50 protein-coding genes and 4 pseudogenes are annotated in these 56705 nt (G+C 71.1%); 37 read left to right on the plus strand and 17 right to left on the minus strand.

Annotated features, from left to right (window positions below; translation table 11 throughout):
- Positions 1 to 407 precede the first annotated feature (407 nt).
- The 9 genes and pseudogenes from A6P39_RS19325 (at position 408) to A6P39_RS19365 (ending at position 8656) form a co-directional block, all read left to right on the plus strand.
- Positions 408 to 974, plus strand: coding sequence for a hypothetical protein (locus tag A6P39_RS19325; RefSeq protein WP_234379344.1), 567 nt, complete (start codon positions 408 to 410; stop codon positions 972 to 974).
- On the plus strand, positions 974 to 1513 hold the full coding sequence (gene dcd, locus A6P39_RS19330; protein ID WP_067057753.1) for a dCTP deaminase: 540 nt from the start codon (positions 974 to 976) through the stop codon (positions 1511 to 1513). The genes A6P39_RS19325 and dcd overlap by 1 nt, the downstream gene beginning before the upstream one ends.
- Positions 1510 to 1987 (plus strand): annotated as a pseudogene (locus tag A6P39_RS19335) (dCTP deaminase). The gene dcd and the pseudogene A6P39_RS19335 overlap by 4 nt, the downstream one beginning before the upstream one ends.
- 23 nt (positions 1988 to 2010) lie before the next feature.
- A complete protein-coding gene (locus A6P39_RS19340) occupies positions 2011 to 3099 on the plus strand; it encodes a glycosyltransferase family 4 protein (protein ID WP_067057800.1) in 1089 nt (362 codons plus the stop codon).
- A gap of 94 nt (positions 3100 to 3193) precedes the next feature.
- Positions 3194 to 4237 carry a serine hydrolase domain-containing protein gene (locus A6P39_RS19345; protein WP_067057756.1) on the plus strand — a complete coding sequence of 348 codons (1044 nt, stop codon included), beginning with the start codon at positions 3194 to 3196 and terminating at the stop codon, positions 4235 to 4237.
- A 27-nt stretch (positions 4238 to 4264) separates the two neighbouring features.
- Positions 4265 to 4797, plus strand: a pseudogene (locus A6P39_RS19350) (NUDIX domain-containing protein).
- Between the two features lie 790 nt (positions 4798 to 5587).
- Positions 5588 to 6562, plus strand: coding sequence for an STAS domain-containing protein (locus A6P39_RS19355; protein ID WP_079133892.1), 975 nt, complete (start codon positions 5588 to 5590; stop codon positions 6560 to 6562).
- A 255-nt stretch (positions 6563 to 6817) separates the two neighbouring features.
- Positions 6818 to 7330, plus strand: coding sequence for a DUF5994 family protein (locus tag A6P39_RS19360; RefSeq protein ID WP_275883875.1), 513 nt, complete (start codon positions 6818 to 6820; stop codon positions 7328 to 7330).
- Between the two features lie 132 nt (positions 7331 to 7462).
- Positions 7463 to 8656: a PP2C family protein-serine/threonine phosphatase gene (locus tag A6P39_RS19365; protein WP_067057759.1), complete on the plus strand. Its 1194-nt coding sequence runs from the start codon at positions 7463 to 7465 to the stop codon at positions 8654 to 8656.
- Positions 8657 to 8700: 44 nt separating this feature from the next.
- Here A6P39_RS19365 and A6P39_RS19370 read toward each other — a convergent pair.
- Positions 8701 to 8862: pseudogene (locus A6P39_RS19370) on the minus strand (DUF5994 family protein); the annotation flags it as partial.
- A 29-nt stretch (positions 8863 to 8891) separates the two neighbouring features.
- Between A6P39_RS19370 and A6P39_RS45520 the strand changes: the two are divergent.
- The 6 genes from A6P39_RS45520 (at position 8892) to A6P39_RS19400 (ending at position 13923) form a co-directional block, all read left to right on the plus strand.
- Entirely contained in the window at positions 8892 to 9080 is a 189-nt protein-coding gene (locus A6P39_RS45520; protein WP_067057761.1) for a hypothetical protein, read from the plus strand.
- A 693-nt stretch (positions 9081 to 9773) separates the two neighbouring features.
- Complete coding sequence (locus tag A6P39_RS19380) at positions 9774 to 10106, plus strand: hypothetical protein (RefSeq protein WP_067057764.1); 333 nt, start codon at positions 9774 to 9776, stop codon at positions 10104 to 10106.
- A gap of 24 nt (positions 10107 to 10130) precedes the next feature.
- The gene (locus A6P39_RS19385; RefSeq protein WP_067057767.1) at positions 10131 to 10439 is read left to right on the plus strand and encodes a pore-forming ESAT-6 family protein; all 309 of its coding nucleotides are present in this window, start codon (positions 10131 to 10133) and stop codon (positions 10437 to 10439) included.
- A 48-nt stretch (positions 10440 to 10487) separates the two neighbouring features.
- The gene (locus tag A6P39_RS19390) at positions 10488 to 10874 is read left to right on the plus strand and encodes a DUF6507 family protein (RefSeq protein ID WP_067057771.1); all 387 of its coding nucleotides are present in this window, start codon (positions 10488 to 10490) and stop codon (positions 10872 to 10874) included.
- Positions 10871 to 13393, plus strand: a complete 2523-nt coding sequence (locus A6P39_RS19395; protein ID WP_067057774.1) for a hypothetical protein — start codon at positions 10871 to 10873, stop codon at positions 13391 to 13393. Before A6P39_RS19390 ends, A6P39_RS19395 begins: the two co-directional genes overlap by 4 nt.
- Before the next feature lie 35 nt (positions 13394 to 13428).
- Positions 13429 to 13923 (plus strand): hypothetical protein, encoded by a 495-nt coding sequence (locus tag A6P39_RS19400; protein ID WP_159396233.1) that lies wholly within the window; start codon positions 13429 to 13431, stop codon positions 13921 to 13923.
- A 174-nt stretch (positions 13924 to 14097) separates the two neighbouring features.
- Here the strand turns inward: A6P39_RS19400 and A6P39_RS19405 are convergent, their stop codons facing one another.
- Positions 14098 to 14598, minus strand: a complete 501-nt coding sequence (locus tag A6P39_RS19405; RefSeq protein ID WP_067057781.1) for a hypothetical protein — start codon at positions 14596 to 14598, stop codon at positions 14098 to 14100.
- A gap of 284 nt (positions 14599 to 14882) precedes the next feature.
- Here A6P39_RS19405 and A6P39_RS19410 point away from each other — a divergent pair, with 284 nt between their 5' ends.
- From A6P39_RS19410 to A6P39_RS19430, 5 genes are read left to right on the plus strand one after another with little or no spacing between them, the layout of a single operon-like run.
- Positions 14883 to 15212, plus strand: a complete 330-nt coding sequence (locus A6P39_RS19410; protein WP_067057784.1) for a hypothetical protein — start codon at positions 14883 to 14885, stop codon at positions 15210 to 15212.
- 16 nt (positions 15213 to 15228) lie between these two features.
- The gene (gene eccD / locus A6P39_RS19415) at positions 15229 to 16644 is read left to right on the plus strand and encodes a type VII secretion integral membrane protein EccD (RefSeq protein WP_443052891.1); all 1416 of its coding nucleotides are present in this window, start codon (positions 15229 to 15231) and stop codon (positions 16642 to 16644) included.
- Positions 16645 to 16676: 32 nt separating this feature from the next.
- Positions 16677 to 17819 carry a hypothetical protein gene (locus A6P39_RS19420; protein WP_234379345.1) on the plus strand — a complete coding sequence of 381 codons (1143 nt, stop codon included), beginning with the start codon at positions 16677 to 16679 and terminating at the stop codon, positions 17817 to 17819.
- Positions 17816 to 21874, plus strand: a complete 4059-nt coding sequence (gene eccCa / locus A6P39_RS19425; protein ID WP_275883876.1) for a type VII secretion protein EccCa — start codon at positions 17816 to 17818, stop codon at positions 21872 to 21874. The genes A6P39_RS19420 and eccCa overlap by 4 nt, the downstream gene beginning before the upstream one ends.
- The gene (locus tag A6P39_RS19430) at positions 21871 to 23301 is read left to right on the plus strand and encodes a DUF6177 family protein (protein ID WP_067043419.1); all 1431 of its coding nucleotides are present in this window, start codon (positions 21871 to 21873) and stop codon (positions 23299 to 23301) included. Before eccCa ends, A6P39_RS19430 begins: the two co-directional genes overlap by 4 nt.
- 244 nt (positions 23302 to 23545) lie before the next feature.
- On the opposite strand, the gene A6P39_RS19435 is transcribed toward A6P39_RS19430, so the two are convergent.
- The 4 genes from A6P39_RS19435 to A6P39_RS19450 form a co-directional block, all read right to left on the minus strand.
- Positions 23546 to 24253, minus strand: a complete 708-nt coding sequence (locus A6P39_RS19435) for a hypothetical protein (protein ID WP_067043423.1) — start codon at positions 24251 to 24253, stop codon at positions 23546 to 23548.
- A gap of 152 nt (positions 24254 to 24405) precedes the next feature.
- Positions 24406 to 26130: an LCP family protein gene (locus A6P39_RS19440; protein ID WP_275883877.1), complete on the minus strand. Its 1725-nt coding sequence runs from the start codon at positions 26128 to 26130 to the stop codon at positions 24406 to 24408.
- A gap of 370 nt (positions 26131 to 26500) precedes the next feature.
- Entirely contained in the window at positions 26501 to 26911 is a 411-nt protein-coding gene (locus A6P39_RS19445; protein WP_067049347.1) for a hypothetical protein, read from the minus strand.
- Positions 26908 to 28884, minus strand: coding sequence for a heavy metal translocating P-type ATPase (locus A6P39_RS19450; RefSeq protein ID WP_067049344.1), 1977 nt, complete (start codon positions 28882 to 28884; stop codon positions 26908 to 26910). The genes A6P39_RS19445 and A6P39_RS19450 overlap by 4 nt, the downstream gene beginning before the upstream one ends.
- A gap of 124 nt (positions 28885 to 29008) precedes the next feature.
- On the opposite strand from A6P39_RS19450, the gene A6P39_RS19455 reads away from it, so the two are divergent.
- The 5 genes and pseudogenes from A6P39_RS19455 (at position 29009) to A6P39_RS19475 (ending at position 32640) form a co-directional block, all read left to right on the plus strand.
- The gene (locus A6P39_RS19455; protein WP_067049342.1) at positions 29009 to 29386 is read left to right on the plus strand and encodes an ArsR/SmtB family transcription factor; all 378 of its coding nucleotides are present in this window, start codon (positions 29009 to 29011) and stop codon (positions 29384 to 29386) included.
- Between the two features lie 150 nt (positions 29387 to 29536).
- Positions 29537 to 29758: pseudogene (locus A6P39_RS19460) on the plus strand (phosphatase PAP2 family protein); the annotation flags it as partial.
- A 326-nt stretch (positions 29759 to 30084) separates the two neighbouring features.
- Positions 30085 to 31035 carry a M56 family metallopeptidase gene (locus A6P39_RS19465; RefSeq protein ID WP_067049339.1) on the plus strand — a complete coding sequence of 317 codons (951 nt, stop codon included), beginning with the start codon at positions 30085 to 30087 and terminating at the stop codon, positions 31033 to 31035.
- A 163-nt stretch (positions 31036 to 31198) separates the two neighbouring features.
- Positions 31199 to 31450 carry a hypothetical protein gene (locus A6P39_RS19470; protein ID WP_067049337.1) on the plus strand — a complete coding sequence of 84 codons (252 nt, stop codon included), beginning with the start codon at positions 31199 to 31201 and terminating at the stop codon, positions 31448 to 31450.
- 11 nt (positions 31451 to 31461) lie between these two features.
- Positions 31462 to 32640, plus strand: coding sequence for an SPFH domain-containing protein (locus A6P39_RS19475; RefSeq protein ID WP_067049335.1), 1179 nt, complete (start codon positions 31462 to 31464; stop codon positions 32638 to 32640).
- 271 nt (positions 32641 to 32911) lie between these two features.
- Here A6P39_RS19475 and A6P39_RS19480 read toward each other — a convergent pair whose 3' ends face one another.
- Positions 32912 to 33703, minus strand: a complete 792-nt coding sequence (locus tag A6P39_RS19480; RefSeq protein WP_067049329.1) for an MBL fold metallo-hydrolase — start codon at positions 33701 to 33703, stop codon at positions 32912 to 32914.
- Positions 33704 to 33791: 88 nt separating this feature from the next.
- Between A6P39_RS19480 and A6P39_RS19485 the strand changes: the two genes are divergently transcribed.
- From A6P39_RS19485 to A6P39_RS19495, 3 genes are all read left to right on the plus strand, one after another.
- Entirely contained in the window at positions 33792 to 34433 is a 642-nt protein-coding gene (locus A6P39_RS19485) for a CGNR zinc finger domain-containing protein (protein WP_443052892.1), read from the plus strand.
- Between the two features lie 171 nt (positions 34434 to 34604).
- Positions 34605 to 34880 carry a hypothetical protein gene (locus A6P39_RS19490; protein WP_067049323.1) on the plus strand — a complete coding sequence of 92 codons (276 nt, stop codon included), beginning with the start codon at positions 34605 to 34607 and terminating at the stop codon, positions 34878 to 34880.
- 335 nt (positions 34881 to 35215) lie between these two features.
- On the plus strand, positions 35216 to 36967 hold the full coding sequence (locus A6P39_RS19495; RefSeq protein ID WP_067049364.1) for a phosphatidylglycerol lysyltransferase domain-containing protein: 1752 nt from the start codon (positions 35216 to 35218) through the stop codon (positions 36965 to 36967).
- Positions 36968 to 36986: 19 nt separating this feature from the next.
- Here A6P39_RS19495 and A6P39_RS19500 read toward each other — a convergent pair whose 3' ends face one another.
- The 5 genes from A6P39_RS19500 to A6P39_RS19520 all read right to left on the minus strand — a co-directional run bounded on the left by A6P39_RS19500 (position 36987) and on the right by A6P39_RS19520 (position 41541).
- Positions 36987 to 38432, minus strand: coding sequence for a sensor histidine kinase (locus A6P39_RS19500; protein ID WP_067049320.1), 1446 nt, complete (start codon positions 38430 to 38432; stop codon positions 36987 to 36989).
- Positions 38433 to 39170 (minus strand): response regulator transcription factor, encoded by a 738-nt coding sequence (locus A6P39_RS19505; RefSeq protein ID WP_079133524.1) that lies wholly within the window; start codon positions 39168 to 39170, stop codon positions 38433 to 38435.
- Positions 39171 to 39340: 170 nt separating this feature from the next.
- Positions 39341 to 39916 (minus strand): FMN reductase, encoded by a 576-nt coding sequence (locus A6P39_RS19510; protein ID WP_067049316.1) that lies wholly within the window; start codon positions 39914 to 39916, stop codon positions 39341 to 39343.
- Positions 39913 to 41025, minus strand: coding sequence for an LLM class flavin-dependent oxidoreductase (locus tag A6P39_RS19515; RefSeq protein WP_067049314.1), 1113 nt, complete (start codon positions 41023 to 41025; stop codon positions 39913 to 39915). The genes A6P39_RS19510 and A6P39_RS19515 overlap by 4 nt, the downstream gene beginning before the upstream one ends.
- A gap of 102 nt (positions 41026 to 41127) precedes the next feature.
- Positions 41128 to 41541 carry a hypothetical protein gene (locus tag A6P39_RS19520; protein WP_234379005.1) on the minus strand — a complete coding sequence of 138 codons (414 nt, stop codon included), beginning with the start codon at positions 41539 to 41541 and terminating at the stop codon, positions 41128 to 41130.
- A gap of 211 nt (positions 41542 to 41752) precedes the next feature.
- Here A6P39_RS19520 and A6P39_RS19525 point away from each other — a divergent pair, with 211 nt between their 5' ends.
- The 3 genes from A6P39_RS19525 (at position 41753) to A6P39_RS19535 (ending at position 43147) form a co-directional block, all read left to right on the plus strand.
- The gene (locus A6P39_RS19525; RefSeq protein WP_067049308.1) at positions 41753 to 42091 is read left to right on the plus strand and encodes a YnfA family protein; all 339 of its coding nucleotides are present in this window, start codon (positions 41753 to 41755) and stop codon (positions 42089 to 42091) included.
- Between the two features lie 85 nt (positions 42092 to 42176).
- Positions 42177 to 42944 (plus strand): SDR family NAD(P)-dependent oxidoreductase, encoded by a 768-nt coding sequence (locus A6P39_RS19530; RefSeq protein WP_067049306.1) that lies wholly within the window; start codon positions 42177 to 42179, stop codon positions 42942 to 42944.
- Positions 42944 to 43147 carry a hypothetical protein gene (locus A6P39_RS19535; RefSeq protein WP_067049303.1) on the plus strand — a complete coding sequence of 68 codons (204 nt, stop codon included), beginning with the start codon at positions 42944 to 42946 and terminating at the stop codon, positions 43145 to 43147. The genes A6P39_RS19530 and A6P39_RS19535 overlap by 1 nt, the downstream gene beginning before the upstream one ends.
- A 36-nt stretch (positions 43148 to 43183) precedes the next feature.
- Here the strand turns inward: A6P39_RS19535 and A6P39_RS19540 are convergent, their stop codons facing one another.
- On the minus strand, positions 43184 to 44377 hold the full coding sequence (locus A6P39_RS19540; protein WP_067049301.1) for an RtcB family protein: 1194 nt from the start codon (positions 44375 to 44377) through the stop codon (positions 43184 to 43186).
- Between the two features lie 223 nt (positions 44378 to 44600).
- On the opposite strand from A6P39_RS19540, the gene A6P39_RS19545 reads away from it, so the two are divergent.
- The 3 genes from A6P39_RS19545 to A6P39_RS19555 all read left to right on the plus strand — a co-directional run bounded on the left by A6P39_RS19545 (position 44601) and on the right by A6P39_RS19555 (position 47862).
- Positions 44601 to 45452: a hypothetical protein gene (locus A6P39_RS19545; protein ID WP_067049299.1), complete on the plus strand. Its 852-nt coding sequence runs from the start codon at positions 44601 to 44603 to the stop codon at positions 45450 to 45452.
- Positions 45453 to 45574: 122 nt separating this feature from the next.
- Positions 45575 to 46468, plus strand: a complete 894-nt coding sequence (locus tag A6P39_RS19550) for a DUF3558 family protein (RefSeq protein ID WP_107304407.1) — start codon at positions 45575 to 45577, stop codon at positions 46466 to 46468.
- 164 nt (positions 46469 to 46632) lie between these two features.
- On the plus strand, positions 46633 to 47862 hold the full coding sequence (locus A6P39_RS19555) for a DUF2637 domain-containing protein (RefSeq protein ID WP_199840866.1): 1230 nt from the start codon (positions 46633 to 46635) through the stop codon (positions 47860 to 47862).
- 128 nt (positions 47863 to 47990) lie between these two features.
- On the opposite strand, the gene lysS is transcribed toward A6P39_RS19555, so the two are convergent.
- Complete coding sequence (gene lysS / locus A6P39_RS19560; RefSeq protein ID WP_067049291.1) at positions 47991 to 49730, minus strand: lysine--tRNA ligase; 1740 nt, start codon at positions 49728 to 49730, stop codon at positions 47991 to 47993.
- Between the two features lie 141 nt (positions 49731 to 49871).
- Between lysS and argS the strand changes: the two genes are divergently transcribed.
- Positions 49872 to 51638 (plus strand): arginine--tRNA ligase, encoded by a 1767-nt coding sequence (gene argS / locus A6P39_RS19565; RefSeq protein WP_067049285.1) that lies wholly within the window; start codon positions 49872 to 49874, stop codon positions 51636 to 51638.
- Between the two features lie 30 nt (positions 51639 to 51668).
- On the opposite strand, the gene A6P39_RS19570 is transcribed toward argS, so the two are convergent.
- Positions 51669 to 52631 (minus strand): helix-turn-helix transcriptional regulator, encoded by a 963-nt coding sequence (locus tag A6P39_RS19570; protein ID WP_067049358.1) that lies wholly within the window; start codon positions 52629 to 52631, stop codon positions 51669 to 51671.
- A 72-nt stretch (positions 52632 to 52703) separates the two neighbouring features.
- Here A6P39_RS19570 and A6P39_RS19575 point away from each other — a divergent pair, with 72 nt between their 5' ends.
- Positions 52704 to 53090 carry a VOC family protein gene (locus A6P39_RS19575; protein WP_067049278.1) on the plus strand — a complete coding sequence of 129 codons (387 nt, stop codon included), beginning with the start codon at positions 52704 to 52706 and terminating at the stop codon, positions 53088 to 53090.
- A 38-nt stretch (positions 53091 to 53128) separates the two neighbouring features.
- On the opposite strand, the gene A6P39_RS19580 is transcribed toward A6P39_RS19575, so the two are convergent.
- Entirely contained in the window at positions 53129 to 54319 is a 1191-nt protein-coding gene (locus tag A6P39_RS19580; protein ID WP_234379004.1) for a hypothetical protein, read from the minus strand.
- Positions 54320 to 54436: 117 nt separating this feature from the next.
- Here A6P39_RS19580 and A6P39_RS19585 point away from each other — a divergent pair, with 117 nt between their 5' ends.
- Positions 54437 to 55264: a DUF4253 domain-containing protein gene (locus tag A6P39_RS19585; protein ID WP_067049275.1), complete on the plus strand. Its 828-nt coding sequence runs from the start codon at positions 54437 to 54439 to the stop codon at positions 55262 to 55264.
- Positions 55265 to 55305: 41 nt separating this feature from the next.
- On the opposite strand, the gene A6P39_RS19590 is transcribed toward A6P39_RS19585, so the two are convergent.
- Positions 55306 to 56526 carry an aminotransferase-like domain-containing protein gene (locus tag A6P39_RS19590; protein WP_067049272.1) on the minus strand — a complete coding sequence of 407 codons (1221 nt, stop codon included), beginning with the start codon at positions 56524 to 56526 and terminating at the stop codon, positions 55306 to 55308.
- Positions 56527 to 56705: the final 179 nt, after the last annotated feature.

A 56705-nucleotide genomic window follows, 5' to 3' on the forward strand; every position in this document is an offset into this window, starting at 1 on the left:
GTACTGGATGGGCGACGTGGTGTTTATCTCCTCTATTCGCCCCACGCGAGCGACCTTTACACAGAGAGGGTCGTGCTAACTTGCCTTCACGTGGACATTTTGGGTGATTTGCGGCAGTGTCTAGCGATATGGCTTTGCCGTCTGCACTCCACTTACGTGGCCACGCAGACACGAGCTGGCCTGCGGTGACGGATGCCACAGCTTCCGACAGAGCCTCTCCGTGGCTGGATAGCGAGTGGTAGTCGCCAACTTTTTGGTCAGCGGCCGATTCGCCTCTACGGTTATTCCGCCTTCGCCGCACCGAGGGAATTAGTGGAGAGTTTTAGAACCAATGCTGGACTTCTTCGCTAGCGGTGTGGCTGTGTTGTCCAGGCACGCTGTCCAAGACCGAAAAGGAGACCTGTGCCGTGGGCACGGGATGGGGTGCGGGCACCACGTCCTTCCCGGATCGGGCCCCGAGCGTCGTTCCCACGGAGCTTGCGGGCCTGCACTCACGCATCGAGGACGTCAAGCAGCAGCTGGCCGGCGTCCTCGGCCCGATCAGACCGGCCTACCGCCACCAGTCCCTCGACCGGCGCAGCCTGCTCGTGGACCTCACCGCCCGCCTGCGTACGGCACTCGGGGCAGACACGGTCATCCTCAACGAGACGGCACTACGCGCCGTACCACTCGGCGACACCCTCACCCAGGGCCACCTGCTCTCCATCGAACCGTTCGCCAACCAGCTGGTGCACGCCCACGTACCTGAGCAGGCACGCAGCGACCTCCCCGGCTGGCTGTCACATCTGACCACCCAGACCGGCCCGCTCGTCACCGCCCCCGATCCCTTGCCGGATGCCGTCACCACCGTGCTGACCATCGACTACCTCGCCGACAACTACCTCGGCGAGCGCACGCACGAGGCCGGCCTGCGTCTGGACCAGGCTGTCCAGCACGTCCTCACCGCCCCCGACACCGCGGAAGGAGGCAGTTAATGATCCTCACTGGCCCGGAGATCACCGCAGCCGCTCACGACGGCCGCCTCCGCATCACCCCCTTCGCCGCCGACCAGGTCAACCCCAACAGCTACAACGTGCGTCTGGGCCCCACCTTGATCACGTACACGAGCACGGTCCTGGACGCCCACCGGCCCAACCCCACCCGCGAAACCACCATCGGCCCGGACGGGCACGTCCTCCAGCCAGGCGAGCTCTACCTCGGCCACACCCTCGAAGAGGTCGGCTCCGACACCTTCGTCCCGCTGCTGTTCGGCCGCTCCTCCGTCGGCCGCCTCGGCCTGTTCGTCGAGATCACCGCCCCCATCGGCGACATCGGCTTCCACGGCCAGTGGACACTCATGCTCACCCCGATCCGACCGCTGCGCGTGTACGCCAGCATGAAAATCGGGCAGATCATGTTCTTCCTCTCCACCGGCGCCATCGACCTCTACCGCGGCAAGTACCAGGCCGCCGCAGGCCCGCAGCCCTCCGCCTACTGGCGAGACCTCACCCGACTCCGGGCGGTGGCCTCGTGATCCTCACCGGCCCCGCCATCGCCGCCGCCGTCCAGGCCGGCGAGATCACCATCGACCCGTACGAGCCCAGCCGCGTCTCCCCCAACGCCTACGACTGGCGCCTCGGCAACACCATCCGCGTCTGCGACGGCGACCTCGACGCCGCAATGCCCACCACCTTCACCGAGCAGTCCATCCCCGACGCCGGCCTGGTGCTGCGCCCTGGCCTGCTCTACCTCGGCATCACCCTCCCTGGGCATCTGGGTCCACGTGTCGGCTCCGCTCGGACACCAGGGCCATGCGATCCGCTGGACGCTGGAGATCCGCGCCACCCGACCGGTGCGCGTGTATCCGGGCATGACCTTCGGCAAGCTCGTCTTCCTCACCACCTTCGGCGCCCCGGCCAGCTACCAGCAGCAGCCGGCCAAGTACGCGTCCACGGAAGGCATCGACATCTCGCGCCTCTACGAGGAGATCGACGGAGGAATGCGGTGAACGCCAGCTCGGCCACCGGCCCGATGGCCGCCACCTTCCTGGATCTCCCCGCCGGAAGCCCCGGCGGCAGCGTCGAACTCTTCCTCGACCTCTACACCGGCGAGCAACCCCTCATCCCGGCCCACGCCTTCATGCTCGCACCACCTGGTCACGCTCCCCGTCCACCCGCCGGCCTCAACCTGCTCCCCGCAGCAGGCAAATGCCTGGAAGGAGCAGCCTTCAGCCGCTACGTCACCACCCTGCGCAGAGCGCTTACAGCCACGCTCGATCCCACACAGATCGGCGTCCTCCACTTGCAGCACCTCGCATTCGGCGCCACTCCTGCCCTCATCCGGGCTCTGCCCTCGCATCCCCGGATCGCCCTCGTCCACGGCACGGACCTGCTCTTCGCCGAGACCCACCGAGACCAGCTCCAGGTGCTACGCGAAACAGCCAGGGCCGCCGACGCCATCGTGGTCCCGACCACCGCAATGGCCGACCGCCTCCTCAAGCTCGCCCCGCAGATCGAACGCCGCAAGATCACCCACATCCCCTGGGGCATCCCCGACCACCTGCTTACCGCCCCGCCCGCCCGGCCGGCACGCACCTCCGCCAGCCACCTGCGGCTCCTGTACGCAGGACGCCTGACCAACGAAAAGGGTGCCGAGGCCCTGATCAAGAGCCTGGCTCCCGTGCCCGGTATCGAGCTGAGCGTCGCAGCGCCCAAAGCCCAGTTCCACGTACTGGCCCCACTGCTGCAGCGAGCCGGCGTACGGGTCCGCTACCTCGGCTGGCTCCGCCGCCCACAGCTATGGAAAGCCTTCACCGAACACGACGTATTAGTCGTGCCGTCCACCACCCTGGAAGCCATGGGACTCGTCGCATTGGAAGCCCAAGCGTGCGGGCTCCCCGTCCTCTACCAGCCCGTCCCCGGCCTCAATCAAGCCCTCGCCGCTTCCGGCATGGCCACCGACTTCACCCACTCCGCCGCACTCGCGCGCGACCTCGACCGGCTGAGAAGGACACCCGGGCTGATGACTGCCCTCCGGCAGGCGGGCTATGCCAACGCGGCACGCTATCCCCTCTCGGCGACCGCACGATCCCTGACCGACCTCGGCCGACAGCTCACCTGAACCGACCGCCAGACGACCCGACACGTCACTACCCGAACCGCTCCACGAACGTCACTACGCTGACCGGCGGGACACCCCGGCGAAGAGGGAGACCATGTCGTACGACCGCGACCGCATCGAAGCCCTGCTCGACGAGGGAGTCCGCGACAAGGTGTACCCGGGCGCCGTGTGGGCCCTCGGCGACGCCACCGGCACCCTCGCCCGGGGCACCACCGGGGTCCTCGACCCCGACGAGCCGGAGGTGCCGATGCGCACCGACACCGTCTTCGACGCCGCCAGCCTCACCAAGATCCTGGCCGTCTGGTCCTCCATCGGAGCCCTGTGGGAGGACGGCACCCTCGACCTCGACCAGCCGCTCAGCAGCTTCTGGCAGGAGGTCACCGGGCACCCGCTCGGATCCGTCACCGCCCGGCAGCTGCTGACGCACACCGCCGGCGTCCCGCTGCGGGCGCAGCTGAAGAACCTCTACGGCACCGACCCCTACGAGATTCGCCGAGGCGTCCTCCAAGAACAACTTCATCGGACACCCGGAGAAGCCGTCGAGTACACCGACCGGGCCGCCCTCATCCTGGGCTATCTCGCCGAACACCTCTCCGGCCAGCCCTTGGACCAACTGGCCACCACCCGCACCTGGCTCCCACTGGGCATGACCTCCACCCGCTTCGGCCCCTTGCCCGCCAGCCTCGCGACGCGCTGCGCGCCCACCGAACTAGACCAGGACACCGACACCCACCTCAAGGGAGTCGCCCACGACTTCTCGGCCCGCCTCTTGTGCGGCGTCTGCGGCATCGCCGGCGCCTTCACCGTCCTCGACGACCTCGCCGTCTTCCTCCAGTACATGCTCGCCCCCGCAGCGTCACAGCTCCGGGCTGGTTTCGGCATCGAGTGGATCAACGGGTCCCTGGCCATCGAGACGGGGCAGCTCCAGCCCGCTCGCGGCCTGTTCTGGCACCCCGCTCCCGGCACCACCATCGAGGAGGACGTCTGGGTCCACTACGGCTTCACCGGCACGGGCATGTGGATCTCACCCACCAAGGACCGCTGGGCGGTGCTCCTGACCAACAAGCTCTACTACACCCGCGACCGCGCACCGCTGACCGATGTCCGCAACAACTTCCGAGAGCTCGCCTTCAAGTAGAGGAGCCGATCGAGAGGTACGGCCGAGATGCCCACCGATCCGGTCGGGGAAGGGACCCCCGTGGCTCAGCCGACAACCGATGACCAGCCAAAAGCGCTCATGCCCACCCTGGAATCCATGACCCTGCTGGTCGCCGCCGTCATCGTCCATGACAAGGCCACCAGCCGCGTGGTCCTCCTCCAGCGCAGCGACCAGGCCAAATTCGGCAGGGGCAAGTGGGATCTCCCGGTCGGCAAGAGCGAGCCCGGCGAGCCGATCACCGCGACGGCCTCCGCGAGCTGTACGAGGAGACCGGTATGACCGTCAAGCCGGAAGCGCTCAAGGTCGCCCACGTCATCCACGGCGCCTGGGGCGTGGAAGCCCCCAACGGCTTCCTCACGGTCGTCTTCGTCGCCCGTGAATGGTCCGGCGAGCCGGAGAACCGCGAACCGCGCAAGCACGCCCAAGTCCGCTGGGTCGACACCGGTGCCATCCCCGAAGAGTTCGTGGAGACCACCGCCAGCGCCCTTCATCGCTACCTGGCCGGCGGGCCTCAGGTGTCGCTGGACGGTTGGAACTGACCGAGCGGCTCTTCTGGGATAGCGTCTCGCCCCCACGGTGAGATGAGTGACCGCGTTCAGCGTTCGCCGACCTCGCCGCTTTCCTCCGCTACATGCTCGCCCCTGCCACGTCCCCCTTCGCGGGACGGTTTCGGTAACAGGTGGGTCATCTGCTCCATGAGCGCTGGCTTTCACGTAGGGACCGATCCTCCTGGCGTGCGACGTTTCGCTCGAATGGGTTCGGAGACCCGGTGAGTGGAGGTCGTGTCGCGTGTGGGTTCGGAAGTGAGCTGGCATTCAATTCGTCCGCCCGCTCTGCCGCCCGGCTTCGATCGCGGGCGGCAGTGTTGTGCTGTGTCCAGGGGAACTGCGCGGCGGCCAGTGTTGTGTCCAGAGCGGCGCGCATCCGGGCACCTGTCGCGACAGGGCAGGGGCGAGGTGGTGCCCCCTTACCCTGCCGGCCCTCGGCTGTGAGGCGCACACGTACCAGCAGCCGCAGCATCACCACCGTTCTGACGTTGGAGAACGGCCTTTCAAGTGACGCGGCCCCTACCGTGCCGCGCCCTTCGACCCAGCCGCTTCCGGTTGCGGCAGACGTACGGTTGAAGTACCGAGGGCATCACGCACTCCGGGCCACCACGCCGGGTCGTCCTCGGCGAGAGACGAGTGAATCCGGGCCGCCCCAGCGGTCGGCGCGGAGACGGGTCGGGGCCATGTACGCCGCGGTCGAAGCAACTCAGCGCAAGCTCATCACGGCAAGGGCCGCGCTGAGCGCCCGTGCAGGTCCGCAACCTCGCCGAGGGGAGACGTGATGACCTTTTCCCGGCTGGACATCCATCGGCGGAACCGAGGAGAGCGGACGCTCGTCACGCTTGCCGGCGACATCGGGCCGGCCACGACGCCGCTGCTGCGGGCCGCAGTGGAGCAGTGTCTGCTGGACGGTGTCACCGTGATCGACATCGACCTGACCACGGTCGGCTCCTGCGACGCCAGGGGCTTGGACGTCCTCCTGTCGGCAGCACAGCGCGCCGGCCGGGTCCACGCTCGCCTGCGGCTGCACCATCCGTGCGCTCAGATCACCCGGGTCCTCGATGCCACGGGATCGACTTCGCTGCTCCCTACGGCCCCCGCGAGTCCCGTGCCGCCCGCCGCATCCGACGGCTTCATGAGTGCGGCGACGGGGGCGCCCGAGGACTCCGCTCGCCGACCGGACCAGCCGGTCCTCAAGGACGGGATCCGCCTTCGTCGGCTGACCCGCTGGCAGGCAGAAGACATGGGCGCGGACATCGCGGACCTGGCTGCGGAGTCCGTCGCAGGCACCACGGGCGAGCGGTACCACAACCGCGGGGACTTCCTGCACCGCTTGTCGATCACCGCCCGCCGCCCCGGCTTCGCCCTGCTGGTCGCCGAGACGACGGTGCTGGTCGGTTGCGCCTTCGGTTTTCCGATGGGCTCTGAAGGCCCCGGCAGCCGGGGGTCCGACGGAACGCTCCAGGAGATCATCCAGCGGCTCACCTCCCGCGCACGGTTCGTCGTCCTCACCCAGGTCGTGGCCCACCCGCACGTTCAGCACCGCGACATCGCCCGCCGGCTGCAACAGCGTCTGCTCACAGAGCTGCACTCCTCCCTCGGGATCACCCTGCTGCATCCTGCCGACCGGGCAGGACAAGCCGCCTTCTCGTCCTGGGGCTGGCAGAACATGGGTGAGGTCGTCGGGCTGCCCGGCTCCGTAGCCCCCTGCGTGTTGACCCTGTCCGCCGAAGGGCAGCCCTCGGCACGCCGATGACGTGGCAGAGGAGCGATGAGCCGGCGGTCGTACCGGCCGGGGCGGTCACGTGACCCGTCGTCCGCCGTACCGAGGTGCCTCCACGCGATGGCTGCCTGCCTCTCGGCGCGATGGCTGCGCACCACGCCGCCCGCCACGGCTGGGAGTAGCGTGGGAGGTACCGAGAACTTCCGGGCGTACGACCACGGCGGCGCCGTTCCCGGCGAGTGACTGACACGGGCAGCCGGAAAGCAGCGCCCGGAACGGGATCGCACGATGAACGCCATCACAAAGCCCGCCGAAGGTACCGCGCCACGTTACGGACACTCCTACCGGATGCCCATACCCCGGCTGCGCCTCACGCCGGACGTCAGCCATGGCCCGCTGGACGGCGCATGGTGGCCGCGCTGCGACGCACTCGAACTCGAATTGCCCGCGCTGGTCGGTTCCCTGGATCCGAGCAGCGGCACCGTCACCCGCGTGGCCGTGGGGACCGCTGCCTGGCCCGATGCCCCGCAGGAGGTGATGGCGCCCGGCCACGTGATCGAGGTGGTCCTGACCGATTCCGCCGCCGAGGCGCATGCCATCACCGTGGACTGCGGCACCGTGGGACGCTGGGAACTGCTGGTGATCCCCCCGGACGAGCCGGCCGGAGTAGCCACCCGGCTGCTGACCGCCGCCGCCGACCCCGGGAACCCACTGTCGGCTCCTCGCCTGCTGGCACTCGCCGAGAGCGGCCTCGACGGACAGAACGCTTGGGAGTCGGAAGGCGGAGCCGGACCGAGATGAGCAGCCCGACCCGGCCGACTCCGTGACCGGCAGGCCGGGCGTCCACGACCCCGTGATGGAGCCATGGCACCGACAGACCCTTCGTCATCCTGGCCCGCCCCCACACGAAGCGTGACTGCGGCGGGTGAGGGGATGACGGCAGTACAGCGTACGGACCGGTCCGAAAGCTTCGGGGAAGCTCTCCTGGGAATGATCCTCGACAGCGCGCACGAACTCCCGCCCCACCTCATCGGGCCCCTGGTCGCCGACGTCGTGGAGCGGCTCGGTGGCCGCTGTCCACAGGTGCTGTTGCAGGACTACGGCCAGCTGCTGCTCGTACCTCTGCCCGGTGAGTGCCTCACCGACGGGGAACCGCAGGTTATCGACGACTCCGAGGCGGGCCGCTGCTTTCTCGACGCGGTCCCCGTGGAGGTGCCCCAGGAGGACGGCGTCCGGATCCATCTGCCTCTGCTGGACGGCGGTGACCAGGTAGGGGTCATGGCGGTGACGCTGGACAGCATCGACGCCCACGACCGCCGCCTGCTGCTCAGGATCTCCGGCCTGGTGGCCGACCTTCTGGTGACCAAACACGGCTACTCCGACCTGTTCTTCGACGTCCGACGCGGTGAGGCGATGAGCGTCGCAGCGGAGATCCAGTGGTCACTGCTGCCACCGCTCGCGATGATCATGCCCCGGGTCGCCGTGGCCGGGATCCTGGAACCCGCCTACGACGTGGGCGGCGACAGCTTCGACTACGCGCTCAACCACGACGTCCTCCACGTGGCCATGATCGACGCGATGGGCCACGGACTGGACGCGGCCACGATGGCCACCGTGGCCATCGGCGCCTACCGCCACGCCCGCCGCGCCGGCATCGGACTGTCGGAGATCTACGCGTTCATGGACCGCGCCGTGGCCAGGCAGTTCGGTCCCGAGCACTTCGTCACCGCGCAGATGATGCAGCTGGACACGACGACGGGACGGGTGCAGTGGGTCAACGCCGGGCACCCGCCGCCGATCCTCGTCCGCGACCACCGCGTCGCACAGCGTCTGGTCGCCCCGACGACCCTCCCCGTCGGCCTCGGTGGTCCGGAGCCCCGGATCAGCGGGCTGGGGCTGGTGCCCGGGGACCGAGTCCTCTGCTTCACCGACGGAGTGGTCGAGGAGCACAAGAGCGGCGGGGAGGAGTTCGGGGAGGACCAGCTGATCGACTGCGTGAACCATCTGGAGAGGACCGGCCGCGGCATCCGGGCGGTGACGCGCTCCCTGTCCCACACGCTCAAACAGGCGCGGGGCGGACAGACCAGCGATGACGCAACGCTGCTCATGGTGGAGTGGCGCGGCTGAACCCCCCGACACCGTTTTGCTGGTCGCGCCCGGCGGCGGGCCCGTCAGCCCGGCGAACCGTGCCCGCTCCCGGTGTCGATGAGAATCTGTTCCGCCTGGCTGATGTTGTCTGCCCGGACCGCCTGGGCCATCGCGGCGCGGGCGGCGTCCGGTGCCGCGTCCGGCGGGACCACGAGCAGAGAGAAGATGTCCCTGTCGCCCCGGGTCGGCGCGCACGCCCTCCAACGACCACGGGATGATCTTCTTCTTGGTCGCCGTCGGCAGCTTGACCGACTTCGCCTTGCAGGGGTTCTTCGGCAGCAGCCCGTCCTCCACGGCTGTGCCGAGGATGCTGGAGAGGATGTCGAAGCTGCCCTCGATCGTCGACACCTCCAGTTCGGCGTCCTGGAGCGTGCGAATCCCAGCAGCCCGCCACACGGCCTGAACTACCCAAAGAAGTCCAGGACCTGAGCAGGCGGTGTGTTCAGAGTCTGAGCGCAGGTGCCGCTCAGACTCTGAACGGGAACTGTCGGTGATCACCGCTGCCCGTACCTCGTCAATGTCGCGAAAGCGGGCTTGCCTGCTGAGATTATGAGCCAGGGACCCATCGCCCGGTCGCGCAGACCGACCGGCGGGAGTCGTCGGCCGGGACTTCGTTCCTTGCCCGACTGGCCGAGGAGACCAGCCCCGACACGAGGCCACGATTCCACGCCGTGATCACGGACGCCGTCGGCACACCCATGGAACTGGTGGTGCGGGCGTGATGGTCGTCGGCGTACGCGACGATGACATCCGTCGGCTGTCCTGGTCCCGGCTCGCCGCTCGGGAAGAGGGATGCGGCAGGGGGGCGGCACTTGGGCACCGCCGGTCGCACGGGGTGTGGCGTGGGTGTGGGCGGGCTGGGACATCGCGGTCAAGAAGGTGTGGTTCGAGCTGCGCAAGCGTCATCCGTCGGTGCTTGCGCAGCGGGAACGGTATGCGGGAGCTACCGCTACGGCATCGCTACGGGCCGGCAACGAGCTGCACGGTCCCGTAACAGGGTCGGCGTTGACCGGGAACCGCTTTGTGCTTCTCTGTGGACAGTTGGTAGACATGGTCGAGTAGTTGAGCGGTGCATCTGAGATACGGGGGTGAACTCGTGAAGTTCGATATGGGCACTTCGACCCTGTCGACCCTGACGGGCCAGACACGCGGCTCCAGTGAGGATTTGGGCGGCCTCATCCGTCAGCTGATCGCGGCGGCACAGCCGCTGGAGGGCAAGTTCCACGGCGCGGGCAAGCAGGCGTTCGACACCTTCAAGGCGCACTCGGACCAGGTGACGGCCGATCTGAACGGTGCCCTGAGCGCGATCCTGGGTGGCCAGTCCGGTATGGACTCCTCGTTCGGGCAGGGTGACCAGGAGCATGCGGACAACGCCCGTCAGCAGATGGGGGCGGCGAACTTCGACGCGGCCCGCTTCTCGGGCCGCTGAGACCAAAGGGGGATTTTGACAGCCATGGGCAGTGCAGACCGCCGCAGCTACGACACCGGCGCCTCGACCGAGGTGCAGTCCTCCCTCCAAGGCATCATCTCCCGCCTGGAGACCGTCCTGACCGACCGTGACCGCGCCGTCAAGGCCGCCATGGCCGATTTCCAGGCCGACGGCGTCTCGGACCTCTACCACGACAAGGAACTGCGCTGGCAGCGCGCCGCGCACGAGGTCCGCCAGATCATCCACCTGCTCCGCACAACGATGGAGAAGAACGACGCCACCGCCCAGCACACGCTGGCGAAGGCGAAGGCCGCGGTCGACGGCATCGGCTGACGCGCACACTGACAGCGTCGGTCGACGGAACACATAACGGGGTGATTCGTGTCCAACTGGGATATCCAAGTTGAATCCGTCCGCGGTGTCCTCAGCAAGACCACGGACACGGCAGGAAATTTCGAGAGCGAATTCAAGGCTTACAGCAACGGCTTGGAGAGCGCGGCCAAGTCGGCCGGCACGATGGCCCCCGGAGTGAAGCCCAAGAGTGGCACGCCGGGCCCCATCGCTGCCGCGCTGCAGGAGTTCGCGGACAAGACGTTCGACGACCTGCGTTATCTTCCCGCCCGCGCCGCCGCATCGATCGGCGGTGCGGCGAAGGCCACCGAGGAGTACGTCACCGGTGACCTGAAGATGGCGGCCAACGCCCAGCACGACGCCATTCCGGACCCGAAACTCCCTCCGGTCAAGGCCGAGGGAGGTAAGGGCAAGTGATCGGGGACCTCAGCGAGATACCCGAATACAGTGGCGACCTCGACCAGCTGGAGAAGGATGCCGGTGCGCTGAAGAAGGCCGCGTCCGGCATACGCGACACCGGCCGGGATGTCCACAACGACTTCCAGGGCCTGGTGTCCTGCTACACGGCCCCGGAAGCCGACCAGCTCTTCCATACCACCATCCCGGTCCGGGACAAGGCCGACGCCTTCGCCAAGAAGCTGGAGACCGTCAGCGGCGCCCTGTCGACCTTCGCCAAGGACGCCCGGCCGCTCGTCCAGCGGCTGGAGCAGCTGAGGACTGAGGCGGCCGCCTTCCGCAAGTCGATCGAGGGCAACCACGACTGGCGGAAAGACCAGAAGAACATCGACAAGAACGCGCACCTGGTTCACGAGATCGGTCGTGTCTGGGGCGAGTTCCAGGAACTTGAGCGCTCGACCGCCACGAAGATCGACGGCCAGGTCGGCGGTACGCGCTGGGTCGCGGACGACGGCTCGCACAAGAAGGGCATGTACGGCTTCAACGCCGACGACGCGGCCAAGGCCGACGACACGCCCTGGGGCAAGGTCGACGAGCGCGAGTACACCGGCCTGGCCGCCGCCTGGCAGTGGACGAAACACAACGTGGGCGGTGCAATCAAGGGCTTCTTCGTCGACGGCGTCTGGGACACCCTCAAGGGCCTCGGCCACATGGTCAACGTCTTCGACTGGGACACCTTCACGAAGACGTGGAGCGGCATCGGGGACGTCTTCGGCGGCGTCAGCGCGTACATCATGACGCCCTACGACTGGGCCATGGACAAGATGTTCGGCCCGACCGACCACAGCGACACCGACCGCCAGAAGAAGGCCCTGCGCGACTTCGGCAAGTCCCTCATCGCCTACGACGAGTGGGGCAAGAACCCCGCCCGCGCGGGTGGCACCGTCGCCTTCAACATCCTCACCCTCGGCTCCGGCAGCCTCCTCAAGCTCGGCAAGGCCGGTTCCCTGGCGGCCAAGGCCGGTGAGGCGGGCGACGCGGCCTCCGCGGCCGGCCGTGCCGCCAAGCTCGCCAACGCCTTGGGCAAGACCGGGCGGCTCGTCGACCCCATGACCTACGTCGGCAAGGGCGCGGGCTTCGCCAAGCTGAAGATCGGCGACATGATGGCGGGCCTCAAGGATCTCCACTCCGGTGCCGCCAACGACTTCCTCCACGGCGCCGATTCATCCAAGCTCCCGCAGACGCACGCCCCCGTAACCATCTCGGACAAGTCCGTCCGGTACCCGGACGGCTCGATCCTCCACGAAGACGGCACCATGGTCTCCCCGGAGGGCAAGCCGCACCAGAACCCGATCCCGGTCGAGTCCTCGGCCGCGGACCGTCTGGCGCGACACGAGATCTCGCCGCCGCCGCACATCTCCTCGCCGTCGCACATACCGGCGCATGCGGACCACCCGGTGCCGGTGCATGCGGGTGGGGGCAGTGGGGAGAACGTCCATGCCGGCAACGGTTCACATGCCCCGATCAACGGTGGTGGCCACGGAGCGTCGCTGCCTGCGGAAAGCCACGTTCACTCAGGGGCACAGGGGCACGTCCCCTCGGCTCATCACGAGACCTCGGCACCCGTTGGTGGGGGCAGCGGGCACGGCTCTTCGCACGCCGACAGCGGGGACGTCAGCCATCAGTCTTCCAGGACCCCGGAACACGGGGAGGGCATCGGAGGGGGGTCTACCGACGGCCATGTCACAGGCCCTGGCCTGGGTGACACTGCGGGGCACCCCTCGGCCACTGGTGGGCACGATCCGGTACACGCCGGGGAGTCGGGCGCAACCGGCCAGAACACCAACGACTTGGCTCATCGCCACGCCGACGATCGCCCTGGTGTGCTGGACACCGACCACGGTCTGCACGGAGCTGACAACTGGGGTCACTACAAGGGCGAAGAAGTGCACTACGCCCAGAACCCCATTGACGAGGATGCCAAGGCACTCCGCTTCTACGAGGACATGCGCGACCCGTTCTCGAGTAGAGGCAACGTGGAAACCATCGCCGAGAACACCGGAATCAAACCCTCGGTGATTCAGACGGCCAAGGAAAACCTCTTCCTCCAGCGACACAACGTTGAGACCGAGCTGGGCGTCATGAGGCACAACGTCTTCTTCACCCCGGACAGTCAGATCGCGGACCTGTGGAAGAAGGCTGAGGCCAATAAACTCAGCAACATGGAGCAGGCACAGTTCCGTAACCATGTGGCCCACGAGTACGTCGAGAACAAGCTCATGGAAATGGGCATGTCGTACCGGTCGTTGGACCCGCGGGTATGGGAGGGCGACTCTGCCTACCTGAGCGATCACAGCCTCATCGGTGCGCACGACGTTGCCCCCGCAGCACTCAGGGCAACTCCGATGGTCACGGAGGGTGTGGGTGCACTGAGCCACTGGCGGAGGATTGGAATCGAGCCTCCTGCCGAGCCTATCCTGGACAACCTGTCGAACGTTGATCTGCTGGTCGACGCGATCAAGAAGGGACTGCACCTGTGACGCGAACGGGTTCGGCAGAGTCGATGGTCAACCGATTGACCGCCATCAGCTGGGCCGACTACGCCGCAGGAGACAGGAACGCCGCGTCTCGCACCTTGCTGATGCGCGAATTCCTGCGGCGAGCCGCCCTGTGGGTGGAAGACCTGGGAGGCAGTGAACGCTGGCCCTTCCTCGACATCGCGGAACGCGTCGACCCCTCGGTGCGTGCCGATCCCGGATTGATCGAGCGGCTGGATGCGTTCACCGACGGAAACGTGCCGGAATTCATCGCCCGTCGCATGTGCCGCGCGGCCGTTCACTGGGCCGAACTTCGTGAATCCACTGACGTGAAGCTCCCGGACCTGCCGGATCCCTACGAGCCGCTCGTCGTGCTGTACGAGCGCGGCGGTGTGTTCTTCGTCGAGAACGGAGTGGCCGACTTCGAGTTGCGGCGCGTGCCACTGCGCACATGGCAGGCCAATCTCGCACCGGAACCCATCGTGGCGCTCGACCCAGCGGTGCTGGACGACGTGGACCGAGCCGCGAACTGACCTCGGTAGCGGTGCAGCCCTTCCGGGTGCGAGCTTCGCCTTGCCGTCACGATCGTCCACCGGGCCGAGGGAGCGGCGGACCGTGGCTTCGCGAAGAGCTTGCCGATTGCCTGTGACGAGGTGCGCGGACTGGTCGGCCACCGATCGATCAGGCTCGCGCCATGCGCGGTGGTGTCATCGCTGCCGTGCCGTGCACAACACACACCCCTCCCAGTGCGGCAGCGCACTGAGTACACGGTGGTGTGCGCACGAGGCCATCGCTGCTTCCTCATGGCAGGGGAAAGCCATGGGCGACCCGTCGCCGCGGGAGGCCGGAGTGTACGCGGCCACCATGGCGCGGAAGCGGCGCAGGTAGTCCGCAGCGAAAGCCGGGTTGTAGTCCAACTCGTCCCACCGGTGCCGGTTCAGGGCCAAGTCGGTGACGCGGAGGACGAAGTCCTTGTTCCGCGCCTGTTCTTCGGGTGAGGCGCCCCAGTCGATGTCCTCCAAGTCGAAGCCGACCGCTCCCCGGCCCATGACGTTCTGGTCCTGTAGCGCGAGGAGGGCGGCGAAGCGGTAGTCCCACGGCTCCTCCACGAGATCGGACACCGCCAGCATCAGGACGTCCACGAATGCCGCGGTGCCGCCGTTGCTCAGATAGAGGCCGTCGCCACCGCCGTAGAAGGTGTTGCCCACTGTGGCACCCTACGGTCCCGCGGTCGGACTATGGCGGCCCCCCGTCCAGCGGGAGCCGATCCAGCCAGTTCTGCGCGCCCGTCGCCTCCCCGGCCGTGACTGTCTGCTGCTGCCCGCCCGCCAGGCACTGCATGCGACAAGGCGTTCGGCACGCGGGCGGCGCAGATGCGCATACGTGGTGAAGGTCGCCTCGTGGGGCTGACGGTGGTGCGGGCTAAGCTCTGTGCGAGTCTGTGCGGGCCCGGACGAGCCGGGGGGCCCGCAGGACGCGGGGGCAGGGAAAGATGGTCAAGGATTACGACAGTCAGTTGCTGGAGTCCGTCTCCGTACGGCGGCGCAGACTTCGCGACGCGCTGCTCTACGGCGCTCAGCGGGCGCGCCGTACCGCGGACGAGAAACTCGGCAAGGTATTCGCGGGAATTGCCATTACTGCGGTGCTGTGCGCGGGTTGTGTGGGCTGGTCGTTCATTCAGCACATGCTCGCCAAGCAGAAAGAGCAGCAGAGGCAGCAGCAACAGCAGTACGCGCCGCTATCGCCGTCGCCCGCCCCGACGCCCTCGCCAGGTCAAGCGAAAAGGAAAGGTACCCACAAAGTGACGGAGCCGGCCCAGTGATAGGTCCTGCGGGGTGGTGAACGTGGCGGCTGCGCAACACCGCAGGGAATTGAGCCGGATCACGCTCGTCGGTGAAAGGCGGCGGATCGATCTCGTTCTGCCCGCCGATGAACCGATCGGTCGGCTGCTGCCCGACATCCTCCGGCTCCTCGACGACAGGGTGGCCGCCCGTCCGGCCGCCCGGCACCTCATCACCGCCGAGGGCACCGTGCTGCCGCAGGACGGCACGCTGGCCGAAGCAGGTGTGCCCGACGGCGCGGTGCTGCGGCTCGTGCGGGCCAATGACGCGCCGCCCGCGCCCGTCGTGCACGACGTCACCGACGAGGTGGCGGAGGATCTGGACGTACGGGCCTGGCGCTGGCGGCCCGCAGCGCGCCGCTGGACGGCGGGGCTGGCCGTGATCGTACTGGCCGTGACGGCCGGGGTGCTGGCCCGCTCGGGGCTCGGGGCGGGAGTGATGGCCGACGGCACCGCCGTGGCCGCGGTCGTCGTCGCCCTTGTGGGCGCGATCGCATCGCGGATCGGCGCCGGTACCGAAACCGGGGAGCCGGAAGGCCGGAGCGAGACCCGAGAAGGGCGGGCCCGCGAGTTCGGCACCGCCCTGGGCACCACCCTCGTCCTCGCCGCCGGCGCACTCGGCGTCCTCGCCGCATGGTCGGCCGCCGACGCACACCACTGGTCCGGGGCCGCCCGCCTCGCGGCGACGGCCGGCGCGCTCGCGGGCGCGCTCGCGCTGCTCGCGTTCTTCTCGCCGCTCGGCCGCGGCGGGCTCGTCGGGGCCGGCGCGGTCGCCGCGACGACCGCCGTGTGGGAAGCCGTTGCGGCCGTCCAGAGCGACGCGGCCCGCCTCGGCTGTGTCCTCGCGGTCGTATCCGTCGTCGTGCTCGGCCTGCTGCCGCGTCTCGCGCTGATGGCCGCCGGGCTCACCGGGCTGGACGACCGGCGCTCGGGCGGCAGGTCCGTCAGCCGGCACCAGGTGGAGACCGCGCTGGCCGCCACGCACCGGGGGCTCGCGCTCGCCACCATCACGGTCACCGCCTCGGCCGTCGCCGGCGGGCTGCTCGCCGTGACCACGCCCAGCTGGTGGACCGTGCTGCTCACGGCCGTGCTCGCGGTCGTTCTGCTGTCGCGCTCGCGCGCGTTCCCGCTCGTCGTGGAGGTCGTGGCGCTGCTCGCCGGCGCCGTCATGCTGCTCGTACGCCTCGCTGTGCTCTGGCTCGACGACGCGCACGGCACCCCGTACGGGCCGGTGGCCGCCGTGTGCGTCGCGGCGCTCGTGCCGCTGGGCGTGCTGGCCGTGCAGCCGCCCGAGCACGTGCGCGTACGGTTGCGGCGCGCGGCCGACCTCGTGGAGTCCTTCGGCGTGATCGTGCTCCTCCCGCTGGCCGTCGGCATGTTCGGCGTGTACGTCCGCCTGCTGCACCAGTTCTAGTCCGGTCCGGGAGAGGGAGACAGGAGAACGGCATGTCCCAGTCCCAGGACAGGTCCCAGGACGACTGGCAGGGCGATCTGCTACGTAATCTGCGCAATCTGACGGGCGAGTTGGACGAGCTGGCCGGCAAGCGCGACGCAGCGGCGAAGGCCGTGGAAACCGCCGCCGGACCCGCGCACGAGCCTCCGGCCGCCCGGCCTGAGGCCGCCCCGCCGCCCAGTCCCGTCACCGCCGAGATCCAGCTTCCCGAGGAACTGGTCAAGGGCAAGCCGCTCAGCGGCGACACCGCTGCCCAGCGCACCGGCCGCTCGCTGCGCCGCCTCGTCGGTTCCTCGGCCACCCGCGAGGTCGCCGAGGCCACGCGCGTCGCCCAGGCACTCCAGCAGCCGGTCACCACCGGGCGGCAGATCGTCGTGACGAGCATCCGCGGTGGCGCCGGCAAGACGACCGTCGCCGCGCTGCTGGGGCGCACCTACGCGCACTACCGCAAGGATCCCGTGCTCATGCTGGAGGCGGACACCGCGCTCGGCACGCTGCCCGCCCGGCTCGGTGCGACCAAGGTACGCTGGACGGCCGCCGATCTCGCGCACATCGTCAACCCCTCCATGCAGCTGACGGACGTCTGCGGCTATCTCGTCCAGTTGCCGGACCGCAGCTGGCTGCTGCCCGGCAGCCAGGGGCGGGTCGGCAGCCGGCTGGAACTCGTCGAGTACCGCACGGTGATGGTGGCCCTGCGGCGCTACTTCGGCATCACCGTCGTCGACTGCGACTCACTGCCCAGCGAACTCTCCCGCACCGCGCTCGCCGCCGCGCAGGCGCGCGTCCTCGTGACGCCCGCCACCGCCGAGGGCGTCACTTCCACCCGGGCCGTCCTCGACTGGATGGCCTCCGTGCAGCGGCCCCGGATGCTGGCGAGAACCGTCGTCGTCCTCGCCGCCACCTCCCCCCACATGACGCTCGACCTGAGCGCGGCGAGCGCGCACCTGAAGCTCGAAGGCGTGACCGTGCTGAAGCTCCCCTACGACCGGCACCTGGCCGTCGGCGGCCCCATCCGCACCGACCTGCTCGGCCAGGCCACCCGAGAAGCCACCACCGAACTGGCCGCCGAGGTCCTCAGCAAGGCGACCAGCCACCGCAGTGCGCGATCCACCGGCCTGCAGGGCGGGCAGCGATGACCACACACCTCGTCCACCGTCCCGCCCGCACCACCCGCCCGCTCGCCACCCCTGAGGCCCGCACCATCGAGCCGCCGCCCAACCTCCCCGAGGGCAAGGCCGGCGGCGCGCTTCACTCGCTCATGCCCATCGCGGGCGTCATGAGTTCGGTCGTGATGATGACCGTGGTGCGCAACAGCCAGTTCGCCGGTCTCGGCGCGATCGTGCTCGTCGTCACCGTCATCGGCTCTGTCGGCTTGCTGCTCTCGCAGCGCGGCAAGGCCCAGCGCACCCGCCGCCGGCAGCGCGAACGCTACCTCGAATACCTCGAGGAACTACGCGAGGAGCTGGCCGTCGAGGAGCGCGAGCGCCGCGAGACCGCCCACGTCCTCAACCCGCCCCCGGAGGCGCTGTACGACATCGTGCGCGACCCGGCCCGGCTGTGGGAACGCCGCCGCACCGACGCCGACTTCCTCACCGTGCGCGTCGGCACCGGCGAGATGCCCGTCCGCCCGCTCGCCGTCGGCAAGCAGGGCGGCAGCGTGCTCACTCCACCCGACCGCTTCATGCTCAACGAGGCCGGCGCGCTCAAGAACCGCTTCGCCACCGCCGCCGACCTGCCACTGACCGTAGCCCTCGACCGAGTCGGCAACGTCAGCATCGTCGGCGACCGCGCCGGTGTGCTGCGCGTCGCCCGCGCCCTGCTCATCCAGACCGCCGTCGCGCACGCCCCCGACGATGTGGCGATCGCCCTCGCCTGCCCCGGTGCCCGGCTCGCCGAGGACTGGGAATGGCTCAAGTGGCTGCCCCACACTCTCGACCCCGAGGAGCAGGACGGCCCCGTCGCCGCCCGCCGCATCGCCCCCGAACTCGGTCGGCTCGCCCGGCTGATCGGCCGGGAGCTGCGCGAACGCGCTTCGTACGCCGCCGAGGTACGGCGCGGCCTGGCCGGCAAGGATGCCCTCGACATGACGAGCCGCATGCTCGTCGTCAGCGACGAGTACGGGCAGGACGCCCGCGAACTGCCGCGCCCCGACGAGGCCGTGGCCCTCGCCGGCATGGGCGTCACCGTCCTCCACCTGGTCGCCGAGCGCGTCCAGGAACCCGGCCAGGTCGCGCTGCGCATCACCGTCGACGGCGACCGCGTGCGCATCGAGGACCTGCGCCCCGGCGCACCCGTCACCGCGCACGGCACCGTTGACGACGCCACCGCCGCCGGCGCCGAAGGGCTCGCCCGGCTGCTCGCCCCGCTGCGGCTCTCGGCCGAGTCCCTGACCGATGCCCCGCTCTCCGGCCCCGTCGACTTCACCGGGCTCCTCGGCATCGACGACCCCGCCGCCCTCGACGTCCGCGCCCTGTGGCAGCCGCGCGGCGAACGCGCCTTCCTGCGCGTGCCCATCGGCGTCAGCGACGCCCACGAACCCGTGCTGCTCGACCTCAAGGAGTCCTCCGAACTCGGCATGGGCCCGCACGGCCTGTGCGTCGGTGCCACCGGCTCCGGCAAGAGCGAGCTGCTGCGCACCCTCGTCCTCGCCCTCGTGACCACCCATCCGCCGGAGGACCTGGCCATGGTCCTCATCGACTACAAAGGCGGCGCCACCTTCGCGCCCTTCGCCGGGCTGCCGCACGTCGCCGGCGTCATCACCAACCTGGAGAACCAGGCCGGGCTCGTCGAGCGCGTACACACCTCCCTCGCCGGCGAGGTGCAGCGCCGCCAGCAGGTCCTCAAGGACGCCGGCAATGTGGCCGACATCGGCCACTACGCCGCTCTGCGCGAGAACCGCCCCGGCCTGGAGCCGCTGCCACACCTCTTCGTCGTCATCGACGAGTTCGGCGAACTCCTCACCGTCAAGCCCGACTTCATCGACCTCTTCCTGTCCATCGGCCGTATCGGCCGATCCATCGGCGTGCATCTGCTGCTCTCCAGCCAGCGCATCGAGGGCGGCAAGCTCAAGGGGCTCGACACCTACTTGTCCTACCGGCTAGGCCTGCGCACCTTCTCCGCCGACGAGTCCCGCACCGTGCTGGACACCGCCGACGCGTTCAACCTGCCGCCCATCCCCGGCTTCGGCTACCTCAAGGTCGACACCAGCGCCTACGAGCGCTTCAAGGCCGGCTTCGTCTCCGGCCCCTACCGCGGCCCCGTCGGGCGCGACACCGACGACACCGGTCCCCTCGCCCTGCCCTACCCCGCCTTCAACACCCTCGGCCGGCCCGAGGACGCCCCCGGCGACGCCGAACCCGCCATGCGGCACCGCAACCCCGGCCCGACCGTCCTCTCTGTCATGGTCGACCAGCTCACGGACGCCGCCGAGCACACCCGCTCCATCTGGCTGCCGCCCCTCCCGACGGCGATCTCCCTCGACGCCTGTGCCGGCCCCGTCCAGGCCGGCGAGCGCGGCATGCAGTTCTCCCGCCCGTCGCCCGACCACCTCCCCTCATCGAGCGCTTCGCGCACGGCGCTCATCGGGCCCGGCGCCATGAAGGTGCCGCTCGGCCTGCTCGACGACCCCGCCCGGCAGTGGCAGGGCCAGTGGGTCATGGACCTGACGGTGGCCGGCGGCCACGCCGCCGTCATCGGCGGCCCGCAGTCCGGCAAGACCACGCTGCTGCGCACCCTCGTGCTGTCCCTCGCCATGACCCACACCCCGCGCGAGGTCGCCGTCTACGGACTCGACCTCGTCGGCGGCGGCCTCGCCGCCCTCTCCGGACTGCCGCACGTGGGCGGCATCGCCGGCCGCACCGACCGCGAGCGCGCGGCCCGCACGGTCGAGGAGGTGCGCGGCATGCTCGCCGCCCGCGAGGAGCTTTTCCGTGCGCGCGGCATCGACTCCGTCGAACGGCTGCGGCAACTGCGCGCCGAGGGACGGCTCCCCGAGCTGTCCTCCACCGAGATCGTCCTGATCGTCGACGGATTCGGCGCCCTGCGCGACGACTTCGAGGAGCTGGAGGACGCCGTCACCGACCTCCTCAAGCGCGGCGGCGGCTATGGCATCCACGTCGTGGCCTCCATGCTCCGCTGGAACGACGTCCGCATCGCCACCCAGGCCACCTTCGGCACCCGCGTCGAACTCCGCCTCAACGATCCCGGCGACAGCAGCATCGACCGCAAGCTCGCCGAGACGCTGGCGCCCGACGAACCCGGCCGCGTCCTCACCGACGGCAAGCTCTTCGCCCAGACCGCGCTGCCGCGCATCGACTCGCTCGCCTCCGCCACGGAACTCGGCCCGGCCGTCGAACAGGCCGCCGTGGTCATCCGCTCGTCCTGGTCCGGCGACGGCGCCCCGCGCGTCCGCGTCCTGCCCGCCCGCATCCCGGCCACCTCGCTGCCCCCGCTCACCACCGAGCCCCACCGCGTGCCCATCGGCCTCGACCAGACGGCGCTCGCGCCCGTGCTGCTCGACCTCTTCAAGCGCGACCAGCATCTGGTAATCCTCGGCGACAGCGAGTGCGGGAAGACGAACATGCTCCGGCTCGTCGCCCAGGGCCTCATGGAGCGCTACAGCGACGAAGAACTCGTCTTCGCCGTCATGGACCCGCGACGCGGCCTGCGCCGGCTCGTCCCCGAGTCCTACCGCGGCGGCTACGCGCACAACTCCCGTCTCTGCGGCGCTCTCGCCACCGGCATCGCCACCGAACTCGACAAGCGCCTGCCCGACGACCTGAACGCGCAGGACCCGCTGGCCTCCGGCACCTGGTACACCGGCCCGCGCATCGTCATCCTCATCGACGACTACGACATCCTCACCACCGCCGGTCAGCAGCCCCTCGCGCCCTTCCTGCCCTTCATCCCCTCCGCGCAGGACATCGGCCTGCACTTCGTCGTCACCCGGCGCGCCGCCGGCGCCTCCCGCGCGCTCTACGAACCGTTCCTGATGACCCTGCGCGAGAGCGGCACCACCGCACTCGTCATGACCGGCGACCGCCAGGAAGGCCAGCTCTTCCCCGGTGTCTACGCGAGCACCCAGCCGCCCGGCCGCGGCACGCTCGTCCGCCGCGGCGAGGCGACCAGGCTCATCCAGACGGCACTCGCCGAAGAAACGACCGACCACGGGGACCACGGGGGCACCGCATGACCAAAGACGTGATCGCACTGACCGACCGCATGCCGGACGCCTGGACCGTCCTGGCCGGCCTCCTCGCCGGCGGTCCCGACCTCCACGTCCGGTCCGCCGCCGAAGGAGCGGTCATCCAGCTCTGCGACGCGGAGGGCCGTCCCCTCGTCTCGATCGAAGCCCCGCTGCTGCTCCAGGTGCCGCACGAGGCGCAGCGGCTGCTCGGTGCCACAGCTGCCGACGACGAACAGAAGTGGTGGACCGAGGCCCGCGCCTCCACCGCGGTGCCCGACGCCGAACGGCTCGCAGGCGCCTTCGCCGCACGCCTCACGACCCTGCTCGGCGGCACTGTATGGCCGCAGGACGCGCCCGGTGCCGACGACCCCGCCCACCCCGTCGACACCTCCGGGATCACGGCCGTCCCCACCCCCGCCGCCGCACAGCCCGCCGTCGACGTGCTCACCGACAAGGTCGCCGTGGTCCTCCAGGACCGGCCTGTCATCGGCATGACCAGCTGGCTCTCCGACGCCCTGCGCGCCACCCTCGAGAGCGAACGCGCCCTACAGATCGTCACGCCGCGCCACTGCCGGCTCTCCCTCCCCACCAGCACTGTGCTCACCGGGCCGCCCACACGCTGGGTCGTCCGGGACCCCGACTGCGGCTACTACGACGGACTCACCGGCGCCGTCCTGCGCTGGCGGGACGGCGCCTTCGAGGCCGCCAAGGACGCCGAAGGCGAGGCACCCGTCGCCCCCGCCTTCACGAACGTCACCCGCACCGGGGAACGCCAGCTCCTCCTCAGCTTCCGCACGGTCCACCAGCCCGACGCCCACCTGGTCCTCGGCGGCGCCCTGGAGGCCGCCTGGCAGGCACTCACCGGCGAACCCCCCACCGGCTGGGGCACCGCCGAACCGGCCAACCTGCCGTGGTCGCGGCGCCGCCTCACTGATCTGGCGTACGAGCGCGCGCCCCAGCCGACCTGGACCGTCGTCGTCGGCTCGGCCGACCGCCCTGCCCTCGCCACCCTGCGCGTGCTACGCACTCCGGACGGAGTCGAGGAGGACGTCACCCTCGCCATCGGCTTCCGCGACGGCGAGAAGCCGCCGGTGTCCGCTGTCGCGAACCTGGCCTCCGAACTCACCACGCGGCACAGCCTGCGCACCCTCCTCGCACACTTGCGGGAGGCCCGCGCGGACCTCACCGTGCCGCCGTGCTTCGAACGGCCGCCCGTGCCTTTCGGATTCGCCCTGGGCCCCGCAGAAGTCGCCGAGGCGGGAACCGGCGTCGCCGCCCACCCGCCGCTCCCCGCCGCACCGGTACGGCTCGGCGCCGCGGCCAGGCCGGGCTACTACTACCCGCTGGGGGACGGTGAGTCGGCGGATGGCTGGACCGTCTTCGAGACGCTGCTGCGACACCTGCGGGGCGCCCCGCGGGGGACGCGGGTGTGAAGGTCGCCGAGGTACGTGTCTGGGTTCGCGAAGCGGGATGGACGTCCTGGCTCGCGGTCGGCTCCGGGCCGAGGCGCGGCAAGCGGCTCATGGACGAGCGGTGGACGGACGCCTTCGGACGGTGCAGCTCGAGGTGCCAGGGGTCAGAACACCGCACTTGCTCTCCGCAGGTCAACGCACATTTGACCAAGAAACCCCAGGTCAGCACCCCACCCCTCCCATTCGCCGCACGAATGGCAGGACTTCAGCCACCGGTTGCACGAGGCGGGGCATCACCCCTGGAACTCTCCTCGAGCCGTCCGAGGAGGAACGGCAGGACTCCCCGTTCCAGGAGGGCCAGCTCCCATTCCTCACGGGCCCGCGGCACGTCCGGCACCGTGTCGTCCGGCAAGCCGGACCGACCGGACTGACCATGCTGGTCGGCCTGTTCGACCCGGTCGGCCTGGTCGGTCGATCTGTTGCGGGCCGCCGTCACGATCAGGTAGCCGAGGTCACCGATTCCCCCTCCGACGGCCACAGCCGCGGCGATCAGCCCTGACGTGATCAGGCCGTCGCTGACGTAGGGGCGCCCGCCGAGGGCCGAGAAGCTGAACCCGATGGCCAGGAAGAGGGCGGCGGCGACGGCGGCCAGGCTCGGGACGAGCACGGCCAGCGCCGGCAGCAGGCCGCCGCCCGTGCCCGGCTCACCCGGCTCCGCCCCGGCGCTCGTACCGGCGTCGAGGAGCCCGCGGTGCCCGCCGGCCCTGGCCTCGACCAGCTGGCGGTACTCGACAGCCGCGGCGGCGGCGATGTCGTCGCGCGCCTGCAGTGCCCGGGTGCGCAGCTGTGCACGGTCGAGCCTTCCTCCGGGACGGTGCAGGGCATCGGTCACCTGCCGGCAACGCAGCGCCTCCTCCAGAAGCCGCTCGAACGTCGCATGGACCTCTGCCTCCGGCAGTTCCGGCGCCTGCATCTGTCCCCCGAGCCTCGAAGCCTCACTCGTCCGCACGCCGTACGGATCGGCCGCACGCGTGCCGTCAGGACTGGCGAGTTTATAGTTCCCCAATTGCGCAATCTTTAAATTCAGTGTGATGGGGCCATGTGTCGCCCGAAGTCGTACGACCCTCAGGAGTCGGAGTCGGGCGTGTCCTTCGCCGCCGCGTAAGCCTGCGCCGGTGTCATCGAGACGCCGTTGAGGTTCACCGTGCGGTACTGGCTGACCTGGGCGCAGGTCTTGGCCTCGTCGGCGGTGGAGGCGTGCGCGTTGGAGACGGCGGCGTGGGTGTCGGCGGGCGCGGGCGAGGAACTGCCGCCCGGGAAGCTGGTGCCGCTCGGCCAGTCGGCGCCGATCACCAGCGTCAGGCCCGTACCCGTGCCCTGCTTGAGGTGCGCGGAGGACAGGCCGAGCGCCTTGGCCACCGTCTGTGCCTCGTCCTTCTGCCCGGTGCCGTAGGTCAGCGTGGTCGTCGTGGAACTCAAGGCCTCGTGCGTGACCGTGGCGGAGCCGAAACCCTGGTCGGTCAGGGCGGTCGCGATGTCCGAGGCGCGGCCGGGGACCGTGGTGCCGTTCCCCACCGTCACCGCGATCTCCGACGCGGGCACCGCCGAGGCGGTGGCGGTGGGCTTGGCGGTCGCCGAGGCCGCCGCCGACTTCCCGCCCGAACCGGTCGTCAGGGACTGGTCGTTGGCGATGGTCGAGAACAGGCTCTTGGCGCCTGCCCCTACGACCACCCGCTCCTTGTTTGTCGGGTCGGGGGCGGTCTGCATCGTCGTGAACGTCATGCGCTTCGTCGGCACCTTGTCCACGTCCGAGGCGAGCGAGATCAGCTTCTTCACCGTGCCCAGGCCGTCGTCCACCGTCAGCGCCTTGGTGGCCGCGTCGGCGAGGCCGTAGACCGCGGTCGGGTCAGTGAGCGTGCCCGCACTCTTGAACTTGCGGATCATCGAGCTGAGGAAGATGTGCTGCGTCGTCGTACGGCCGAGGTCGCTGCCGTCGCCGAAGCCGTGCCGGGAGCGCACGAACTCCAGCGCCCCTTGGCCCTTGAGCGTGTGGTCGCCCTTGGACAGCTTCAGGTGCGAGTAGGTGTCGTAGACGTTGTCGCTGACGCAGACGGAGACACCGCCGACCGCGTCCGACATCTTCACGACGCCGGAGAAGTCGAGCTTGACGAAGTGGTCGATCGGGATGCCGGTGAGCTGGTGGACGGTGGCCACCTGGCAGGCGGGCCCGTACGTCAGGGCGCTGTTGATCTGGCCGTAGTAACCGGGCGTCGACTGGCCGGAGCCGGAGTCCGTGCAGGCGGGCACCTTGGTCATGGTGTCGCGGGGGATGCTCATCACCGTGGCGTTGGAGCGGTCGGCGGATATGTGCACCACCATCTCCACGTCCGCGTTCCCGTTGCCGGTCTGCACACCGGTCTTCGAGCAGCCGCCGCCGAGCTTGCAGTCCTCGCTGCTGGTGCGGCCGTCCGAGCCCATCACCAGGATGTTGATGGGGGTGCGGCCGAAGGCGTCGGCCTTCTCGGTGCCGCCCTTGCCGTCGAGCGAGACGCTGTGGATGTTGCCGTTCAGGTGCTGGTAGAACCACCAGCCCGCGCCGGCCGTGACCAGGATGAGCAAGGACAGCGAAATACCGATGATCTTCAGCACCCGCTTGCCCCGCCCCGCCGGACGGGCCCGCCGTGTTCTGCTGTCACCGCGCGAGCGGGAGGCCGCGCGGGCCTCGGCCCGGCCGCCCCGGGGGCTCTCGCCCCGACGGCGCTCACCGCCGCTCCCGGCCGGACGCGGTCCGGGCGATCGGACCGCGCTCCGCGTGGCCTGGCGGCCTGAGCCGTCCCGCGGGTCGCTCATCTCCCACTCCCAAAGAACGGTCGGGCCCGTCGGTCCCAGCCGTCACGGGTACGACCGGACACGTGCGACGGGTGTCGCGACGGGTGTACAGAACAGACGCAGTACCGCCCCCGACGGTTGCACAGTTGCGCAATCTAACAAACGCCGGGGCCGGGCGGCACGACCTCGGCCCGATTCACGGACCCGGGCCGGCGCCGCACCGGACGACCGGCCCGACGGCAGAGGGCGTGCACCACGGTGTACGCACCGGGTGCCCGCGCATCGTACGACGTGTCGGGCCCGGCGCCCGGCGCGCGGGGCACCGCCCCCGTCCCGGCCTGCGCGGAATCCGGCCGTGTCCGCCGGGGCGGAGCCTTCCTGGTGCAGGCCGTCAGTCGCCGATCGCCCGGCGGACGCGGCGGGAGGGCGTGAAGGCGTACAGGTCGAGGATGCCGGGCGGGTCGGCGAGGCCGGGACCGCCGGCCCGGATCCAGGCGGTGATGTCGCCGGTGGCGTCGGGGTCGTTGACCAGGCCGAGCCAGACGGGGCGTCCGCCGGCCCCGCGGCCTTCGGCGGAGGGCTGGACGACGATGACGTTGGCGTGCTCACAGGCGTCCAGGCAGTTGACGGGCCGTACGGTGGCCACCTGCGCCAAGGAGGCGCGCAGGGCGGCGAGTTGGGCGGCGTGGTCCACACCGGGCACCTTGGGGGTGCCGCAGCAGCAGCCCCGGCAGACGGTGACCGTGCAGCGGGCCGCCCCTGCCGTCGCCGCAGGGGCGTGCGTGCGGGCCCGGCGGCTCACCGGGCGCTCCCGGTGCGGGCGCGCTGCCAGGCGCCGTCCACCAGCAGGCGCAGCCCGTTGAGGCCGACGATGACGGTGGAGCCCTCGTGCCCGGCGACACCGAGCGGCAGCGGCAGCGTGCCGGCCAGGTCCCAGACCACCAGGGCGGTGATGAACAGCGCGGCGACGGCCAGGTTCTGCACCACCAGGCGGCGCGCCAGGCGGGAGAGGCCCACGACGGCGGGGATGGCGGCCAGCTCGTCGCGCACCACGACCGCGTCGGCGGTCTCCAGGGCCAGGTCGGATCCGGCCCGGCCCATGGCGATGCCGGTGTGGGCGGCGGCGAGCGCGGGGGCGTCGTTGACACCGTCGCCGACCACCAGCACCTTCCGTCCGGCCTGCGCCAGCTCCCGCACGGCGGTGACCTTGTCCTGCGGGAGCAGGCCGGCGCGTACGTCCGTGATGCCGGCCTCTGCGGCCAGGCGGGCGGCGGCCCGCGGGTTGTCCCCGGTGACCAGCATCGGCGCGGCGCCGGTGAGGGCGGCCAGTGCGGTGACGGTGGCGGCGGCGTCCTCGCGCAGCCGGTCGGCGAGGCCCAGCACGCCCACCGGGGTGCCGTCGACGGTGACGAGCACGGCGGTACGGCCCTCGGCCTCCAGCTGCGTGGCCGCGGCCGCGGCGGGGTGGGACCGGCGGTCGCCGAGGAGCCGGGCGGGGCTGCCGACCGCGACCGCCTTGCCGTCGACGGTGGCCGTCACACCGGTGCCGGGGGCCGAGCCGAAGTCCCGCACCAGCGCGATGTCCAGGCCCCGGGCGCGGGCGGCCTCCACGATCGCGCGGGCCAGCGGGTGTTCGCTGGGGTGCTCGGCCGCCGCCGCGAGCCGCAGCAGTTCCTCCTCGCCCAGGCCCGAGGCGGCCGTCGGCCGGATGTCCGTCACCCTCGGGGTGCCCTCGGTGAGGGTGCCGGTCTTGTCCAGCGCCACCGCGTCGGCCTGTCCCAGGCGCTCCATCACCACGGCCGACTTCACCAGCACGCCGTGCCGCCCGGCATTGGCGATCGCGGACAGCAGCGGTGGCATGGTGGCCAGCACCACCGCGCACGGCGAGGCCACGATCATGAAGGTCATCGCCCGCAGCAGCGTCGGCCGCAACGCCGCGCCGAGGAGCAGGGGCACCACGAACAGCGCGACGGTGGCGGCCACCATGCCGATCGAGTACCGCTGCTCGACCTTCTCGATGAACAACTGGGTCGGCGCCTTGGTCCCGGAGGCCTCCTCGACCATGGCCACGATCCGGGCGATCACCGAGTCCGACGGGTCGCGCTCGACCTTCACGCGCAGCGCCCCGGTGCCGTTCAGGGTGCCGGCGAACACCTCGTCCCCGGCCTCCTTCGCCACCGGCAGCGGCTCGCCGGTGATCGTGGCCTGGTCCACCTCGCCGGCGCCGTCCAGCACCCGGCCGTCGGCGCCGATCCGCTCCCCGGGCCGTACGAGGATCACGTCGCCCACCCGGATCTGCCCGGTGGGCACGGTCTCCTCGCTGCCGTCGTCGGCCAGCCGGGTGGCGGTGGCCGGGGCCAGGTCGAGCAGGCCCCGCACGGAGTCGGCGGTGCGCGCGGTGGCGACGGCCTCCAGGGCGCCGGAGGTGGCGAAGATGACGATCAGCAGCGCGCCGTCCAGGACCTGCCCGATCGCCGCCGCCCCGAGCGCGGCGACGACCATGAGCAGGTCCACGTCCAGGGTCTTGTCCCGCAGTGCCCGCAGGCCGGCCCAGCCCGGCTCCCAGCCGCCGGTGGCGTAGCTGAGCGCGTACAGCGGGCCCCACGTCCAGGCCGGTGCCCCGGTCAGCTGGAGCGGCAGCGCCAACAGGAACAGCACCAGCGCCGCGGCGGCCCACCGGGCCTCAGGCAGGGCGAAGACCCGGGTGCGGCGCCTCGGCGCCACCGCGCCACGGACGCCGGCGGCAGGAGCCGGGCGGGAGAGGGTGGAAGTCATACGGCGGATTCCTCGGGCACGCGAAACGCGACGGGGTTCGGTTCGGTCGGGCTCCCCTCACCATACAGGTACACATGAAGAAGCCTTCATGCGTTCATACGTCCCTGTCGGTAGCATGACGGGCATGGGCCATGGAGCAGCCACCCCCGCCAGTACCGTCCCGCGCACCCGCCTGGACGCCGACAGCGCTGCCAGGGTCGCCACCACGCTCCAGGCGCTGGCCACGCCCTCCCGGCTGCTGATCCTCGCCCGGCTGCGCGAGGGCCCGCTGCCCGCCACCGAACTCGCCGCCGAGGTCGGCATGGAGCAGTCAGCCTGCTCCCACCAGCTCCGCCTGCTGCGCAACCTCGGCCTGGTGACCGGCACCCGCAAGGGCCGCTCCGTCGTCTACGCCCTCTACGACCACCACGTCGCCGAACTCCTCGACCAGGCCCTGTACCACGTCGAGCACCTGCGCCTCGGCATCACCGACGCCCCCGTCAGCGGGGCAGCCGAAGGGTGACGGCGGCGTCGAGGAGGTCGGCGAGGGGCACGGGGGCCCGCGTGATGTGCCCCGTGCTGCAGAGTTCCTCCAGGTCCAGCAGGGCGTTGGAGAGGTCGATCAGGCGCTGCAGCTCGGGTCCACCGAGCGCAGGGTCCCCGGCGAGTTCGGCACCCGTACTCCTACCCCTCCCGGCACGCCACCCTCTCGGCCGCCGCGGTCACCTGCCTCAGCGCCCTCGCCCCGCACCGCGCCACGGACTACGCGTGGATGCGGGCCGAAGTCCTCTACTCCCGCCTCTACATGGCCGGCCACGTCACCAGCGACCTCACCGCCGGCACCCTCCTCGGCGACCTGATCGGCGACTACGAACTCGCCGTGGGCGGACACTGACACCCGCCTTCGTGCCGCGCCGTCCACGCAGCGGACGCGCCGGGCGGCCGGCGCCGTACGACGAGGCGGGCGCCGAGCGCGGCAAGCCATGGGTGAGGCCGGCGGACACCGCGGCGCCCTGGCCGGGCCCGCCGGCCTGCTCGGTCGGCGCGAGGGCCCGCGCGACGCCTTCGGAGACACCGGCGCGTCCGGCGGGGCCCCTGGCCGAGAAAGAGCGCGCCGGTCCCGGGCAGGGCGGCGCATGGCACACTCGGCAGACGGCAGCTTTGACCCGCCGTACAGGTTCTGCGCCGCTCGGCCCTCACCGGTAACTGGAGCCCGCCCGGATGCACATCGCCGTCTATCTGCCGCTGCTGCTCAGCCTGCTCGCGCCGCTCGGCGCCCGGCCGCTGTCCGAGCGGTGCGAGCCGCGCCTGGCCACCTGGCTGCTCACCGCCTCGTCCCTGATCCTGGGTACGGCGGGTGTCGTCTCCCTGGGGCTGCTGGCCGTCACCGGTCTCATCCGGATCCCGCCGATCGCCGGTCTCGGCCACTGGTCGGCCCCGGCCGCCCAGCACGACGACCCCGTGCGGCTCTCCATCGCCCTCCTGGCCGGACTGCTGCTCAGCGGGGCCGTGGTCATGGCCGCGCGCCTGCTCTGGCGCCGCACCCACAGCCTCGCCGCCGCGGCACTCGACGCCGCCTGCATGCCCGCACGCGACGGCCTGGTCGTCATCGACGACGAGGCCCCGGACGCCTTCGCGCTGCCCGGGCTGCCCGGCCGGGTCGTCGTCTCCACCGGCATGCTGCACACCCTCGACGAGACCGAGCACGACATCCTGCTCGCCCACGAGCGGGCCCACCTGGCCGCCCACCACTACGCGTTCGTGGCCCTCGCCCAGCTGGGCGCCGCCGCCAACCCGCTGCTGCGCCCGCTGGCCACCGCTGTCACCTACACCGTCGAGCGCTGGGCCGACGAGAGCGCGGCCGCCGCCACCGGCGACCGCAAGCGCGTCGCCCGCGCCGTGGGCAAGGCCGCCCTCGCCTCCCGCCGCCGGCCGGCCCTCACCCGCACGGCGGGAGCCGTCCTCGGCATCCTCGGCCGCCGGGGCCGTGGCAACCCGCTCGCCTCGGCGGGACCGGTGCCCCGCCGGGTCGCCGCCCTGCTCGCCCCGCCCCTGCCGCGCCACCCGGTCCTCGCCGCCGCGACGGCAGCCGTCCTCGCCGCCGCGACCCTCGCCACCGCCGACGCCGCCCACGATCTGCACCAGCTGCTGAAGACCGTCGGCGTTTCGTAGGGACGTGCGGGCGCTTCGGCGGCGCCCCGCGCCGAGCCTGGGCCGAGCCCCGCGCAGGCCCCCTCGTACTCGCCGGTACGCCGTGCCCTCCCGCCCGTTGGGAACCGGCCACGGTGGGGCTATCGTCGGAATCCTGGGGCCAGGACGAGGAGGACGGCCGTTGATGCCGCAGGACGAGGCCGTGATCGGCTGCATGGGCAAGGTGCTCATCGGGACACGCGGATCCGCGGGCCCCGGCGAGGTCCTGGTGCGGGTCCGGGGCGGCTCCGAGACCTTCCTGGCCTGGTCCGAGGATCCCCTGCCCGCGGGCGCCACGGTCCTCGTGATCGAATCACGTGGATGCCGCGAGGTCGGCGTCATCGAGTGGGTGGATCCATTGGACGCTCTCGGCGGAGAGGCCGCCGGCGCAAGCTGAGGAGTACAGGCATGTTCGGATACCGCGTTCCCGCTCCCGACGAGGCGATGCTGATCTCGGGTGGCAGGCGGGGACTGGGGGGCGCTCCGTTCCGCGTGGTCACGGGCCACGGCAAGTTCGTGCTCCCGGTCTTCCGCAAGGTCCGCTTCCTCACGCTGTCGATGTGTGAGGCCGAGGTCACCGAGACCTGTGTGACCAAGCAGGGCATCTCGCTGCACGTCCGCGCGGTCATCGCCTTCAAGGTCGGCAACGACCAGGAGAGCATCATCAACGCCGGCCAGCGCTTCCTTTCCGACCAGGAGCAGATGTCGGTGCTGACCGGCCGGATCTTCGCCGGCCACCTGCGGGCCATCATCGGCTCGATGACGGTCGAGGAGATCGTCACGGAACGGCAGAAGCTCGCCGCCGAGGTCCTCGACACCTCGAAGGTGGAGATGGCGAAGATCGGCCTGATCGTCGACTCGCTGCAGATCCAGTCGATCGACGACGGCGACACCGGCTACATCGCCGCGATGTCCGCCCCGCACAAGGCGGCCATCCAGCGCCAGGCCCAGATCGCCCAGGCGCAGGCCACCCAGGCCGCCGTCGAGGCGGAGCAGGAGGCGGCCCGCAAGCAGGCCGAGTACGCCCGGCAGACCGCCATCGTCAAGGCCGAGTACTCCGCCGAGGTGGACCGCGCCCAGGCCCAGTCCGCGCAGGCCGGACCGCTGGCGCAGGCCCACGCCCAGCAGGAGGTGCTGGACGCCCAGACGGAACTGGCCCAGCGTCAGGCCCTGTTGCGCCAGCAGCAGCTGGTGGCCGAGGTCGTCAAGCCCGCCGAGGCCGAGGCCGAGCGGGTCCGGATCCTCGCCTCCGCCGAGGCCCAGCGCATGAAGATCCAGGCGGAGGCCGCCGCCTCCTACGACCGCGTCGCGCTCGACCGGATGCTCATCGACCAGCTCCCGCAGATCGTGAAGGAGGCCGCCGGCGGTCTGGCCGGCGCCAACGTCAACGTCCTCAACGGCGCGGACGGCCTCGGCGAGATCGCCGCCGGGCTGGTCTCCCAGGGCCTGACGATCCTCGACTCGGTCCGGCAGAACCTGGGCGGCCCGGAGAAGGACACCAAGGACACCAACAGCAGCGGCCTGCTCCAGCTGCACTCGGGCAAGGAGCGCCGGTCGGACGACGACGGCCCGGTCAACGTCGACTGAGCCGGACGGGCAGCCTCGGCGACCGCGACCGTGAAGTCCCGCTCGGCGCCGGGGCGTTCACACGGGTCCACACCGCCACGGCCAGGCCCCCGGCACTGCCGCAGAACCGGCCGCCGACACCACACCGCTGCCGGCCGACCCGCCCGCCTGACTCCGGCAGGACCGACGGACTCCGGCGGCACCGACGGGCTCTGACACACCCGGCCACCCCGGCAGGGACACGGAACGGGGCCCGGGCAGGCGCACGGCATGTGCCCGGCAGGCGCCGGGTTCAGTCCAGCTGGAGCCGGTCCGCCAGTCCCGCCTTCTCGAACGCCGTCACCACGTGCTCGCGGCCCTCCGTGAAGTGGGCCCAGCTGTCGCAGTGGGCCGGGACCACCCGGCGGGCGCCGAGCAGCGCGGCGGCGGCGGCCGCGCCCTCGCCGTCCAGGACGAGGAGGGCGTCGCCGAGGGCCGCCAGGCGGGGCGCGCCGGCGAAGAGGACGGCCGTGTCGACGGGGCCGTACCGGTCGGCGATCTCCCGGACCAGCTCCAGGGAGGCGTTGTCGCCGCTGACGTAGAGGGCGGGCAGGTCGGCGGAGGTCAGCAGAAAGCCGGTGACCTCGCCGACGACGGGCTCGGAGCCCTCGGGGCCGTGCAGGGCGGGGGCGGCGGTCACGGTGACCGTACCGCCGTCGGGGCGGGGCACCTCGGCGGACCGCCACGGGGTGAGCGGCTCGGTGGTGCCGCCGAGCCGGCGCGCCGCCGCCGGTGTGGTGAAGGTGCGCGGAGTGGCGGCGAGCAGGGCCCGCCCGGAGTGGTCGAGGTTGTCGGCGTGCTGGTCGTGGGAGAGCAGGACGACGTCCACGGGGCCCAGCTCGGCGGCGCTCGCGCGGGGCGGTGCGGTCTTGGTCAGGATGCGGCCGCTGGGCGAGGGATAGTCGCCGGGGTCGTCGAAGGTCGGGTCGGTGAGGAAACGGACGCCGCCGTACTCGATGAGGACCGTGGGACCCCCGAGGACGCGGATCGGTACGCGCTCGTCGGCACCGGTGCTTTCGGGGACTGCGGAGGGCGTTGCGGCCATGTCGACTCACCTCACGGAAAGAAGGACTTCATCCGTGAGAGACGCTACGCCGCTCTCACGGATGAATGCAAGGCGTACCATGAGGCGCGTGACAGAGAGCGTGCGCGAGACCGACCGCCCCGTCCCGCCTCCCCCGGCGCCGGGTGCGGAGCGACATCCCGCCCTGGACCTCGCCAACAGTGCCGTCACCCTGCCCGGCGGACAGCACGTCGACCTGCTGGACACACCCGCCGCCGCCCAGGACTGGCTGGTACGGCGCGGTCTCGCCCCGGCCGACGCCGATCTGCGCGAGACGTGCGCGACCCGGCTGCGCGCCCTGCGTGAGCGGATCCGCGCCCTGCTCGCCGCCCGGGCCGAGGACCGGCCGGCCCCCGCCGACGCGCTCGAGGCCGTGAACGAGGCCCTGACCCGCGCCCCGGCCGCCTCCCTGCTGCACTGGTCCCCGGGCAGGGGCCTGTACCGCGCCGCGGCCCACCCCACCACGCAGATCGTGGAGCACGCCCTGGCCGCCCTCGCCGCCGACGCCGCCGACCTGCTCACCGGCCCCGACGCCGACCGCCTCACCGCCTGCGGCTCCGCCCCCTGCAACCGCTACCTGCTCCGGCACGGCCGCCGCCACTGGTGCTCCACCCGCTGCGGCGACCGCGCCCGCGCGGCCCGCGCCTACGCCCGCCGCACGGGCCGGGGCGAGGAGGAGCAGGCCGCCCGGGGTCCGGCGGAGTGTACGTAAGAAATTGCCGGGCAGCGTGCCGGCTCATACGGGTGACTTACTCGCGCAGGCGGCCCGCGGAGAGGATCCACACCCTCCGGTGACATCCCGGCCCGGCGCCAGCACTCAGGAACCCTACGTATTGTAGGTTCCCAACCGCCAACGGCCACACGCCTGTTCAACGGGGGATCCATGCAGGACACCGGGACGAAAACCGGCGGGGAGGCCCGCGCGAGCAGTCTCGCGCCGACGCTGACCCTGCTGGTCGTCAGCCTCTTCACCGCCGCCGTGGGCGTGTACGAGCTGTGCGGCTTCGGCCTGCACAGCCTCGACCGGCGCCCGCATCTGTTCAGCGACGGCCTCGCGACCGGCGGAGTGATCGTCGCCGTGGTGGCGGCCGGCGCGGCGGTGGGCAACCTCGCCTGGCACCTGGCGGCGGCCCGGCGCGACGCGGGAAGCTCCGGGTAAGACCCGCGCAGGAAGATCACAGGAAGATCACAGCAAGGGGAGCGCGAGGACCCCGGGTTCAGGGAACATGGGGAGGTCCGGGTAAGAGCGGATGCCGGTACGCTCGCGATGAGCCCCGGCGCCCGTACCATTCCCGTCTGCTCCGTATGAATCCGGTGAATGCCGCCGCATCGGGGCCCGCGCACACGCGCACCCGCGCTTACCTTACGGACTGTAGGGTCAGCATTTGCCCTGTCCCTCCCCACCCAAGGTGACCAGTCACCATGCCCGCTCAGCAGTCGACCGTGACCTCCGCGCAGGTTCCCGGCCAGCGCGGTACGCGCCGTACGCTCCAGATGCCCGCGCCCAGCCCCCGGTTGCGCGCGGTGGCGGCCTCGGCCACCGTGTGGTACCTGCGGCTGGCCGCCGTCTTCAACATCATCGCGGTGATGTCGCTGCCGTTCCGCAAAGAGGTGCAGGAACACAACGACGGCAAGATCTTCACCGCCCGCCACGTGCACGCCCACACCCACCACGCCGGCCAGTTCTTCACCCCGTACCTGGCCACCGCCGGCCTGGCCTCGGCCGCGGCGGCGATCTTCCTGGCCCTGGTGATGCGCCGCGGCAAGCGCGCCGCGTGGGTGGTCAACCTCCTGCTCGCCGGGCCCCTGTTCGTGCTCTACGTCCTCGCGCTCACCCAGCACCCGTTCAGCGGCCACATCTTCAACTGGGTCTCCACCGCGCTCACCGGCCTCTTCGTGGCCGCGCTGCTGATCGGCCGCCGGGAGTTCAACGCCATCGGCGACCCCTCCAGCCCGAAGCTCGCCCTGGCCGTCGGCGTCGGCGGCGTCCTGGTGACCGGCGGTCTCGGCACGCTGCTCGTGCACGCCACCAACAAGCTGCACCACGCCCCGCTCCTCGAAGAGCTGGCGTACACCCTGCTGCGCGGCATCAGCGTCGGCCCGCTCGCCGACCGGGTCGACTCCGTGCACGCGCCCCGCTGGGTCGACATCATCATCAACATCCTGCTGGCCGGCGTCTTCTGCCTGGTCCTGTACGCCTGCTTCCGCTCCCCGCGCGGCCGCCGGCTGCTCACCGGCGAGGACGAGGAGAGGCTGCGCGCCCTGCTCGACAAGCACGGCGCCCGCGACTCCCTCGGCTACTTCGCGCTGCGCCGCGACAAGGCCGTCATCTTCTCCCCCACCGGCAAGGCGGCCGTCGCCTACCGCGTCGTCGGCGCGGTCTCCCTCGCCTCCGGCGACCCGATCGGCGACCCCGAGGCCTGGCCCGGCGCCATCGACGCCTGGCTCACCGAGGCCCGCCGCCACGCCTGGACCCCGGCCGTCATGGGGGCGAGCGAGGAGGCCGGCACCATCTACGCCCGCCACGGCCTGGACGCTCTCGAACTCGGCGACGAGGCCATCGTGGACATCGCGGACTTCACCCTCGAGGGCCGCGCGATGCGCGTGGTCCGCCAGGCCCACAACCGCGTCAAGCGGGCCGGTTACACCGTCCGCGTCCGCCGCCACGAGGACATCCCCGAGGACGAGATGGCGCTGCTCGTCAAGCGCGCCGACGACTGGCGCGACGGCGCCACCGAACGCGGCTTCTCCATGGCCCTCGGCCGCCTCGGCGACCCGGGGGACGGCCGCTGCGTGATGCTGGAGTGCCGCGACGCGAACGACGAACCGCGCGCCCTGCTCAGCTTCGTCCCCTGGGGCGAACACGGGCTCTCGCTGGACCTGATGCGCCGCGACCGCGACAGCGAGAACGGCCTGATGGAGTACATGGTGGTGGAACTCCTGCTCCAGGCGAAGGAGTTGGGCATCAAGCGGGTGTCGCTGAACTTCGCGATGTTCCGCTCGGTCTTCGAGCGCGGTGCCCGCCTGGGCGCGGGCCCCGTCCTGCGGCTGTGGCGTTCCACCCTCACCTTCTTCTCCCGCTGGTGGCAGATCGAGTCCCTCTACCGCGCCAACGCCAAGTACCGCCCGGTCTGGGAGCCGCGCTTCCTGCTCTTCGCCAAGTCCAGCGACATCCCCCGGATCGGTCTGGCCTCGGCACGGGCGGAGGGCTTCCTCGAGCTGCCGGGGATGGGCGGGAAGTCGTAGGGGCCGGCGGGAGTGGCCGTCAGCCGTTGCCGCTGCTCTTCACGATCCCGCCGCCCACGGTGAATCCGATGACCGCGCCGCCGCCCTCCCGCCGGAAGGCGAACGGCGCGCCGCCGTGGGCCATGGCCACCTCGCGCACGATGGACAGCCCGAGGCCGGACCCCGGCAGGGAGCGGGCGTCAGCGGCCCGGTAGAAGCGGTCGAAGATACGGATGAGATCGCCCTCGGCGATGCCCGGCCCCCGGTCCAGCACCTCCACCCGCACGGTCCCGGGCCGCGCCGGCCCGGTGATGTTGACCTCGATGGGTGCGCTGCCCCCGCGGTCGAACTTGGCCGCGTTCTCCACCAGGTTGGACATCGCCCGCTGGAGCATCCCGGGCCGTCCGTCGGTGGTCGTGTCACCGCTGGTGCGCAGCACGATCTGGCGGCCGGTACGGCGCCCCGCGAGCCCCACGACCTCCTCGGCGATGTCGGCGAGGTCCACGCGCTGCTGCGGCTCGGTGTCGGACTGCCCGGCGGCGAGGTCGACCAGCTCGTTGACCAGGTCGGTCAGCTCGCGGGCCTCCTGGCTGAGGTCGGCGACCAGTTCCTCACGGGTCGCGGGCGGCAGCTCGTCGATGCGCCGCAGCAGGGAGATGTTGGTCCGCAGGGACGTCAGCGGGGTACGCAGTTCATGCCCCGCGTCCTGGACCAGCCGCCGCTGGTCCTCCTCGGACTGCGCGAGCCGGCCCAGCATCCGGTCGAAGGCCCGCCCGAGCCGGCCCACCTCGTCCAGCCCGGTGACGGGCACCTCGATGCCCAGCTGACGGGTGCGGGCCACGTCCTCCGCGGCGGAGGTGAGGATCACCAGGCGCCGGGTGATCCGCCGGGCCAGCCACCACCCGAACAGACCGGCGGCCACCACCACGGCCGCCATCAGGATCAGCGTCCGCTGCTGCAAGGCCCGCAGCAGGTCCTCGGTGTCGCTGAACTCCTGCGCGACCTGGACCGCGCCCCGCCCGTCACCGAGCGAGACGGTGGCGACCCGGAACAGGTCCGAGTCCACCAGCACGTCCTTGTGCTGGACCACCTTCCCGGCGGTCTGCGCGAGCGCCATCGCCTTGTCGTGGGCGGTGACGGGCAGCACCGGGTTGCCGTGGTCCACGATCTGGCCCTGCGCGCCCAGCACCTGCACATCGGTACGGGCGGGCCGGACCAGATCATGACCCGGCCGGGAGGACGAGAAGTCCTCGGGGACCATCTCGTGCTGCCGTACCTCGTCCCGTACGTCCTGCACGACCTGCGAGAACACCGACTGCTGATCGACGCGGACCAGGCGGGCGGCGGAGCTGTACGACAGGATGCCGACGAGGATCGTGACGGCGGCGGTGACGGCCGCGAAGGAGACGACGAAGGTGGTACGCAGGGAGACGAGCCCCGGCCGACGCCGGGCCAGCAACCGCCTGAGCCGCCTGAGGCGGCCCACTCAGTCCTCCCGCAGCACGTAACCCACGCCCCGCACGGTGTGGATCAGCTGCGGCGCGCCGGGCTCGTCCAGCTTGCGGCGCAGGTAGCCGACGTACACGGCGAGGTTCTTCGATCCCGGTCCGAAGTCGTAGCCCCAGATCCGGTCGTAGATGGTGGAGTGGTCGAGCACGATGCCCGCGTTGCGCACGAGCAGCTCGAGCAGCTCGAACTCGGTACGGGTCAGCTCCAGCTCGCGCTTGCCGCGCCAGGCCCGGCGGGCCTGGAGGTCCATGCGGATGCCGGCGGCCTCCACCTGGCGGTCGGAGATCTGGACGTCGGCCCGCGCGGAGTCGCCCGGGCCGCTGTTGCCGCTCGCGGCGGCGGGCACCGGGCTGGTACGGCGCAGCAGGGCACGCAGCCGCGCGAAGACCTCTTCCACGTCGAACGGCTTGACCACGTAGTCGTCGGCGCCGGCGTCCAGGCCCGCGATGCGGTCGGCGGTCTCCACGAGGGCGGTGAGCATGAGGATCGGGGTGCGGTCGCCCTCGGCCCGCAGCACCCGGCAGACCTGGAGACCGTCGATGCCGGGCATCATCACGTCGAGCAGGAGGATGTCCGGCGGGGTCTTGTGCGCCTGCGCCAGGGCCTCTACGCCGTCGGCGACCGCCGTCACCTCGTACCCTTCCAGCGTCAGGGCACGCTCGAGGGCATGACGGATGGCACGGTCGTCTTCAGCGAGCAGCACAGTCTGGGGCACGCCTCCAGTCTGCCAAGGCCTCCGGCGGTTCGGTCGGGACGGGCGGGCCTACGATCACCCTTTTTACCGGCCTCTCACCGTCGTAACGGAACCCGGCCCCGCCCCCTACCGTCCTCTCACCGTCGCACGGGCCTCGGCAGGGGGGACGGTCCGGACTGCGCGGAGACCCGCTACTGCAACCCCGCAAGCTGCTCGGCGAAGGGGACGACGGCCGGCGCCTCCCGGCGGTGCGCCAGTGGCATCAGAGCGGCCAGCTCCCCCGCCGCCCGCTCGATCCGCTCGGCGAGCCCTTCCGCGCCCCAGTCCTCCGAGGCGGCGTACACCCCGGTCGGCACGACGACGGCCCGCAGATAGGCGAACAGCGGCCGCAGCGCATGCTCCAGCACCAGCGAGTGCCGCCCCGTACCCCCGGTCGCGGCGATCAGCACCGGCTTGCCGACCAGCGCTTCCTTGTCCAGCACGTCGAAGAACGACTTGAACAGCCCGCTGTACGAGGCGCTGAACACCGGCGTGACGACGATCAGCCCGTCGGCCCCCGCCACCGCGTCCTGCGCGGCGGCGAGGCCCTTGCCGGGGAACCCGTTGGTGAAGTGGTGCGCGACCTCGACGGCGAGGTCCCGCAACTCGACGACCTGCACGTCCACCGGCGCCGGCGCCTGCCGCCCCACCGCGGCGGCCAGCCGGTCGGCCAGCAGCCGGGTGGACGACGGCACGCTCAGCCCCGCGGACACGACGACGAGCTTCATACGACGGCCTCCTTCTCTCCGGACTTCTCCCCGGACTGCTGCGCGGCGCCGAGCAGGGACCGGTGGGTCGGCGCCTCGGGCACACCGGCCGGCCGCCCCTTCGCGAACTCCTTGCGCAGCACCGGTACGACCTCCTCGCCCAGCAGGTCGAGCTGCTCCAGCACGGTCTTCAGCGGCAGCCCCGCGTGGTCCATGAGGAACAGCTGGCGCTGGTAGTCACCCGCGTACTCGCGGAACGCCAGCGTCTTCTCGATCACCTGCTGCGGCGAGCCCACGGTCAGCGGGGTCTGCTCGGTGAAGTCCTCCAGCGAGGGCCCGTGGCCGTAGACCGGCGCATTGTCGAAGTACGGCCGGAACTCACGCACCGCGTCCTGCGAGTTGCGCCGCATGAACACCTGGCCGCCCAGCCCCACGATCGCCTGCTCCGGCGTGCCGTGGCCGTAGTGGGCATACCGGGCCCGGTACAGCTCGACCATCCGCTTGGTGTGGTCGGCCGGCCAGAAGATGTTGTTGTGGAAGAAGCCGTCGCCGTAGTACGCCGCCTGCTCGGCGATCTCCGGGGAGCGGATCGAGCCGTGCCAGACGAACGGCGGTACGCCGTCCAGCGGGCGCGGGGTCGAGGTGAAGCCCTGCAGCGGGGTGCGGAACTTGCCCTCCCAGTCCACGACGTCCTCGCGCCACAGCCGGCGCAGCAGGGCGTAGTTCTCGATGGCGAGGTTGATGCCCTGCCGGATGTCCTGGCCGAACCACGGATACACCGGCCCGGTGTTTCCGCGGCCCATCATCAGGTCCACCCGCCCGTCGGCCAGGTGCTGGAGCATCGCGAAGTCCTCCGCGATCTTCACCGGGTCGTTGGTGGTGATCAGCGTGGTGGACGTGGACAGGATCAGGTTCTGCGTCCGCGCCGCTATGTAGCCGAGCATCGTGGTCGGGGACGACGGCACGAACGGCGGGTTGTGGTGCTCGCCGGTCGCGAAGACGTCCAGGCCGACCTCCTCGGCCTTCTGGGCGATGGCGACCATGGCCTTGATCCGCTCGCCCTCGGTCGGCGTACGCCCCGTGGTGGGGTCCGGCGTGACATCGCCGACCGTGAAGATCCCGAACTGCATGGCCGCTCACCCTCCAAATTGTTGACCGTTCAACTATACCCCTCCAACGGTCACCCGCCCCCCGGTATTCCAGCCCGCCGACGGCACCCCCGCGCCGGGCCCTCAGAAGGCGTACGCGTCCCCCGTGTCCAGCACCAGCACATTCAGCCGGTCGTTCGACCGGTCCTTGTCCACCGCGCCGCCGCTCCACGCCGTCCCGATCTCCAGCGTGACCTCCGCCGGCCGGTCCCTCAGCCGCACCGGCACCCGCAGCCGCTGCCCCGCCGCACCCACCGCCAGCGCGCCGGTCGCGCACACCACCGTCCGCTCGTCCTCCCGCACACACCGGGCGGGCAGCTGCTGCGCCTGGGCCAGCGGCACCGACCAGCGCAGCCGCACACTCGCGTCCGTCACGGCGGCGGGCCCGTCGTTCCGCGGCATCAGCCGCACCTCCACCGTGTTTCCGTCCATCAGCGCGGTCCCGTGAAAGGCCAGGTCGGCCTCGGGTTCCGGAACGGCCGCGGCGACCTGCGGCACCAGGCAGAGCGCACCGGCACACACTCCCGGCACCGCCCCCCAAACCCGCCACGCCCGCCTCCACGTCTGCTGCCACGTCCGCTTCCACGCCCGCATCCGCACGCCACTCACCACTCCACACTCCCGGCTCGCGATCGACTGCTGTCACCGACGTATCCATGCCACCCGGGCCACCGCTCAGGCGCCCTCCAACAGGTGACAAGCTGGGCGCATGCCGATCCTCCGCTCCGCCGCCCTGTTCGTCGTCGCCGCACTGTTCGAGATCGGCGGCGCCTGGCTGGTCTGGCAGGGCGTGCGCGAACACCGCGGCTGGCTGTGGGTGGCCGGCGGGGTCCTCTCCCTCGGCGCGTACGGGTTCGTCGCCACCTTCCAGCCCGACGCCCACTTCGGCCGCATCCTGGCGGCGTACGGCGGGATCTTCGTGGCGGGCTCGCTCCTGTGGGGCGCGGTCGCGGACGGCTACCGCCCCGACCGCTACGACATCACGGGCGCCCTGGTCTGCCTCGCCGGAATGGCCGTGATCATGTGGGCGCCGAGGAACGGCGCCTGAGCCTCACTTACGCTGGACGGAGCACGCCACCGGAGCACCGGACCGAGCACGGACCGAGCACAGGAACCGACCACAGGAGCAGCCCATGGCCCCGGCCCCCGCGTCCCGCATCGCCGTCGTCACCGGTGCGAGCAGCGGCATCGGAGCCGCCACCGCCCGGCAGCTCGCCCAGGCCGGCTACCGCGTCGTCCTCACCGCCCGCCGCAAAGACCGCATCGAGACGCTGGCCGAGGAGCTGACGCGAGCGGGCCACTCGGCGACGGCGTACCCGCTGGACGTGACGGACCGCGCGGCGGTGGACGAGTTCGCGTCGGCCTTCACCTCGATCGCCGTCCTGGTCAACAACGCGGGCGGCGCCCTCGGCGCGGACCCGGTGGCCACGGGCGACCCGGCCGACTGGCGCACGATGTACGAGACGAACGTCATCGGCACCCTGAACGTCACCCAGGCCCTCCTGCCGAAGCTGGAGGCGAGCGGCGACGGCGTGGTGGTCGTGGTGTCGTCCACGGCGGGCCTCGGCACCTACGAGGGCGGCGCGGGCTACGTCGCCGCCAAGCACGGCGAGCACGTCCTCGCCGAGACCCTCCGCCTGGAGATCGTCGGCCGGCCGGTCCGCGTCATCGAGATCGCCCCCGGCATGGTCAAGACCGACGAGTTCGCCCTGACCCGCTTCGCCGGCGACAAGGAGAGGGCGGAGAAGGTCTACGCGGGCGTGGCCGAGCCCCTCACGGCGGACGACGTGGCCGAGACGATCACCTGGACGGTCACCCGCCCCAGCCACGTCAACGTCGACCTCCTGGTCCTGCGCCCGCGCGCCCAGGCCTCCAACACCAAGGTCCACCGGGAGCTGTGATGTCCGACGCCGGTCTCCCCGGCTCGCCCGGCTCCCCGGACTCCCCGGACGCTCTCGAGTCCCTCGAGAAGTCCCTCGAAAAGCGCCGCCTGGCCCAGGAGACCAAGGACGAACGAAGAGTCTGGTGGTTCCTGGGCTACTTCCTCTTCGGCATCCACGTGGTGGCGTTCGTGATGATCTACGCGGTCCGGCACGGCCACTGACCTGCCAAGGCCCCCGGCACCGGGGGCCTTCGCGGGTCAGCCCTTCACGCAGACGACCTGCTTCAGCTTCGCGACGACCTCGACCAAGTCCCGCTGCTGGTCGATGACCTGGTCGATGGACTTGTAGGCGCCCGGGATCTCGTCCACGACGCCGGAGTCCTTGCGGCACTCCACGCCCCGGGTCTGCTCCTCCAGGTCCTTCGTGGAGAAGCGCCTCTTCGCCGCGTTCCGGCTCATCCGCCGACCCGCGCCGTGCGAGGCCGAGTTGAAGGCCTTCTCGTTGCCGAGACCCTTCACGATGTACGACCCCGTGCCCATGGAGCCCGGGATGATCCCGTACTCGCCGGAGCCGGCCCGGATCGCTCCCTTGCGGGTGACGAGCAGGTCCATCCCCTCGTACCGCTCCTCCGCCACGTAGTTGTGGTGGCAGGAGATCTCCGGCTCGAACGCCGGCTTGGCCTTCTTGAACTCCTTGCGGATCACGTCCTTCAGGAGCGCCATCATCAGCGTGCGGTTGTACTTGGCGTACTCCTGCGCCCAGAACAGGTCGTTGCGGTAGGCCGCCATCTGCGGGGTGTCCGCGACGAAGACGGCGAGGTCGCGGTCGACCAGGCCCTGGTTGTGCGGGAGTTTCTGCGCCACGCCGATGTGGTGCTCGGCGAGTTCCTTGCCGATGTTCCGGGAACCGGAGTGCAGCATGAGCCACACGGAACCGGTCGTATCCATGCAGACCTCGACAAAGTGGTTGCCGGACCCCAGGGTTCCCATCTGCTTGCCGGCCCGTTCCGCACGGAACCTGACCGCGTCCGCCACCCCGTCGAACCGCCCCCAGAAGTCGTCCCACCCAGCCGTGGCCAGCCCATGGAAGTCCCCCGGCTCCACGGGATCGTCATGCATCCCCCGCCCCACCGGAATGGCCTGCTCGATCTTCGACCGCAGCCTCGACAGGTCACCCGGCAGGTCGTTCGCCGTCAGCGACGTCCTCACCGCCGACATTCCGCATCCGATGTCCACCCCGACCGCCGCCGGGCACACCGCGCCCCGCATGGCGATGACGGACCCGACCGTCGCACCCTTGCCGTAGTGCACGTCCGGCATGACGGCCAGACCCTTGATCCACGGCAGGGTCGCCACGTTCTGGAGCTGGCGCAGGGCCACGTCCTCGACCGTCGCGGGGTCCGTCCACATCCGGATCGGGACCTTCGCGCCCGGCATCTCCACGTACGACATACGTTCCTCATTCCCCCGAGAACAACAACAAAGGTTTACACAAGACTTATAAGCACCAAAGCGGAAATACAGCGCCGACGTCGATCAAAAAGGACGAGGGACCGGCGGTCACAGCAGCGCGTGCGATACACATTGTCTCCAGGGGGCGCCCCGCTGCGGCAAGCGAATAACCAGCGGGGACACTGGAGCACCAAGCGAGCGCACACCCGAGAGGAGCCCGACCGTGCAGCGGAAGGCGTACGTATCCGGCACCGCCGCTCTCCTCGCGGCGCTGCTGGCCGGCTGCACGAGCGGCTCGGGCAGCGACAGCCCGTCGGACAACGCCAATCCCGGTGACGGCGGCAGGACGACGGTCGCCGCGCAGCCGGGCAAGTACCGCACGCTGCCCGAGCCGTGCGGCGCGGTCGGCCACGACACCCTCGACTCGATGCTGCCGGGCATCAAGCAGATCACCGACCCCGAGCAGCGGGACAAGGCCTACCAGGGCGAGGCCGCGCTGACCTACGACACCGATCGCAAGGTCGGCTGCCACTGGAAGGTCGACTCCGACGACGCCACGGACCGGCTGTCGATCGACTTCGAGCGCGTGGTGTCGTACGACAACAGCGTGAGCGACGACGACCAGGCGAAGAAGCTGTTCGGCGACAAGGAGACGGCGGCCGACCTGCCTGAGCCGAGCGGTTCCCCGTCGGCGAGTGCGGGCAGCGCCTCTCCGTCCCCGTCGTCCGGCGGCAGCCCCTCGGGGTCGCCCGGCGCCGGCTCCTCCCCCTCCGGTAGTTCGCCCTCGCAGTCCGCGTCCGGCTCCGCGTCGCCCGCCGGCGGCACTCCGGCCGATCTGCAGCCGCGGGTGCTGACCGATCTCGGTGACGAGGCGTATCTGGACGACCAGCTCGCCGCGTCCGGTTCGACGGCCGAGCAGCGGACGGTGACTGTGGTGTTCCGCACGTCCAATGTCCTCGTCACCCTCGAGTACGAGGAGCAGCCGATGGCGACGGGAACGGCCCCGGACAGCAAGGAAATGCAGGACAGGGCCCGTAATCTGGCCTCTCAACTCGCCGACGCGCTGGGCGGCTGACGTCCGCCGCAGCCCTCTGTCGCCTCGCTCGCAAAGAACGCGAACGGAAACCGCACAGCTCCTTCACCGCGTACGGTGGCCCCGCAGGAACCCGCACGAACACCGAGCGTAGTGAAGGAACCATGCAGCGAGCAGCCCAGCGAGACGACCGTGCCCAGCAAGTAAGGCGTGGCAAGCGCCTGAGCCGCGTGCTTGTCTGCGCGGCAGCCGTCCCCGCGGTGCTGATCACCGCCGCCTGTTCGTCGGACTCGGGCGACTCCAAGAGCAAGGGCGGCGGCACGCAGGCATCCGCGGACAACTCCGGTACGCCGTCGTCGGCGAGCGCGTCACCGACCGTGCAGGCGGCGGCGTACAACAAGCTCCCCGACCCGTGCGGGGTGCTGTCGAAGAAGACCCTGACGGATCTGGTGCCGAAGGACACGTCGGGCAAGAAGGGCAGTTCGGACGAGACCTCGCAGCGCGCGTCCTGTTCCTGGAGCAGCCTGGACAACAACGGCGTGAAGGGTTCGCAGTTCCGCTGGCTGAACGTCTCGCTGCTGCGTTTCGACTCGGACGCGACGCGCGGCTCCGCCGAGGCGCAGGCCCACAAGTACTTCGCGCAGCAGGTCAAGGACGCCGAGGCGGTGGGCGGCGCGAAGAACACCAAGGAGGTGCCGCTGTCCGGCACGGGTTCGGAAGCGTCGGCCGTCCGCTACGACTTGCAGAAGAAGGAAGGTCTGTTCAAGCAGCAGACGGTGGTGGCCCGGGTCGAGAACGTGGTCGTCACGCTGGACTACAACGGTGCCGGTCTCGCGGGCGATTCCACCCCGAACGCGGACGATCTGACGCAGTCCGCGTCGAAGGCGGTCAAGGAGGCGCTGACGGCGGTCTCCGACGCCAACGGCGGCTCCTCGTCCTCCGGTTCGTCGTCCTCGGCGTCCCCGTCGGCCCCCTCGTCCAAGCCCGCGTCGAACGCGCCGTCCAAGTCGCCCTCTTCCGGCGCATCTGCGTCCAAGTCGGCGGACAAGAAGGGCTGACCGCCCGCCGCTTCCGGGTGAGCGCCCGGCCGTTCGGCGACGGCCGGGCGGCACTCAATCCCCGACCGATGCCACGTTCGCCGTACGCGTGTGCCACCCTGTTGCGCGCAACAACAGGCAAGGGGAGGGGAGTACGAGTGGCCGCGCCACCGCAGCTGACCCGGATGCACCGCATACTCATCGGCGTGGTCGTGGGCGGCGCCTTGATCATCGCCGGCATCGGCTTCGCCGGCTCGTACGCGGCCGTGCGTGCACTGGCTCTCAAGAAGGGCTTCGGGAACTTCTCCTATGTGTTCCCGGTCGGCATCGACGCCGGTATCTGTGTCCTGCTCGCCCTGGACCTGCTGCTGACCTGGATCCGCATTCCCTTCCCGCTGCTGCGCCAGACGGCGTGGCTGCTGACGGCGGCGACGATCGCGTTCAACGGCGCCGCCGCCTGGCCGGACCCGCTGGGTGTGGGGATGCACGCGGTGATCCCGATCCTGTTCGTGGTCGCGGTCGAGGCCGCCCGCCACGCGATCGGCCGGATCGCCGACATCACGGCGGACAAGCACATGGAGGGCGTCCGCATCACCCGCTGGCTGCTCTCCCCGCTGCCGACGTTCCTGCTGTGGCGCCGTATGAAGCTGTGGGAGCTGCGCAGTTACGACCAGGTCATCAAGCTGGAGCAGGAACGTCTCGTCTACCAGGCCCGGCTGCGCAGCCGCTTCGGCCGAGCCTGGCGCCGCAAGGCCCCGGTGGAGTCCCTGATGCCGCTGCGGCTGGCGCGCTACGGCGTCCCGCTCGCGGAGACGGCCCCGTCGGGTCTCGCGGCGGCGGGCATCGAGCCGGTCCTGCTCCCCGCGGCGCCGCAGCCGCAGCTGCCGGCGGCCGCCGCAGCCACGGCCGGTCGCCCCGCCGGGGCCCCGCCCGTCCCGCACAACGGCGTGCCCCGGGGCGACCAGCGCCCCGTCCCCCCTGCGGAGGCGGACGACCAGAGCCCCTGGTTCCAGACCCAGCAGCAGCCCGAGTACCACGGCGGCTACGACCCCACCTACAACCCGCCCCTCGAGCCGCAGTACGTCCCGGAGGAGGAGTACGGGGACTGGTACGAGGAGCAGCAGCCGGAGGACTTCCAGCAGCCCTCCCCGGAGGAGACCGGCAGCTTCCCCATCCCGGTGGGCCCGAACCGCACCCGCGAACTGGGCGAGGGCGGGGGCAGCGAACCCGACGAGGAGGCCTTCTACCAGGTCTTCCGCCAGTCGATCAACGGCAGCTACCCCACCCCCGGCCAGTTCAGCGACAACGTGGAGGCCGAGTTCGGCATCAGCCTGCCCGACCCGGAGGCCAAGCGCCTGGTCAGCAACTTCACCATCCGCCACACCGCGGAACTCGAAGAGGACCACATCGCATAGCGGCGTGGGACCGCGCGCCGTTCAAGCCACGGAGAACACGGCGAACACGGAAAGCACGAAAAACACGGAAAACGGGGCCCTCCGGAAAAGGAGGGCCCCGTTTTTCTTACGCGGTTTCTTCCGTGCTCTTACTCCCCGAGCAGCTTGCGGACCCGCTCCTGCCCCACGGCGAGCAGCAGCGTGGGCAGCCGGGGCCCGGTGTCACGGCCGACGAGCAGGTGGTAGAGCAGGGCGAAGAAGGTCCGCTGGGCGGTCTTGATCTCCGGCGGCAGCTCCTTCGCCGTGGCGTCGGCGGAGAACCCTGCCTGCACCTTGGGCACGCCGTAGACGTGGTGGGTCAGCCCGTCGAGCGACCAGTGCTCGGCGAGCCCGTCGAGCAGCAGGCGTACGGACTGCTGGGAGGCCTCGTCGAGGGACTTCAGCAGTTCGGCGTCCGGCTCCTCGCGCACGATGGTCCGCTGGTCGGCGGGGACGTGCGTGTTGATCCAGGCCTCGGCCTTGTCGTACCGGGGCCGGGCCTCGTCCAGGGAGGCGAGCGGCTGCTCCGGGTCCAGCTCGGAGAGGATCCGCAGCGCCTGGTCCTCGTGGCCGGCGGTGATGTCGGCGACGGAGGCGAGCGTGCGGTACGGCAGCGGGCGCGGCGTCCTGGTCAGCTCACCGGCGGCCGTGCCCACGGCCCGGGTGTACGCGGCGACGTCGGCCGGCAGCGCCGAGCCGTCCGCCACCTTCCCCGCCAGCTTGTCCCACTCGTCGTAGAGCCGCTGGATCTCCTGGTCGAAGGCGATCTTGAAGGACTGGTTGGGCCTGCGGCGGGCGTAGAGCCAGCGCAGGATCTGCGGCTCCATGATCTTCAGCGCGTCGGCGGGCGTGGGCACGCCACCGCGCGAGGAGGACATCTTCGCCATGCCGGAGATGCCGACGAACGCGTACATCGGTCCGATCGGCTGCTCGCCGCCGAAGATCCCGACGATCTGGCCGCCCACCTGGAAGCTGGACCCCGGCGAGGAGTGGTCGACACCGCTCGGCTCGAAGATCACGCCCTCGAAGGCCCAGCGCATCGGCCAGTCGACCTTCCAGACCAGCTTGCCGCGGTTGAACTCGCTGAGCCGGACGGTCTCGGCGAAGCCGCACGCATCGCAGGTGTACGCCAGCTCGGTGCTGTCGTCGTCGTAGGAGGTGACCGTCGTCAGGTCCTTCTCGCAGTTGCCGCAGTACGGCTTGTACGGGAAGTAGCCGGCGGAGCCGGAGCTGCCGTCGTCCTCGGACGCGGCGCCCGAGCCCTCCTCGGCCTCCAGCTCGGCCTCGTCGACGGCCTTCTGCTGCTGCTTCTTCGGGGCCTTCTTCGTGCGGTACTGGGCGAGGATCGCGTCGATGTCGCCGCGGTGCTTCATGGCGTGCAGGATCTGCTCGCGGTAGACACCGGAGGTGTACTGCGCGGTCTGGCTGATGCCGTCGAACTCGACGCCCAGCTCGGCGAGCGAGGCGATCATGGCGGCCTTGAAGTGCTCGGCCCAGTTCGGGTACGCCGACCCGTGCGGCGCGGGCACCGAGGTCAGCGGCTTGCCGATGTGCTCGGCCCAGGAGTCGTCGACCCCGGCGATGCCCTGCGGGACCTTGCGGTACCGGTCGTAGTCGTCCCAGGAGATCAGGTGCCGGACCTGGTGGCCACGGCGGCGGATCTCGTCGGCGACCAGGTGCGGGGTCATGACCTCGCGGAGGTTGCCCAGGTGGATGGGTCCGGAGGGGGACAGGCCGGACGCGACGACAACGGGTTTACCCGGGGCCCGGCGCTCCGACTCCTCGATGACCTCATCCGCGAAACGGGAGACCCAGTCGGTGGTCTCGGTGCTCTGAGCCACGATCGGCACGTCCTTCTTTCTGAACGGGGTGGCACAACAAGGTGACGCTCCATTCTCACAGACCGGGTCGCGCCCGCGAAAACCGCTTTACCCACCATGGGATACTGGCCGGGACTATCCATCCCCACGAGGAGAACGGCACCCATTCCTATGGCCTCGGTCACGTCCCTCAGCGATTCCGTCCAGCAGCACCTCGCGTCCGCCCTCTCGGCCACCCTGCCCGAGGCCGCCGGCGCGGACCCGCTGCTGCGACGAAGCGACCGGGCCGACTTCCAGGCCAACGGGATCCTGGCCCTGGCCAAGAAGGCGAAGGCGAACCCGAGGGAGCTGGCGGCGCAGGTCGTCGGCCGGGTGGTCACCGGCGACGAGCTGATCAAGGAGGTCGAGGTCTCGGGCCCCGGCTTCCTGAACATCACGCTCGCGGACAGGGCGATCACCGGGAACCTGGCCGCGCGGTACGCGGACGAGACGGGCCGCCTCGGCGTGCCGACCGCCGCACAGCCGGGCACGACGGTGATCGACTACGCGCAGCCGAACGTGGCGAAGGAGATGCACGTCGGCCACCTGCGGTCGGCGGTGATCGGCGACTCGGTGGTCCAGCTCCTGGAGTTCACCGGCGAGAACGTGGTCCGCCGGCACCACATCGGCGACTGGGGCACCCAGTTCGGCATGCTCATCCAGTACCTGGACGAGCACCCGCACGAGCTGGACCACAAGGACGCCCGGGTCACCGGCGAGGAGGCGATGTCGAACCTCGACCGCCTCTACAAGGCCGCGCGGAAGAAGTTCGACTCCGACGAGGAGTTCAAGACGCGTGCCCGCCGCCGGGTGGTGGACCTCCAGGCGGGCGATGCGCACACCCTCGCCATGTGGCAGAAGTTCGTGGACGAGTCGAAGATCTACTTCTTCTCCGTCTTCGAGAAGCTGGACATGGAGATCCGGGACGAGGACATCGTCGGCGAGTCGGGCTACAACGACATGCTGGCGGAGACCTGCCGACTGCTGGAGGAGTCCGGCGTGGCGGTCCGCTCCGAAGGCGCCCTCTGTGTCTTCTTCGACGACGTCAAGGGCCCGGACGGCAACCCGGTCCCGCTGATCGTGCAGAAGTCGGACGGCGGCTACGGCTACGCGGCCACGGACCTCTCGGCGATCCGCGACCGCGTCTTCAGCCTGAAGGCGAACACCCTCCTCTACGTGGTCGACGCCCGCCAGGCCCTGCACTTCAAGATGGTCTTCGAGACGGCGCGCAGGGCCGGCTGGCTGAACGAGGACGTGACGGCGGCGCAGCTGGCGTTCGGCACGGTCCTCGGCAAGGACGGCAAGCCGTTCAAGACCCGTGAGGGCGAGACGGTCCGCCTGGTCGACCTGCTGGACGAGGCGGTCGAGCGCGCGTCCGCGGTCGTCCGGGAGAAGGCCCAGGACCTGTCCGAGGAGGAGATCGCCGAGCGGGGTGCCCAGGTGGGCATCGGCGCGGTGAAGTACGCGGACCTGTCGACGTCGGCCAACCGGGACTACAAGTTCGACCTGGACCAGATGGTCTCGCTCAACGGCGACACCTCCGTCTACCTCCAGTACGCGTACGCCCGTATCCGGTCCATCCTGCGCAAGGCCGGCGAGGTCCGCCCGGTCGCGCATCCGGAGCTGGCACTGACCGGGGCGGAGCGGGCGCTCGGCCTGCACGCGGACGCGTTCGCGGAGACGGTGGCGGAGGCGGCCGGCGAGTACGCCCCGCACAAGCTGGCGGCGTACCTGTACCAGCTGGCGTCCCTGTACACGACGTTCTACGACAAGTGCCCGGTCCTGAAGGCCGAGACGCCTCAGCAGGTCGAGAACCGCCTCTTCCTCTGCGACGTCACGGCCCGCACCCTGCACCAGGGCATGGCCCTGCTGGGCATCAGGACGCCGGAGAAGCTCTGACACACCGGCCGGGAGGTCCGTGGAGCACCGCTAGTCAGAAGGGGAACCCGCCTGCCGCGCGTTCCCCTCGGCAAGCTCCCGAGCACGGCGCACCAGGGCCTCCCGTACCGTCTCCGGCGTGAGAACGCGCAACGGTGTTCCCAGGCCCAGCAGATAGCGCGCGAGGCCGTCCGCGTCCGGGCCGCCGATCTCGACGATCGTGGCGTCCTGGCCGTCGGGGTGGTGGGTGCCGATCGTGGGCGGGACGAGGCGCAGGGCCTCCCGCAGGGGGACGGGCAGGCGGATGGTCGCCGTCAGCGGGTAGGGGCCGCTCGCGATGTTGCGGGAGACCAGGTGGGCCGGGTCCGGTGCGTCGGTGAGGTCCGCCGGGTGGCCGGTGGGCCGGAGGTGGTCGACCCGGTCGGCGCGGAAGGTGCGCCACTGGCCCCGGGTCACGTCCCGGGCGACGAAATACCAGCGCCGGCCGGTGTGGACCAGGCGGTAGGGGTCGATGTCCCGGACGGTCGTCCGTCCTTCCCCGTCCGTGTACGACAGGCGGGCCCGCTCACCGCTCCGGCACGCCACCGCCAGTTCCAGCAGCAGGCCGGGGCGGATCTGGGGTGTGCCGGTGCCCGGGAGGCGTACGAAGGCCTCGTCCAGCTCACCCAGGCGGGCCGCGATCCGTCGTGGCAGCACCTGGCGCAGCTTCAGCATGGCGGACAGGGCCGCCTGGTCGCCGCCCAGCGCTGCCTCGCTCAGCCCCACCGCCACGGCCAGCGCCTCCTCGTCGTCGAGGATCAGCGGCGGCAGGTGTGCGCCGGCGCGGAGGCGGTAGCCGCCCCAGGGGCCGGCCTCGGAGTCCACCGTGTAGCCGAGTTCCCGCAGTCTCGCCACGTCCCTGCGGACCGTGCGGTCCGTGACCTCCATGCGCCCGGCCAGTTCGGCGCAGGTCCAGGACGGGCGGGAGGACAGCAGCGACAGCAGGCGCAGCAGGCGGGCGGACGCGGCGATCACGGCCGAAGTCTGGCACACGGCTGCGAACGACCAGGACCGGAACTGTCCTGGTCAGGTTCTAGTGTCCTCCCCATGAGCAAAGACACCGCTTCCGCACCCGCGTTCCGCTACGCCGCCGTCACGTTCGACTGCGCCGACCCCGCCGAACTGGCCCGCTTCTACGGCGAGTTGCTCGGCCACCCGGTCCTGTACTCCACCGACGACTTCGTCCTGCTCGGCAAGGAGGGCGCGGCCGGTCTGGGCTTCAACCGCCTCGCCGACTACCGCCCGCCCACCTGGCCGGACCCGGCGCAGGAGAAGCAGGCGCACATCGAACTGGGTGTGGACGACCTGGACATCGCCGAGAAGCGTCTGCTCGAACTGGGGGCCACCAAGCCGCAGGTGCAGCCGCAGCCGGACCGCTGGCGGGTGCTGCTCGACCCTGCCGGGCACCCGTTCTGCATCACGACGCTGGTCTGAGCTTCGGCAGCTCAGCGAACGCTCTGAGCTTTAGCAGCTCAGCGAACGGCCCCTCCCACGGGCCGGCTCTCCGCGTCGCCCCCTCCGCCCGGGCCTCCTTCGCCGCCTCCCCGCTGTGACCGCCGGCCCCGCCTGCCCCGGGGCGTCCGCTGCGGCCACAGCAGCACGTACGCCGCCGAACCTATGCAGAACGCCAGGCGGATGAGTCCCCGGGTCGAGTCGGACGGGATCACCAGGGCGCTGCCGTAGAGGGTGATGAGGGCGATCCAGCTGACCCAGGGGACCAGGCGGCGCTGGCCTATCGAGTCCCAGAGAAGGGTGCCGAGGAGCACCGAGGCGTTGTAGTACGTGTACACGCTCGGGTCCAGCATGATGCGGGCGTCCGCCGCCAGGAAGACCACCGCCGGCCAGCGGTTGCGGCGTACGGCCAGGGCGCCCAGGGTCACGCCCAGGGCCATCTGGGCGGGGCGGTCCCACGGCGGGGTGGCGGGGTCGTGCACACCGAACCAGCGCAGGGCGGAATCCGGCTGGTTGGGGATGGTGAAGCGGGCCGCGGCCAGGGTGTCCAGGTGGGACAGGTAGAACGGCAGCCAGGCCACCGCCACCAGGCCGAAGGCCCAGGCCGCCGAGCGCAGGCGGGCCGGGCGGGGCACCGCCAGCAGCAGGGGCAGGAAGCCCACCGCCCAGGGTTTGGAGTCGACCGCCAGCGCCAGGAAGACGCCCACCGCCGTCGCGTTGCCGCGGACCAGCGCGCGGACCGCCAGCGTCGTGAAGAACAGGGCCAGGACGTCGTCGAGGTGGGCGAAGCGGACCGAGACCTCCACCCACATGGGGATGAAGGCGGCGCCGGCGATCAGGATCCGTTGCTGGAGGCGTTTGTGGTTGAGGCCCGTGCCCCGGTTGTAGTCGGCCGCGGCTCTGCCGATCAGGACCAGCATGTACAGGCCGAGGCCGGACATGAACGCGTCGGCGAGTTTCTCGCCCACGGCCAGGGGGAACGGCGCGAAGAGCCCGGCGACCAGGAAGCTGACCGGGCCTATCTGCAGCTCGGGGTGGTTGGCGTAGAGGGCCAGACCGCCGCCGGACTGCAGGCCGAAGAGCAGCTGCTCGCCCGTTCTCAGGTAGTGCCAGGACACCGCCGCGTGCCGTTCGGCCACGACGAACCACAGGGCCGTCCACAGGGTGAGCAGCACGATGTGCCACCGCACCGGGTTACGCCCGATCCGCACGTTCCGCTTCCGTCCTTCCCGTCACCGCACCACCTGTTAAGAGGGGTTGTTGAGGCAGGTGGTTCATCGGGGCGGTCCGCCAACAGGATTGTCAGTGGGGCACCCTACAGTGCCCGCATGGCGACTCTTCCCAACCCGCTGCCCCAGCTGGCCCTCGACCCCAGTGGCCGTTCACTGGGGCTGCGGCTCCCTCCCGGCCGGCTGGTCGACGCGACCGACGACGGCCCCTGGCACGAGCCCCTCCTGTGGCACGCGGAGAAGCCGGCCGCGCCCGGCACCTGGAAGGCCCTGGGCGCACCCGGCGCCCGGGCCGGTCTGCTGCCCGTGCTCGTCGACCTGGGCGGTTCCCGGGGCGGCCCGCAGGACTGGGGCCTGCTGCCCGGCGAGCCATCGTATCCGGGTGACCACGACGCCGAGGACGTCCTCGCGGAGTACTGGGAGGAGGAGACGGCGGAGCTGGAGGACGCCGGGCAGACGGCGCCGTTCGGGCAGGAGTGGCCCGGCCTCGCGCCCGCCGCCCAGCTCGCCGCCGATCCGGACACCCGCGCCGCCCAGGTCGCCGACGCCCTGGAGAGCGGCCGGGACGCGCTGATCGAGGAGGCGCACCTCGCCCTGGTGCCGGCCCGCCGCTCCGCCGACATACCGGCGGCGATCGGCTGGACGGGCCCGGTGAACTACGACACCGACGTGGCCCGGATGTGCGCGGTCCTGCGCTCCTGGGAGGACCGCTTCGGCATCCGGGTCGTCGCCCTCGGCCTGGACACCCTGGTCGTGTCCGTCGCGGCCCCGCCGGCCACCCAGGAGGAGGCCGAGGCGGTGGCGGCGGAGCACTTCGCGTTCTGCCCGGACACCGTCACCCAGGGCGAGGACGGCGACGTCGAGAGCCTGCGCGCGTACGCCAAGACCCTGCTCGGCGAGCCGGTCTGGGCCTTCTGGTGGGACTGAGCCCGGTCTGGGCCTTCTGGCGGGACTGAGTCCGGCCGGGTTCAGCTCGTGAGGCCTCGCGCCAGCCCCCGTCCCAGCCTCCGCAGGCCCTCCGCGATCTCCTGCGGTGTCTGGGTGACGAAGCACAGGCGGAAGGTGCCGGGGTCGGGGGCACCGGCGTAGAAGGGCGCGCCGGGGACGTACGCCACGTTCTCCTCGACCACCCGGGGCAGCAGGGCGACGGTGTCGTACGGCTCCGGCAGCCGGGCCCACAGGAACATCCCGCCCTCGGGCCGGCTCCACCGCGAGCCGGCCGGGAGGGCGCCGGGCAGACCCGCCAGCATGGCGTCCCGGCGTGCGCCGTACACGGAGCGCACCCGCTCCACGTGGGTGTCCAGGACGTCCAGGTAGCGGGCCGCGGCGAGCTGGTTGAGCGTCGGGGTGTGCAGGTCCGCCGCCTGTTTGGCGACCGCGCACGCCCGGCGCAGCTCGGCCGGGGCGCGCAGCCAGCCGAGGCGCAGGCCGGGTGCCATGACCTTGGAGAGGGAGCCGAGCAGCACCGTCCGGTCCTCGGCACCGGGCAGCGCGGCGAGCCAGGGAACGGGCTCGCCGTCGTAGCGCAGTTCGCCGTACGGGTCGTCCTCGACGATCCACAGGCCCGCGCGGGCGGCCACGGCGACGATCGCCTCGCGGCGCGGCGCGGGCATCGTGCGGCCGGTGGGGTTCTGGAAGGTGGGGACGAGGTAGAGGAGCTTGGGACGCTCGCGGCGGACCGTCTCCTCCAGCGCCGCCGGATCCACCCCGTCGGCGTCCCCCGGCACGGCGACCACGCGTGCGTCCGCGAGGCCGAAGACCTGAAGTGCCGCCAGATAGCAGGGGTCTTCGACGAGGACCGTGTCGCCGGGTTCGAGCAGGGCCGTGGCCAGCAGGGACAGGGCCTGCTGGGAGCCGGTGGTGACGATCAGGTCGTCGGGGGTGGTGGGCAGGCCCCGGGCGGTGACGCGCGCGGCCAGGGCGGCTCGCAGCACCGGCTCGCCCTCGGTCGTGGAGTACTGCAGCGCCTGCGCCGGGCCGTGCGCCAGGACCTCCTGGAAGGCCGACGCGATGCCGGCGCGGTCGAAGAGTTCCGGGGCCGGCAGTCCGCCCGCGAAGTTGATCACCTCGGGGCGTGCGGTGACCGCGAGGATGTCCCGCACGGGCGAGCCGCCCACCGCGCGGGCACGCGTGGCGAGCGGCGGGACGGGGGCTGCGGCTGGGGCGGGGGCGGGCTCGGCGACGGTCATGGGGCGGCTCTCCTTCGGCTCTGAGAGCCGTCAGAGTAGAGAGGTACGTGCCGTCTACACCCGTAATTCCGCGATCCGGACGGCACGTTCGCGTCCGTCCCCTGTCCGACGCCGCTTCCCACGCCGCCGGGGCCGCGCGCCGGACACCGGCGGCGGCCCCTTTGCGACCCGCGTCCGCC

Origin of the sequence: Streptomyces sp. FXJ1.172 (assembly GCF_001636945.3) — a bacterium.
Taxonomy (GTDB): domain Bacteria; phylum Actinomycetota; class Actinomycetes; order Streptomycetales; family Streptomycetaceae; genus Streptomyces.

What these genes read in the sequence shown, in the direction of transcription:
- dcd (WP_067057753.1), top strand. Translation starts at nt 974, where the DNA reads ATGATCCTCACTGGCCCGGAGATCACCGCAGCCGCTCACGACGGCCGC.
- A6P39_RS19340 (WP_067057800.1), top strand. Translation starts at nt 2,011, where the DNA reads ATGGCCGCCACCTTCCTGGATCTCCCCGCCGGAAGCCCCGGCGGCAGC.
- A6P39_RS19345 (WP_067057756.1), top strand. Translation starts at nt 3,194, where the DNA reads ATGTCGTACGACCGCGACCGCATCGAAGCCCTGCTCGACGAGGGAGTC.
- A6P39_RS19355 (WP_079133892.1), top strand. Translation starts at nt 5,588, where the DNA reads ATGACCTTTTCCCGGCTGGACATCCATCGGCGGAACCGAGGAGAGCGG.
- A6P39_RS19360 (WP_275883875.1), top strand. Translation starts at nt 6,818, where the DNA reads ATGAACGCCATCACAAAGCCCGCCGAAGGTACCGCGCCACGTTACGGA.
- A6P39_RS19365 (WP_067057759.1), top strand. Translation starts at nt 7,463, where the DNA reads ATGACGGCAGTACAGCGTACGGACCGGTCCGAAAGCTTCGGGGAAGCT.
- A6P39_RS45520 (WP_067057761.1), top strand. Translation starts at nt 8,892, where the DNA reads ATGATCTTCTTCTTGGTCGCCGTCGGCAGCTTGACCGACTTCGCCTTG.
- A6P39_RS19385 (WP_067057767.1), top strand. Translation starts at nt 10,131, where the DNA reads ATGGGCAGTGCAGACCGCCGCAGCTACGACACCGGCGCCTCGACCGAG.
- A6P39_RS19410 (WP_067057784.1), top strand. Translation starts at nt 14,883, where the DNA reads ATGGTCAAGGATTACGACAGTCAGTTGCTGGAGTCCGTCTCCGTACGG.
- A6P39_RS19420 (WP_234379345.1), top strand. Translation starts at nt 16,677, where the DNA reads ATGTCCCAGTCCCAGGACAGGTCCCAGGACGACTGGCAGGGCGATCTG.
- eccCa (WP_275883876.1), top strand. Translation starts at nt 17,816, where the DNA reads ATGACCACACACCTCGTCCACCGTCCCGCCCGCACCACCCGCCCGCTC.
- A6P39_RS19430 (WP_067043419.1), top strand. Translation starts at nt 21,871, where the DNA reads ATGACCAAAGACGTGATCGCACTGACCGACCGCATGCCGGACGCCTGG.
- A6P39_RS19435 (WP_067043423.1), bottom strand. Translation starts at nt 24,253, where the DNA reads ATGCAGGCGCCGGAACTGCCGGAGGCAGAGGTCCATGCGACGTTCGAG.
- A6P39_RS19440 (WP_275883877.1), bottom strand. Translation starts at nt 26,130, where the DNA reads ATGAGCGACCCGCGGGACGGCTCAGGCCGCCAGGCCACGCGGAGCGCG.
- A6P39_RS19450 (WP_067049344.1), bottom strand. Translation starts at nt 28,884, where the DNA reads ATGACTTCCACCCTCTCCCGCCCGGCTCCTGCCGCCGGCGTCCGTGGC.
- A6P39_RS19455 (WP_067049342.1), top strand. Translation starts at nt 29,009, where the DNA reads ATGGGCCATGGAGCAGCCACCCCCGCCAGTACCGTCCCGCGCACCCGC.
- A6P39_RS19465 (WP_067049339.1), top strand. Translation starts at nt 30,085, where the DNA reads ATGCACATCGCCGTCTATCTGCCGCTGCTGCTCAGCCTGCTCGCGCCG.
- A6P39_RS19470 (WP_067049337.1), top strand. Translation starts at nt 31,199, where the DNA reads ATGCCGCAGGACGAGGCCGTGATCGGCTGCATGGGCAAGGTGCTCATC.
- A6P39_RS19475 (WP_067049335.1), top strand. Translation starts at nt 31,462, where the DNA reads ATGTTCGGATACCGCGTTCCCGCTCCCGACGAGGCGATGCTGATCTCG.
- A6P39_RS19480 (WP_067049329.1), bottom strand. Translation starts at nt 33,703, where the DNA reads ATGGCCGCAACGCCCTCCGCAGTCCCCGAAAGCACCGGTGCCGACGAG.
- A6P39_RS19490 (WP_067049323.1), top strand. Translation starts at nt 34,605, where the DNA reads ATGCAGGACACCGGGACGAAAACCGGCGGGGAGGCCCGCGCGAGCAGT.
- A6P39_RS19495 (WP_067049364.1), top strand. Translation starts at nt 35,216, where the DNA reads ATGCCCGCGCCCAGCCCCCGGTTGCGCGCGGTGGCGGCCTCGGCCACC.
- A6P39_RS19510 (WP_067049316.1), bottom strand. Translation starts at nt 39,916, where the DNA reads ATGAAGCTCGTCGTCGTGTCCGCGGGGCTGAGCGTGCCGTCGTCCACC.
- A6P39_RS19515 (WP_067049314.1), bottom strand. Translation starts at nt 41,025, where the DNA reads ATGCAGTTCGGGATCTTCACGGTCGGCGATGTCACGCCGGACCCCACC.
- A6P39_RS19525 (WP_067049308.1), top strand. Translation starts at nt 41,753, where the DNA reads ATGCCGATCCTCCGCTCCGCCGCCCTGTTCGTCGTCGCCGCACTGTTC.
- A6P39_RS19530 (WP_067049306.1), top strand. Translation starts at nt 42,177, where the DNA reads ATGGCCCCGGCCCCCGCGTCCCGCATCGCCGTCGTCACCGGTGCGAGC.
- A6P39_RS19535 (WP_067049303.1), top strand. Translation starts at nt 42,944, where the DNA reads ATGTCCGACGCCGGTCTCCCCGGCTCGCCCGGCTCCCCGGACTCCCCG.
- A6P39_RS19540 (WP_067049301.1), bottom strand. Translation starts at nt 44,377, where the DNA reads ATGTCGTACGTGGAGATGCCGGGCGCGAAGGTCCCGATCCGGATGTGG.
- A6P39_RS19550 (WP_107304407.1), top strand. Translation starts at nt 45,575, where the DNA reads ATGCAGCGAGCAGCCCAGCGAGACGACCGTGCCCAGCAAGTAAGGCGT.
- A6P39_RS19555 (WP_199840866.1), top strand. Translation starts at nt 46,633, where the DNA reads ATGCACCGCATACTCATCGGCGTGGTCGTGGGCGGCGCCTTGATCATC.
- argS (WP_067049285.1), top strand. Translation starts at nt 49,872, where the DNA reads ATGGCCTCGGTCACGTCCCTCAGCGATTCCGTCCAGCAGCACCTCGCG.
- A6P39_RS19575 (WP_067049278.1), top strand. Translation starts at nt 52,704, where the DNA reads ATGAGCAAAGACACCGCTTCCGCACCCGCGTTCCGCTACGCCGCCGTC.
- A6P39_RS19585 (WP_067049275.1), top strand. Translation starts at nt 54,437, where the DNA reads ATGGCGACTCTTCCCAACCCGCTGCCCCAGCTGGCCCTCGACCCCAGT.
- A6P39_RS19590 (WP_067049272.1), bottom strand. Translation starts at nt 56,526, where the DNA reads ATGACCGTCGCCGAGCCCGCCCCCGCCCCAGCCGCAGCCCCCGTCCCG.